The organism is Propionicimonas sp. (assembly GCF_049840635.1).
Classification (GTDB): Bacteria; Actinomycetota; Actinomycetes; order Propionibacteriales; family Propionibacteriaceae; genus Propionicimonas.
Genome location: NZ_JASGKL010000005.1, coordinates 1603235 through 1660905, shown reverse-complemented (window position 1 = coordinate 1660905; position 57671 = coordinate 1603235). Strand labels below are relative to the sequence as shown.

At 70.8% G+C, this 57671-nt stretch carries 49 protein-coding genes, 1 tRNA gene and 1 pseudogene (2 of these 51 running past the window's edge); 31 read left to right on the top strand and 20 right to left on the bottom strand.

The genetic code is table 11. The features are described 5' to 3' along the window. Positions 1-511, bottom strand: partial view of an RNA polymerase sigma factor gene (locus QM779_RS13365; RefSeq protein ID WP_428536009.1) — the 5' portion only. 23 nt of this gene lie to the left of the window's left edge; the window shows 511 of its 534 coding nt (coding positions 1-511); the start codon lies at positions 509-511; its stop codon lies off the left edge, out of view. Positions 512-653: 142 nt separating this feature from the next. Between QM779_RS13365 and QM779_RS13360 the strand changes: the two are divergent. Together QM779_RS13360 and QM779_RS13355 are read left to right on the top strand one after the other, a co-directional pair. Continuing rightward, a pseudogene (locus QM779_RS13360) lies at positions 654-1538 on the top strand (AMP-binding protein); the annotation flags it as partial. 109 nt (positions 1539-1647) lie between these two features. Then, a complete protein-coding gene (locus tag QM779_RS13355) occupies positions 1648-2331 on the top strand; it encodes an AMP-binding protein (protein ID WP_428536007.1) in 684 nt (227 codons plus the stop codon). A gap of 29 nt (positions 2332-2360) precedes the next feature. Here QM779_RS13355 and QM779_RS13350 read toward each other — a convergent pair whose 3' ends face one another. The 4 genes from QM779_RS13350 to QM779_RS13335 all read right to left on the bottom strand — a co-directional run bounded on the left by QM779_RS13350 (position 2361) and on the right by QM779_RS13335 (position 6412). Then, positions 2361-3650 carry an MFS transporter gene (locus tag QM779_RS13350; protein WP_428536005.1) on the bottom strand — a complete coding sequence of 430 codons (1290 nt, stop codon included), beginning with the start codon at positions 3648-3650 and terminating at the stop codon, positions 2361-2363. After that, the gene (locus QM779_RS13345) at positions 3647-4063 is read right to left on the bottom strand and encodes a MarR family winged helix-turn-helix transcriptional regulator (protein ID WP_428536003.1); all 417 of its coding nucleotides are present in this window, start codon (positions 4061-4063) and stop codon (positions 3647-3649) included. Before QM779_RS13345 ends, QM779_RS13350 begins: the two co-directional genes overlap by 4 nt. 116 nt (positions 4064-4179) lie before the next feature. Next, entirely contained in the window at positions 4180-4803 is a 624-nt protein-coding gene (locus QM779_RS13340; RefSeq protein WP_428536001.1) for an HAD family hydrolase, read from the bottom strand. Between the two features lie 163 nt (positions 4804-4966). Continuing rightward, positions 4967-6412 (bottom strand): CCA tRNA nucleotidyltransferase, encoded by a 1446-nt coding sequence (locus QM779_RS13335; RefSeq protein WP_428535999.1) that lies wholly within the window; start codon positions 6410-6412, stop codon positions 4967-4969. A gap of 65 nt (positions 6413-6477) precedes the next feature. Here QM779_RS13335 and QM779_RS13330 point away from each other — a divergent pair, with 65 nt between their 5' ends. The 3 genes from QM779_RS13330 to QM779_RS13320 all read left to right on the top strand — a co-directional run bounded on the left by QM779_RS13330 (position 6478) and on the right by QM779_RS13320 (position 14302). Further along, complete coding sequence (locus QM779_RS13330; protein WP_428535997.1) at positions 6478-8484, top strand: hypothetical protein; 2007 nt, start codon at positions 6478-6480, stop codon at positions 8482-8484. A 61-nt stretch (positions 8485-8545) separates the two neighbouring features. Then, the gene (gene murJ / locus QM779_RS13325) at positions 8546-12049 is read left to right on the top strand and encodes a murein biosynthesis integral membrane protein MurJ (RefSeq protein WP_428535995.1); all 3504 of its coding nucleotides are present in this window, start codon (positions 8546-8548) and stop codon (positions 12047-12049) included. Between the two features lie 93 nt (positions 12050-12142). Beyond that, on the top strand, positions 12143-14302 hold the full coding sequence (locus QM779_RS13320; protein ID WP_428535993.1) for a S8 family serine peptidase: 2160 nt from the start codon (positions 12143-12145) through the stop codon (positions 14300-14302). 688 nt (positions 14303-14990) lie between these two features. Here the strand turns inward: QM779_RS13320 and glpK are convergent. Together glpK and QM779_RS13310 are read right to left on the bottom strand one after the other, a co-directional pair. Then, on the bottom strand, positions 14991-16508 hold the full coding sequence (glpK, locus tag QM779_RS13315) for a glycerol kinase GlpK (protein ID WP_428535991.1): 1518 nt from the start codon (positions 16506-16508) through the stop codon (positions 14991-14993). A 231-nt stretch (positions 16509-16739) separates the two neighbouring features. Continuing rightward, positions 16740-17465: an MIP/aquaporin family protein gene (locus QM779_RS13310; RefSeq protein ID WP_428535989.1), complete on the bottom strand. Its 726-nt coding sequence runs from the start codon at positions 17463-17465 to the stop codon at positions 16740-16742. A gap of 555 nt (positions 17466-18020) precedes the next feature. Between QM779_RS13310 and QM779_RS13305 the strand changes: the two genes are divergently transcribed. From QM779_RS13305 to QM779_RS13290, 4 genes are all read left to right on the top strand, one after another. Continuing rightward, complete coding sequence (locus QM779_RS13305; protein ID WP_428535987.1) at positions 18021-18977, top strand: sugar-binding transcriptional regulator; 957 nt, start codon at positions 18021-18023, stop codon at positions 18975-18977. A 311-nt stretch (positions 18978-19288) separates the two neighbouring features. After that, a complete protein-coding gene (gene glpA / locus QM779_RS13300) occupies positions 19289-20866 on the top strand; it encodes an anaerobic glycerol-3-phosphate dehydrogenase subunit GlpA (RefSeq protein WP_428535985.1) in 1578 nt (525 codons plus the stop codon). Continuing rightward, positions 20863-22140, top strand: a complete 1278-nt coding sequence (gene glpB, locus QM779_RS13295) for a glycerol-3-phosphate dehydrogenase subunit GlpB (RefSeq protein WP_428535983.1) — start codon at positions 20863-20865, stop codon at positions 22138-22140. Before glpA ends, glpB begins: the two co-directional genes overlap by 4 nt. Then, complete coding sequence (locus QM779_RS13290; RefSeq protein WP_428535981.1) at positions 22137-23387, top strand: anaerobic glycerol-3-phosphate dehydrogenase subunit C; 1251 nt, start codon at positions 22137-22139, stop codon at positions 23385-23387. Before glpB ends, QM779_RS13290 begins: the two co-directional genes overlap by 4 nt. A gap of 110 nt (positions 23388-23497) precedes the next feature. Here QM779_RS13290 and yaaA read toward each other — a convergent pair whose 3' ends face one another. Both yaaA and QM779_RS13280 read right to left on the bottom strand, forming a co-directional pair. Next, on the bottom strand, positions 23498-24286 hold the full coding sequence (gene yaaA / locus QM779_RS13285) for a peroxide stress protein YaaA (RefSeq protein ID WP_428535979.1): 789 nt from the start codon (positions 24284-24286) through the stop codon (positions 23498-23500). Between the two features lie 110 nt (positions 24287-24396). Continuing rightward, positions 24397-25182: a class I SAM-dependent methyltransferase gene (locus QM779_RS13280; RefSeq protein ID WP_428535977.1), complete on the bottom strand. Its 786-nt coding sequence runs from the start codon at positions 25180-25182 to the stop codon at positions 24397-24399. A 38-nt stretch (positions 25183-25220) separates the two neighbouring features. Between QM779_RS13280 and QM779_RS13275 the strand changes: the two genes are divergently transcribed. The 3 genes from QM779_RS13275 to trxA all read left to right on the top strand — a co-directional run bounded on the left by QM779_RS13275 (position 25221) and on the right by trxA (position 27978). Next, on the top strand, positions 25221-26318 hold the full coding sequence (locus tag QM779_RS13275) for a DNA glycosylase AlkZ-like family protein (protein WP_428535975.1): 1098 nt from the start codon (positions 25221-25223) through the stop codon (positions 26316-26318). A 346-nt stretch (positions 26319-26664) separates the two neighbouring features. Beyond that, complete coding sequence (gene trxB, locus QM779_RS13270) at positions 26665-27642, top strand: thioredoxin-disulfide reductase (RefSeq protein ID WP_428535973.1); 978 nt, start codon at positions 26665-26667, stop codon at positions 27640-27642. A gap of 12 nt (positions 27643-27654) precedes the next feature. Further along, positions 27655-27978, top strand: a complete 324-nt coding sequence (trxA, locus tag QM779_RS13265; RefSeq protein WP_428535971.1) for a thioredoxin — start codon at positions 27655-27657, stop codon at positions 27976-27978. Between the two features lie 16 nt (positions 27979-27994). Here trxA and QM779_RS13260 read toward each other — a convergent pair whose 3' ends face one another. After that, positions 27995-28516: a hypothetical protein gene (locus QM779_RS13260; protein ID WP_428535969.1), complete on the bottom strand. Its 522-nt coding sequence runs from the start codon at positions 28514-28516 to the stop codon at positions 27995-27997. Between the two features lie 95 nt (positions 28517-28611). Here QM779_RS13260 and QM779_RS13255 point away from each other — a divergent pair, with 95 nt between their 5' ends. Genes QM779_RS13255 through QM779_RS13240 form a run of 4 tightly spaced genes read left to right on the top strand, consistent with a single transcriptional unit; the run spans position 28612 to position 32021 of the window. Further along, positions 28612-29928 carry a PLP-dependent aminotransferase family protein gene (locus tag QM779_RS13255; protein WP_428535967.1) on the top strand — a complete coding sequence of 439 codons (1317 nt, stop codon included), beginning with the start codon at positions 28612-28614 and terminating at the stop codon, positions 29926-29928. Between the two features lie 9 nt (positions 29929-29937). Next, the gene (locus tag QM779_RS13250; RefSeq protein WP_428535965.1) at positions 29938-30903 is read left to right on the top strand and encodes a D-alanine--D-alanine ligase family protein; all 966 of its coding nucleotides are present in this window, start codon (positions 29938-29940) and stop codon (positions 30901-30903) included. A 12-nt stretch (positions 30904-30915) separates the two neighbouring features. Then, positions 30916-31635 (top strand): SURF1 family protein, encoded by a 720-nt coding sequence (locus QM779_RS13245; RefSeq protein ID WP_428535963.1) that lies wholly within the window; start codon positions 30916-30918, stop codon positions 31633-31635. Beyond that, the gene (locus tag QM779_RS13240; protein WP_428535961.1) at positions 31632-32021 is read left to right on the top strand and encodes a DUF3817 domain-containing protein; all 390 of its coding nucleotides are present in this window, start codon (positions 31632-31634) and stop codon (positions 32019-32021) included. The genes QM779_RS13245 and QM779_RS13240 overlap by 4 nt, the downstream gene beginning before the upstream one ends. A gap of 254 nt (positions 32022-32275) precedes the next feature. Here the strand turns inward: QM779_RS13240 and QM779_RS13235 are convergent, their stop codons facing one another. From QM779_RS13235 to rpmH, 8 genes are all read right to left on the bottom strand, one after another. Further along, complete coding sequence (locus QM779_RS13235) at positions 32276-33172, bottom strand: ParB/RepB/Spo0J family partition protein (RefSeq protein WP_428535959.1); 897 nt, start codon at positions 33170-33172, stop codon at positions 32276-32278. Next, on the bottom strand, positions 33169-34095 hold the full coding sequence (locus QM779_RS13230) for a ParA family protein (protein ID WP_428535957.1): 927 nt from the start codon (positions 34093-34095) through the stop codon (positions 33169-33171). The genes QM779_RS13235 and QM779_RS13230 overlap by 4 nt, the downstream gene beginning before the upstream one ends. Before the next feature lie 72 nt (positions 34096-34167). Further along, positions 34168-34785 (bottom strand): 16S rRNA (guanine(527)-N(7))-methyltransferase RsmG, encoded by a 618-nt coding sequence (gene rsmG, locus QM779_RS13225; protein WP_428538429.1) that lies wholly within the window; start codon positions 34783-34785, stop codon positions 34168-34170. After that, positions 34782-35390: a protein jag gene (locus tag QM779_RS13220; RefSeq protein WP_428535955.1), complete on the bottom strand. Its 609-nt coding sequence runs from the start codon at positions 35388-35390 to the stop codon at positions 34782-34784. The genes rsmG and QM779_RS13220 overlap by 4 nt, the downstream gene beginning before the upstream one ends. Positions 35391-35404: 14 nt before the next feature. Then, complete coding sequence (gene yidC / locus QM779_RS13215; RefSeq protein ID WP_428538426.1) at positions 35405-36484, bottom strand: membrane protein insertase YidC; 1080 nt, start codon at positions 36482-36484, stop codon at positions 35405-35407. A 29-nt stretch (positions 36485-36513) separates the two neighbouring features. Then, the gene (gene yidD / locus QM779_RS13210; protein WP_428535953.1) at positions 36514-36825 is read right to left on the bottom strand and encodes a membrane protein insertion efficiency factor YidD; all 312 of its coding nucleotides are present in this window, start codon (positions 36823-36825) and stop codon (positions 36514-36516) included. Continuing rightward, positions 36822-37160: a ribonuclease P protein component gene (gene rnpA / locus QM779_RS13205; RefSeq protein WP_428535951.1), complete on the bottom strand. Its 339-nt coding sequence runs from the start codon at positions 37158-37160 to the stop codon at positions 36822-36824. Before rnpA ends, yidD begins: the two co-directional genes overlap by 4 nt. Before the next feature lie 11 nt (positions 37161-37171). After that, complete coding sequence (gene rpmH / locus QM779_RS13200; RefSeq protein WP_323417990.1) at positions 37172-37309, bottom strand: 50S ribosomal protein L34; 138 nt, start codon at positions 37307-37309, stop codon at positions 37172-37174. Between the two features lie 323 nt (positions 37310-37632). Between rpmH and dnaA the strand changes: the two genes are divergently transcribed. The 13 genes from dnaA to QM779_RS13135 all read left to right on the top strand — a co-directional run bounded on the left by dnaA (position 37633) and on the right by QM779_RS13135 (position 55128). Then, on the top strand, positions 37633-39027 hold the full coding sequence (gene dnaA / locus QM779_RS13195; RefSeq protein WP_428535949.1) for a chromosomal replication initiator protein DnaA: 1395 nt from the start codon (positions 37633-37635) through the stop codon (positions 39025-39027). Positions 39028-39439: 412 nt separating this feature from the next. After that, entirely contained in the window at positions 39440-40600 is a 1161-nt protein-coding gene (gene dnaN / locus QM779_RS13190; protein ID WP_428535947.1) for a DNA polymerase III subunit beta, read from the top strand. 303 nt (positions 40601-40903) lie between these two features. Next, positions 40904-42094: a DNA replication/repair protein RecF gene (gene recF, locus QM779_RS13185; protein WP_428535945.1), complete on the top strand. Its 1191-nt coding sequence runs from the start codon at positions 40904-40906 to the stop codon at positions 42092-42094. Between the two features lie 31 nt (positions 42095-42125). Further along, on the top strand, positions 42126-42602 hold the full coding sequence (locus tag QM779_RS13180; RefSeq protein ID WP_428535943.1) for a DUF721 domain-containing protein: 477 nt from the start codon (positions 42126-42128) through the stop codon (positions 42600-42602). A 266-nt stretch (positions 42603-42868) separates the two neighbouring features. Beyond that, positions 42869-43393: a gluconokinase gene (locus tag QM779_RS13175; RefSeq protein ID WP_428535941.1), complete on the top strand. Its 525-nt coding sequence runs from the start codon at positions 42869-42871 to the stop codon at positions 43391-43393. Positions 43394-43497: 104 nt separating this feature from the next. Next, positions 43498-44955, top strand: coding sequence for an NADP-dependent phosphogluconate dehydrogenase (gndA, locus tag QM779_RS13170; RefSeq protein WP_428535939.1), 1458 nt, complete (start codon positions 43498-43500; stop codon positions 44953-44955). A 287-nt stretch (positions 44956-45242) separates the two neighbouring features. Beyond that, complete coding sequence (gene gyrB / locus QM779_RS13165; RefSeq protein ID WP_428535937.1) at positions 45243-47333, top strand: DNA topoisomerase (ATP-hydrolyzing) subunit B; 2091 nt, start codon at positions 45243-45245, stop codon at positions 47331-47333. 87 nt (positions 47334-47420) lie between these two features. Then, positions 47421-50069 (top strand): DNA gyrase subunit A, encoded by a 2649-nt coding sequence (gene gyrA, locus QM779_RS13160; protein WP_428535935.1) that lies wholly within the window; start codon positions 47421-47423, stop codon positions 50067-50069. Then, positions 50062-50814 carry a DUF3566 domain-containing protein gene (locus QM779_RS13155; protein WP_428535933.1) on the top strand — a complete coding sequence of 251 codons (753 nt, stop codon included), beginning with the start codon at positions 50062-50064 and terminating at the stop codon, positions 50812-50814. The genes gyrA and QM779_RS13155 overlap by 8 nt, the downstream gene beginning before the upstream one ends. A 472-nt stretch (positions 50815-51286) precedes the next feature. Beyond that, positions 51287-51360, top strand: a tRNA-Ile gene (locus tag QM779_RS13150). A gap of 341 nt (positions 51361-51701) precedes the next feature. Then, positions 51702-53489: a C1 family peptidase gene (locus QM779_RS13145; RefSeq protein WP_428535931.1), complete on the top strand. Its 1788-nt coding sequence runs from the start codon at positions 51702-51704 to the stop codon at positions 53487-53489. Next, complete coding sequence (locus tag QM779_RS13140) at positions 53486-53815, top strand: protease inhibitor I42 family protein (RefSeq protein WP_428535929.1); 330 nt, start codon at positions 53486-53488, stop codon at positions 53813-53815. Before QM779_RS13145 ends, QM779_RS13140 begins: the two co-directional genes overlap by 4 nt. A 101-nt stretch (positions 53816-53916) precedes the next feature. Beyond that, complete coding sequence (locus QM779_RS13135; protein WP_428535927.1) at positions 53917-55128, top strand: MFS transporter; 1212 nt, start codon at positions 53917-53919, stop codon at positions 55126-55128. A 106-nt stretch (positions 55129-55234) separates the two neighbouring features. Here the strand turns inward: QM779_RS13135 and QM779_RS13130 are convergent, their stop codons facing one another. Next, positions 55235-55468: a hypothetical protein gene (locus tag QM779_RS13130; protein WP_428535925.1), complete on the bottom strand. Its 234-nt coding sequence runs from the start codon at positions 55466-55468 to the stop codon at positions 55235-55237. A 125-nt stretch (positions 55469-55593) separates the two neighbouring features. On the opposite strand from QM779_RS13130, the gene QM779_RS13125 reads away from it, so the two are divergent. Both QM779_RS13125 and QM779_RS13120 read left to right on the top strand, forming a co-directional pair. Continuing rightward, positions 55594-56373, top strand: a complete 780-nt coding sequence (locus QM779_RS13125; RefSeq protein WP_428535923.1) for a maleylpyruvate isomerase family mycothiol-dependent enzyme — start codon at positions 55594-55596, stop codon at positions 56371-56373. 26 nt (positions 56374-56399) lie between these two features. Continuing rightward, a complete protein-coding gene (locus tag QM779_RS13120) occupies positions 56400-56912 on the top strand; it encodes a glycine cleavage system protein R (RefSeq protein WP_428535921.1) in 513 nt (170 codons plus the stop codon). Between the two features lie 134 nt (positions 56913-57046). Here the strand turns inward: QM779_RS13120 and QM779_RS13115 are convergent, their stop codons facing one another. After that, positions 57047-57671 carry the 3' portion of a class II aldolase/adducin family protein gene (locus tag QM779_RS13115; protein ID WP_428535919.1) on the bottom strand. 59 nt of this gene lie beyond the right edge of the window, so 625 of the gene's 684 nt are visible here — the last part of the coding sequence; its start codon lies off the right edge, out of view — the gene reads right to left on this strand; it ends in the stop codon at positions 57047-57049.

Genomic DNA, 57671 nt, shown 5'->3' with positions numbered 1-57671 from the left:
GCGAGCGCAGCAGGGCTGTCGCCCGATGGACGTGGGAGCGGGCGGTGGCCTCCCGGCAACCGAGCGCCGCGGCGATCTCGGCGAAGCTGAGGTCGCCGTAGAAGCGCAGCACGACGGCCGTCCGCTGGACCGGGCTGAGCGTGCCGCACAGGCGCCACACCGCGTCCGCATCATCGACGGCACCGGTCGGGTCGCCGGCCACCGGCGCCGCACGCAGCCGCTCGGGTTCGGCGACGGGCAGCGAGCGCGGTCGGCGCCGGATCACGCCGAGACACGCGTTCACGACGCTGCGGTACACGTACGCCTCGAACTCGTCACCGGCGGGCAACTGCGCCCACCGCCCGTACAGGCCGGCGAGGGCGTCCTGCACGGCATCCCGGGCGTCCTCGCGGTGCCGGGTGACCAGCCAGGCGATCTCGAGCAACCGGTCGCCGCGCTGCTCGACGAAGGCGGTGAACTCCGCCTGCGCCGACATCACGGCCGCCGTTCCCGAGGTTCTGGCTGCTCCCACACCCTGATCAAGTGCCGGTCCTCCGGATTCGTTGCAGCCCAGCTCCATTCTGGCCCGCGCGGACGTCCGGACGGGCCGGCGGCGGTGGGCGATTCGACGTCCGGTCCTCGGGACGCGGCCGCGGCAGCTAGGGTCAACAGGCATGGACGCGCCGTGGGTGAAGCACTACCAGCCGGGGGTACCGGCAGAGATCGAACTGCCGACCGAGTCGCTGGTGGCGCTCTATGAACGCTCAGTCGCGGAGGCCGGCGATTGCGTCGCCACCGAGTTCTTCGGACGCACCACGACCTACGCGCAGCTCGGCGACCAGATCACCCGGGCGGCGGAGGGTCTGCGCCGGCTCGGGGTGAAGGCCGGCGACAGGGTGGCCATCGTCCTGCCGAACTGCCCCCAGCACGTCGTCGCGTTCTACGCCGTGCTTCGGCTGGGCGCGGTCGTCGTCGAACACAACCCGCTGTACACCGAGCGCGAGTTGCGACACATCTTCGAGGACCACGCCGCCCGCGTCGCGATCTGCTGGGACGCGGCCGTCGCCAAGCTGAAGGCGCTCCCTGACGACGTCCCGCTGCAGCAGGTCGTCTCGGTGAACCTGCTCAAGGCCTTCCCGACGATCAAGCGGCTGGCGCTCGGACTGCCGCTGAAGAAGCTGCGCGCGACCCGCGACCGGCTCACCCAGCCCGCGCCCGGGACGATCCCGTGGGAGAAGCTGCTCGACGCGCCGCCCCTGGCCGCGTCCCACCCGAAGCCGGGGGTGCACGACCTGGCGGTGATCCAGTACACGTCCGGGACGACCGGCGTCCCCAAGGGCGCGATGCTCAGCCACTACAACCTGTTTGCCAACGCCCGCCAGGGCGAGGCGTGGATGCACGGCGCGGAGTACCGCAAGGAGGTGTTCTACGCGATCCTGCCGCTGTTCCACGCGTTCGGGATGACGCTGTTCCTCACCTACGGCGTGCTCAAGCAGGCCCGGATCGTGCTGTTCCCCAGCTTCGACGTCGACCTGGTGCTGGACGCGGCGAAGAAGTCACCGCCGACCGTCTACTGCGCAGTGCCACCGATCTACGAGAAGACGGCCAGTCGGGCGAAGGAGCGGGGCATTCTCGTTGCGCTCGGCGAAGTACTGCATCTCGGGGGCGATGAACCTGCCGGATTCCGTGGTCGAGCTGTGGGAGAGCGTGTCCGGCGGCCTGCTGGTCGAGGGCTACGGCATGACCGAGGCGTCCCCGGTGTGCCTGGGCAACCCGTTCGCGCCGAGCCGCAGGACGGGGACGATCGGCGTCCCGTTCCCCAGCACGTGGACGCGGGTCGTGGACCCCGACGACCCGACCCGGGACGTGCCGCAGGGTGAGCGCGGTGAGTTGCTGATCAAGGGCCCGCAGGTGTTCGGCGGCTACTGGAACAACCCGGAGGAGACCGAGCGGACGCTGCTGCCCGACGGCTGGCTGCGCACGGGCGACGTGGTCACGGTGGACGCCGACGGCTTCACGACGATCGTCGACCGGGTGAAGGAGCTGATCATCACCGGGGGCTTCAACGTGTCCCCGTCCGAGGTCGAGAACGTGCTGCGCACGCATCCGGACCTGGCGGACGCGTCGGTGATCGGCGTCCCCGCGTCCTCCGGCGGCGAGAAGGTGGCGGCCGTCGTGGTCCTGCGTCCGGGAGCGAGCCTGGACGAGGACGCGCTGCGCGCCTGGTGCCACGATCGCCTGGCCGCGTACAAGGTGCCGCGCCACTTCACCGCCGTCGACGACCTGCCCCGCTCGATGCTGGGCAAGGTGCTCCGCAAGCAGGTCCGCGAGGAGTTCCTCGCCGCCCACTGACCCGGCGGGTAATCGCGCCACGCAGGCCGTCAGCGGACGTCCTCGAAGTCCTCGACGAGGACGGCGTCGGCGCGGTGGTTGTGCCACGGCATCGCGTCCCAGCCCGCGCGGCGGACGATGTACGCGAACGCCACCACGACCGCGACGGCGCACATGAGGCCGCCCACGGCCACCGTCCAGCGGGGGCCCCAGACGTCACCGATCCAGCCGATGATCGGGGCGCCCAGGGGCGTCCCGCCGAGGAAGATCGCCTGGTAGAGAGCCATCACCCTGCCGCGCATCACCGGCGTCGTCGACAGCTGGACGGACGCGTTCGCCGCCGTCATCACCGTCAGCGAGGTGAAGCCGGCCGGGACGAGGAAGATCGCATACCACAGGTAGCTCGGCGCAATCGCGAGCAGCGCACAGGAGACCGCGAACAGCGCCAGCGCGCCCATGATCAGCCGCAGCCGCAGCTGCGTCCGACGCGCCGCCATCAGCCCGGCGGCCAGGGAGCCGATCGCCATGATCGAGCTGAGGACGCCGTAGTCCTCGGCGCCGACGTTGAACACCGACGTCGCCATCAGGGCGTTCGTGATCTGGAAGTTCAGGCCGAACGTCCCCAGCATGAAGACCAGGAACATCAGCAGGATGATGTCCGGACGCGACTTCACGTAACGCAGCCCCGCCACGATCGAGCCCTTCGCCTTCGCCCGTGGCGACGGGGTGAGTTCGTCCTCGCGCATCATGGCCAGTGCGATCAGGACGGCGACGAAGCTGATCCCGTTGATCAGGAGCGCGGGTCCGACGCCCCACCACGCGATCACCAGGCCGGCCACCGCCGGGCCGATCAGGCGGGCGGAGTGGAAGCTCGTCGTGTTCAGCCCGACCGCGTTCGGGATCAGGGTCTGCGGCACCATCTCCGGCGCCATCGCCTGCCGCGCCGGCCCGTCGAACGCCGCGGCCACACCGAGCAGCGTGGCGAGCAGGTACACGTGCCACAGCTGCACGACGCCCCCGAGCACCAGCCCGGCGAGGGTGAGCCCGATCAGCGCCTGCGCGAGCTGGGTGACCATCAGCATCCTGCGCTTGGAGAACCGGTCGGCGAGCGAGCCCGCGTACGGCGCCAGCAGCGCCACCGGCAGGAACTGCAGGGCGGTGGTCAGGCCGAGCGCCATCGCAGAGTTCGCGGTGAGGATCGTCAGCACCAGCCAGTCCTGGGCGATCCGGGCCATCCAGGTGCCGATGTTGGAGATGAAGCCGCCCGTCCAGAACAGCCGGTAGTTCCTGATCCCGAAGGACGAGAACATCGGCACGCGCTCTGCCGCCACGGCGCTCACTTCGCCACCACCCGGTTCAACAGTTCGGTCGCCCGCCCCAACAGCTCCAACTCCGCCTCCGAAAGACCTTCCAGCTTGTGCACCATCCAGTCGTCCCGCACCCGTACGACCTCGTCGATCGCCGCGCGTCCCGCGTCCGTCAGCGTCACGAGCTTGGAGCGCCCGTCGCTGGGGTTGTCGTCCCGGGTGACCAGGCCCTTCTCGGCCAGGCAGTTCACGGTCTTCGTCATGGACGGGGGCGCGATCTGGTCCGCTTCGGCGAGCTCCCCGGGCGTCCGCGGCCCGTCCTGCAGCTTGAACAGGACGCTGACCTGGTGCGGCGGGATCTCCGAGCCGGCCTCGAACCGGACGCGGCGGCTCACCTTCTGGCAGGCCATTCGCACGTCGTTCGCGAGGTGCTGGATCGATGTCATGATACTTAGCTTAACTCATTAGTTCGGCTAAGTATTCCAAGTGGTGAGGAACGAGAACCGTCCCCGGTTTCGCGCCGGATCGGGCCCCGGCGCTCGGAGCGGCAGGAGCGGCAGGGTCAGAGCGAGCGGGCCCAGGCGAGGACGGCCGGGTCGGCCAGCGAGGCCAGGACCACGTCGGCGGGGAAGCCGGCGGGGTCGAGAGAGGGGACGCCGACAACGGCCATCCCGGCCGCGCGAGCGGCCGCCACTCCGGTCGTGGTGTCCTCGAAGGCGAGGCTCCGCGCCGCGTCCACCCCCAGCCGCTCGCAGGCCGCCAGGTACAGGTCGGGGCCGGGCTTGGGAACGGCCACCTCGTCGGCGGCGACCACGGCGCCGAACGCGTCCGCGAGCTCGGCACGGGCCAGCGCCACGTCCAGAACCGCGCGCGGGGAGTTGCTCGCCACGGCGATCGGCAGCCTCCCCCGCAGTGCCGCGACCAGCTCCAGCGCGCCCGGCATCGGCTGCGCCTCGCGCGCGATCACGTCCTCGATCGTGCTCAGTACCTCGGCCTCGATCGCCGCCTCGGTGCCCACCTCGCCGAAGATCTCCGCCATCAGCGCGACCGTCGCGGGGACGCTCTTCCCGATGAACCGCGCCTTCTCCGCCAGGCCGTAGGGCAACCCGCGGGCAGCGAACACCGCCGTCTCGGCCACCGTCCAGCACGGCTCGGTGTCCATCAGCAGCCCGTCGCAGTCGAACACGATGCCCGCCGGCCTCAGCCCGTCCAGGCCCCGAACGCTCGCCTGCCCACAAACGCTCCCGAAACTCGCAGAAGCTCCCGAAATTTCGGGAGCGTTTGCGAGTTTCGGGAGCGTCTGCGGGTCGGGCAGGGAGGACGGGGCGGGCGGACAGGACGGGGACGGCTCAGGCATCGCGGGCGGCCCACCACTCGCGGAGCTCACTCTCGGCGCGCTCGGCGCCCAGCGGGCCGTCGTCGATCCGCCGCTCGAGCAGGAACTTGTACGCCTCGCCCACCACGGGGCCGGGGCCGATCCCGAGCACCGCCATGATCTGCGTCCCGTCCAGGTCGGGACGCATCGCGTCCAGCTCCTCCTGGGCGCTCAACTCGTCGATCCGCCACTCCAGTTCCTCGTAGGCCCTGCGCAGGTTCTGTGCCTTGCGCTGGTTGCGGGTGGTGCAGTCCGACCGGGTCAGGATGTGCAGCCGCTCCAGCTGGTCTCCGGCGTCGCGGACGTAGCGGCGCACGGCCGAGTCCGTCCAGTCGGCGTCCGCGTAGCCGTGGAAGCGCAGGTGCAGTTCGACGAGCTTCGCCACCGCCTTCGTCTCCTCGACCGAGAAGTGCAGCGCCTGCATCCGCTTGCGGGTGAGCTTGGCGCCGACCACGTCGTGGTGGTGGAACGACACCTTGCCGCCCGGCTCGAACCGGCGCGTCCCCGGCTTGCCGATGTCGTGGAACAGCGCGGCCAGCCGGTTGACGAGGTCCGGCGCGTGCCCGCGAGCCCTCTCCAGCTCGATCGCCTGCTCCAGCACCGTCAGGGTGTGCTCGTAGACGTCCTTGTGCCGGTTGTGCTCGTCGCGCTCCATCCGCAGCGCCGGCAGTTCGGGCAGCACGAAGTCGGCCAGCCCGGTGTCGACCAGCAGGTTCAGGCCGGGACGCGGGTCGTCGGTCAGCAGCAGCTTCACCAGCTCGTCCCTGACCCGCTCCGCCGACACGATCGTGATCCGTTCCGCGTCGGCGCGCATGGCGTCCACGACCTCGGGGACGGCGCGGAAGCCCAGTTGGGAGGTGAATCGCGCGGCCCTCATCATCCGCAGCGGGTCGTCGGAGAAGGACAGCTCGGGCGCGGCCGGCGTCCGGATCAGGCCCGCGTCGAGGTCGGCCATCCCGCCGAACGGGTCCAGCAGCTCCCCGGACGCGACGTCCAGCGCCATCGCGTTGACCGTGAAGTCGCGCCGGACCAGGTCGCCGCCGAGGTGGTCGCCGAACACCACCTCCGGCTTGCGCGAGTGGTCGACATAGGTGTCGGCGCGGAACGTCGTGATCTCGACCAGCCATTCGGTGCCGTCGTCCTCGCGCACCCGGCAGGCGATCGTCCCGAACGCGCGGCCCACGTCCCACACCGCGTTGGTCACGCGGCGGACCAGCGCCTCGATCTCGTCGGGACGGGCGGAGCTCGTGTAGTCGAGGTCGTTGCCCAGCCGGCCGAGCAGCGCGTCCCGCACCGAGCCGCCGACCAGGTACAGCTCGTGTCCCGCATCGGCGAACAGCCCCGTGAGCAGGCGGACGCGGGGTCCCGGCGCCCGCACGTCCGCCAGGGCGGCGCGCTGGGCTGGGGTCAGGTCGGGCACGGCCGACCACTCTACCCGGGGGTGGCGCGGACAGACCTCCCGCCCCGCCCCCGTACGATGGGACGGTGATCGACGGCACCGGGGGAACGCACCGTGCCCTGGCCCTGGTGCTCGCCTGGGTCACGGCCGTGGCGGGACTGCTGCTGTGGCTGCCGGCCGCCGACGCGCGGGCAGCGGACCAGCCGCTGGTGTCCTTCACGATGACGTCGCTGGACGTGTCCGGCTACGGCTCCGACGACACCGTCACCCTTGAGGGCACGGTCACCAACACCGGCAGTGTGAACGCCTACGGCGTCCAGGTGATCCTGTGGCGCTCGCGGGACGAGATCCAGAGCCTCGCGACACTTCGCCAGGCCAGCAGCAACACCATCCTCGGCTCCCGGCTGCCGATCAGCGCCGACCACTACGTGGTGGTCACCACCTCCGCCGAGGCCTTCACCCCCGGCCAGACGGCCCAGGTGACCCTGCGCGCGACGATCGGCGAGCTGGGCTTCGACACCCGGGGAGCGGCCTTCGCGTTCGGGGCCGACGTGATCGCGAACGCCGAGCCCACCGGCGAGTACCGCACCGTCGGCCAGTTGCGCACCTTCGTGGCGATCCCGACGAAGGCGAAGGTGCCGGTGACGTCGATCGTCCTGCTGTCCGCCGCCCCCACCAAGCTCGTCGACAACCTGTTCCGCAACGACGACCTCGCCTCTGAGCTCGTTGGGCGCCTCTCCACGCTGCTCGACGCGGCCGCGGAGCCCGGGATGAGCTGGCTGATCGACCCCGCCCTGCTCGACGAGGTGCGGGACATGGCGGACGGGTACCAGGTGAAGAAGGGCGACGGCACGGTCGCGGGAACCGGGGCGTCCGCCGCCGAGGAGTGGCTGGACCGCTTCGACGCCCTGGACCGGGACGCCGGCGCCCGCACGCTGTTCGCCAACCCCGACCTCGAGGGTGCCCGCGCCGCCGGGGACGACCTGGCCGTGAGCCGCTCCGAGCGCGCCGCGGCGACGGTCAGCGGCCTCGACGACCTGCCCGTGGTCGCCGTCCCCAACGGGCTCCTGCTGACCTCGGCCACGCTCGCGTCCCTGACCGATTCGTCCGTCGACCTCGCCCTGGCCGACAACACGACCACGGCGGGAGCGCTCCAGGGTGGCGACGGCGACGAGCCGGCCGTGCTGGCGGTGTCGGCCGCGTTCCCCGGCGACGGCGCCCTGGCCGAGAACCTGCGCCGCCAGTACGCGCTCGCTGCCACCGTGATCGCCGGCGAGCGCGGGGAGGCGCGGCTGCTCACCACGGCGGCGGAGGTGGCCGCGGACGAGGCCGACTCGCCCTCGTGGACCGTCCGTCGTGACCTCGGCGAGCTCCTCGACTCCGACCCCTCCCACCGCACGGCGAACCTGCAGGCGGTGAAGCCCGCGCACCTGACCAGCCAGCAGTTCGCCGCGATCAGCCGGCTCGAGAGCGACTTCACCGCCTACGCAGAACTCGCCCGCAGCTCCACGCTCCCCGAGCAGTCGGACGCCGCGGTCTCCCGCGCGATCGCCACCGCGTGGGTGGACGACTCGCGCGGCTTCGACGAGCAGCTGGCCGGCATGAACGACCTCGTCGGGGTGCCCGCGCTCGGCCGCGCGGTCGTCCTCGACGCCAGCGCCCGGTTCGTGATGTCCTCGCGCGCCAACCAGTTCCCGATCACGGTCACGAACAACCTCACCGAGGAGATCACGCTCCGGATCGTGGTCGCGTCCAACAACCCGCAACGCCTCTCCGTCCCCGACTCCGACCCCGTGACGGTCGAGCCGGGCCAGAGCGTCACGGTGAACATCCGGCCGGAGGCCACCTCCAACGGTGTCGTGACCGCCCGCGCGTACGCGGCGACGGAGAGCGGGCGTCGGATCACGCCCGACACCTCGATCATCATCGAGGTCACCGACCTCGGCGTGGTCGCCTGGGTGATCGTGACCGTCTCCGCGCTGGTCCTGATCGGTGCGACGGCGTGGCGGATCCGGCAGGTGCGGCGCAGGGAGGCCACGGCCGCCCCAGCGGAACCGAGCCCGACGGAACCGACCCCGGCGGACGAACCATGAGCACCCCACAGACTTCTTCTCCTCCGCTGCGCTCCCCCGAACAAGTCTGCGGGAACCCCGCATGAGCACCGACAGCCACGCCGCCGGCGGCCGCCGGCTGATCAACGCGACCGCGATCATGGCGTCCGGGACGATGGTCTCGCGCGTCCTCGGGCTGATCCGGGCGATGCTGATCGCCTTCGTCCTCGGCAACGGCACCCGGCAGGTGGAGGCGTTCAACTTCGCCAACACCGTGCCGACGACCCTCTACCTCCTCCTCGCCGGCGGGACGCTGAACAACGTCCTGGTGCCGCAGATCGTCCGCGCGGTCACCCACGACGAGGACGGCGGCAAGGCGTTCGTGGACCGGATCATCACAGGGTTCGTGATGGTCCTCGGTGCGCTCACGCTCGTCGTCACGCTGGCGACGCCGTTCGTGATGAGCCTGTTCGCGCGGGCCTGGACGGCGCCGGAGATGGCCGACCACTGGCGGTCGCTGCTGCTGATGAGCTACATCTGCATGCCGCAGCTCTTCTTCTACGGCGTGTTCTTCCTGATCGGCCAGGTGCTGAACGCCCGCGACCGGTTCGGTCCGATGATGTGGGCGCCGATCGCCAACAACGTGGTCTCGATCGGGGTGTTCGCGCTCTACCTGGCGATCTGGGGCAACCAGACCGCGCTCAGCGGGCAGCCCTTCACCGACCAGCAGGCGTGGCTGCTGGCGCTCGGGTCCACGCTCGGCATCGTCGTCCAGACCGTGGTGATGCTGCCCTACCTCAAGCGGGCCGGCTTCACCTACCGTCCCCGCTTCGACCTGAAGGGGACGGGGCTGGGCCGCACCTTCCACGTCGCGAAGTGGATGGTCGGCTACGTCGCCCTGACCACCCTCGTACAGATGCTGGTGGCCAACCTCGCCTCGGGCGCGACCGCGTCCGACAGCACGTCGGCGAGCGGCGCCGGCTGGACGGTGTACCAGAACGCCTACCTGATCTGGATCCTGCCGCACTCGCTGCTCACCGTCTCCCTGGCCACCGCGATGCTGCCGAGCGCGTCCCGCTACGCGGTCGCCGGCGACCGTGCGGGCGTCGCGAGGGAGACCGACCAGGCGCTGCGGCTGGCCACGACGTTCCTGCTACCGGCCAGCATCGGGCTGATCGTGCTGGCCGACCCGATCACCCGGCTCGCGTTCGGCAACGGCACCGGCGCACAGGACTACATCTACATCGCCTGGGCGCTGATGGCCTTCGCGATCGGCCTGGTCCCGTTCACGATCCAGTACCTCTACCTGCGGGCCTTCTTCGCGATGGACAACACCCGCACGCCGTTCCTGCTGCAGATCTGGATCAGCGGTGCGAACGCCGTGGCCGCGCTCGCCCTCGCGCTGCCGTGGGACGACCCGTCCACCGTCGCCGCGCGGCTGGCCCTGGCCTACAGCATCTCCTACTTCGTCGGCGTCGCCGTAACCCACCAGGTGCTGCGCCGCCGGCTGCCCGAGCTGCCCGGTCGCGCCACCCTGACGCACCTCGGCCGGTTGCTGGTGGCCACCGTGCCCGCCGCTGCCCTGGCCTGGGTGATCTCGTGGTGGTTCGAGCGGTACCCGAGCCTGCTGCTGCGGATCCTCGGGCTGGCCCTGGCCGGCGTCGTGGCCGTGCTGGCGTTCTTCTTCGCGGCCAAGCGCCTGCACATCCCCGAGACCACCGCCCTCCTGCAGCAACTGCGCCGGTCCCGCGGCGACGACGGCCAGACGGACGCGGCGGAGGTCGCCGCTGACCGCGCCGACGAGGAGGGTGACAGGGGCCGGTCGCCCGCAGCCGGGTCGATCGTCCGCCCTGCCGGGCCGGACGGGTCGGTCGTCACCGTGCCCGGCGCGGCCCCGTCCGCGCCCCCTTCGGACGTGCTCGACATCCCCGCGCCGCCGATCGCCGGCTCGCCCGAGGCCGCGGCCCGGGAGGGCTCGCGGGTGCTCGGCGGGCGCTACCGCCTGGCCGAACAGCTCGCGGTCAGCAACCGGACCCAGACGTGGCGCGCTGACGACCTGGTCCTCGGGCGGGCGGTGCTGGTGCACCTGCTGGACGCCGACGAGCCGGGCACGGCGGACGTCCTGCGCCTGTCCCGCGAAGCGGCGCTGGCCACCGACGCCCGCTTCCTCCGGGTGCTGGACGTGGTCGAGGACGAGCCGGACGTCGGGCCCTACCTGGTCTACGAATACGCGGCGGGACAGACCCTGGAGAAGGTGCTGCGGCGCGGCCCGCTGACCGGCGTGGAAGCGGCCTGGATCGTCCGCGAGGTCGCCGACGCGCTGATCGCCCTGCACGCGCAGGGCCACTTCCACCGCCACCTCAGCCCCGCGACCGTGCTCGTCACGACGTCGGGCAACGTGAAGGTGCTCGGGTTCGGGGTGAACGACGCCGGCCGCCCCGCCGCGACGGCGACCAACGGCGAGACCGCGGACGTGCGGGCACTGGGCCAGCTCCTGTACGCGTGCCTCGTCGCCCGCTGGCCGGGCGGGGACCGGTTCGGGCTGGCTGCCGCTCCGGTGGCGGACGGCAGCTGGGTCCTGCCCAGCGAGGTGCGCGGGGGCGTCGCGCCCGCCGTCGACCGCGTCGTCGACCGGCTGCTGTCGCCGGTGCCGCGCGGGCACGCGTCCCGGCTGGGCACCGCGCAGGACGTGACCACCCAGCTGTCCCTCGTGCTCGGCCCAATGGGGGCAGCGCAGGACCTCCGCGCGCGGCTGGAACCCGGCGCGGACGCCGCACCCGCGGACGACGCGCCCGCACCGGTGTCGCAGGTGGTGCCGCCGCGCCCCACACCCGCGTCGGTGGGGCGGTTCAGCGCGACGTCCGCCTCGCTGCCCTCGGCCGCGCCCCCCGGGGACGGCGAGGACCGCGAGGACTCCACTCAGCCGTTCGTGGCCGCGGCGATGGAGCGCAGCGAGTCGTTCACCCCCGTCCCGCCCCCCGCGAACGCCAAGCCGTCGGCCACGGCGCAGCCCGCGCCACGCCGTTCGCTGAGGCTGCCCGTACTGCTGGGAGCCCTCGCGCTGGTGCTGACCGTCGGGATCGTGGCCGCGGTCGCGCTCAGCGTCCGGGAGCCCCCGACCACGCCCGCGACCACGTCGAACACCCTCACCGTGGCCAGTGCGACGGCCTTCGACCCGAAGGCGGACGGGGGCGACGCGTCCGAGTCGAACAAGAATGCGAAGCTGGCCGTCGACGGCGACCCGGAGACCGCCTGGCGCACCGAGAAGTACCGTTCGGCGGCCCTCGGCTCCCGCAAACCGGGCGTCGGCGTGGTCCTCGACCTCGGGGAGACCAGGACGGTGACCCGGGTCGAGCTCACCCTCGAGGGCACCGGGACGGCCGTCGCGCTGAAGGTGCCGTCCGAACCGGTGGAGTCGGCCCCCATGAAGACCGTCGAGCGGTGGGATTCCATGGCGAGCGTGGCGGACGCGGGGTCGAGGACCACCCTCGTCCCCGGGCAGCCCGTCCAGACCCGCTTCCTGCTGGTCTACCTGACCTCCCTGCCCTCGATCGGGGACGACTACTACCGCGGCGGGATCGCCGAGATCGTGGTCAGCGGGCGCTGAGCGGGCGGAGCCGAGCGCGCGGTGTCCCTCGCACGAGGGACCGGCATCACCTAGACTCTCCGAGGGAACTTTTCCGCACGCTCGGGGGGAGCATTGGGAAAGCTGCGCACGGGGGTATCGATCTGCGGGCTTGCGCTCGCGATCACCTTGTCGACGGCGCTGTCGGCCCAGGCCGACACGACGAGTTCCGGCGCGCCCGAGAGCAGCCCTACGGTCGCGGTGAGCACCGCGTCCGCTCAGAGCCCTGAGCCGAGTTCCACGGCCAGCGCCGAGCCCAGCGCAGAGCCCACTTCGAAGGTCAGCGCCGATCCCCGCGCGACGGCCACGGACCCCGAGCCCGGCGACCATGCCGGCGATACGACACCCGGTGCCACCGCAGACGATTCGGCGTCCGCCGCCCCGACCGCGGAACCCACGGCGACCGCAGACCCCGCCGCGACGTCGGACGGTCCGCGCGCCGACTATGTGGTGCGGTACCGCTCGTCCGCCGCTGCGGAGGACGCCGACCTCCCGCACGGCCGGACGGTGCACGACGTGGACGGGCTCGACGCGGTCGTCGCGAGCCTGACGAAGGCCGAGGCCACGTCCCTCGCGGGCGATCCCGCCGTGGCCTACGTCCAGCCCGACACCCGGGTGCGGGTGGCCGACACCCGGACCGACCCGGACTGGGGCCTGGACCGGCTCGACCAGGCGATGCTGCCGCTCGACAACGCCTACACCACCAGCCAGACCGGCGCAGGGGTGAAGGTGTACGTGGTCGACACCGGCATCAGCGCGACGAGCGGGGAGTTCGCCGGACGCCTCGCCGCCGGGGCCTCGTTCGTGCCGGGCGAACCGCAGACCACGGACTGCGGCCTGGGGCACGGCACCCATGTCGCCGGCACCGTCGGTGGGTCGACCTACGGCGTCGCCACGGGAGTGACCCTCGTCCCTGTGCGCGTGCTCGACTGCACCGGAAGCGGGGACAGCAGCTGGACCGTGCTCGGGCTGGACTGGGTGCTGAAGGACCACCAGTCCGGACAGCCCGCCGTGGTGAACCTCAGCATCACCGGGCCGGTCGACCGGGCCGAGAACGACCTTGTGGCGAAGCTGGTCAAGGAGGGGGTCACCGTCGTGACCGCCGCCGGCAACGCGGGCGTCGACGCCTGCAAGTCCTCGCCGGCCTCGGCGAAGGCCGCTCTGACCGTCGCGGCGTCCGACGCGGCCGACCAGCGGGCCTCGTTCTCGAACTCCGGGCGCTGCGTGGACCTCTATGCGCCCGGGGTGTCGATCCTCTCGGCGTCCGCCACCGACACCACTCCCGTCCTGAAGTCGGGCACCTCCATGGCCAGCCCACACGTCGCGGGAGTCGCCGCCCTCGTCCTCGGCGCGCATCCCTCGTGGGGCGCGACGAAGGTCTCCGCCAGGGTCCTCGCGCTCAGCACACCCGGGCTGATCGGCGGCAACCCGGCGCGAACGCCGAACCGGCTGCTGTCGATCGCGCCGAGCATCGTCGCGGCCAGCCCACTCGGCAGCACCTGCTCCCAGCTCAGGCTCACCGTTTCCGGCAGCGGATTCCTCGGCGTCACGGCCGTCCTCGTGAACGGCAGCCCGGTGACCGGGTTCGACGTGCGCTCGGCGTCCACGCTGGTCGTGACCGCGCCCGCACCCGCCGCCGGCGAGGTGTCGGTGCAGGTCCTGACCGAGCTGTCGGCGTCGAACACCGCAACCGCGACCTACCAGCCTCCGGCCGTGGTGCGGGGCCTCTCGGTGTCGGCGGGCTCGGTCCGCGGGGGGACGCAGGTCGTCCTGACCGGGTGGTCGTTCACCGGCGCGACGCAGGTGCGGTTCGGCACGCGAGCGGCGACCGGCATCCAGGTGGTCTCCGACACGCAGATCATCGCCGTCGCCCCCGCCCAGTCGACGCGGACGGTGGCCGTCAGCGTCACCACGCCGATCGGGACGTCGGTGTCGGGAAAGGCCGTCCGCTACCGCTACGGCCACGTGGCGAAGGTCCTGCGGCTGTCGTCGTCGACATCGATCACGCCGAACACCGTCGGGTCATCGGGCGCCCTCCGGCTCAAGATCACCGGACGCTACTTCTCCGGCGTGACGGCAGTGACCTTCGGCGGGGTCGCGGGCACCAGCCTGCGGGTCAGCTCGTCGAAGCGGCTCTACGTCACCGTCCCCGCCGGCGTCTCCGGCACGGTGGAGGTCCGCGTCGAGAACCGCTACGGCGCGTCCGCTCCGGTCACGGTCTACACCGGCGTCTGACTCGTCTGCTCACGATCCCGGCACGCCGGGGACGGTTCCTCCCGTGCCGTCGAGGTGCCCCGATCACACCGTCCACCACGTTCGCGGTACCGAGCCCGACAGCCCCGCCTGTACCGTCAGCCGCGTCCCGGAGGTCCCGGGTCAAGCCCGGGCTGACAGGACGCTGCCAACCAGACGCGATGCCCACGGAGAGCCCGGGTCGCTCGGGACGGCCGGCGTCCGGCGCGCTGTCATCCCGGCGAAGGCCGGGATCTCGACGTCCGGGCGGACGGCAGCGTCCCCGTTGTCGCGATCCTGCCGTTCGCTGCGTCCCATTCGTCTCACCCGTCACGCCAGGCGTCCGGAGTGGCAGAATCCCGTCACCACCTGAAGCGGACCGGACGGGGCTGGTCGTCGGCCAGGGTGGCAGACCGTCGCCAGCTCGGCGGCGTCCGTCCCCGACGCCGACCCGATCACGGGACTGCCACGCAGGCGGGCCGTGACGCGATCCCGCCACGATCGGGCGCAGGCGTCACGGGTGGGACGAAAGGGACGACCAGAGCGGCGAGATCGCGACAGCGTCGCCCACGCGCTCCCCTGGCAGGCTCACGACGCGTCGTCCGGGGGCAGCCGTGCGTCCGGGCCCGGAGACGGCGGTGCCGCCGGGATCTGGTGGGTCCCGGCGGCACCGTTGCGTGTCAGTGACAGGTCACTCGACGTCGTCGTCCACCCAGTCGAAGGTCTTGGTGACGGCCTTCTTCCAGTTGCGGTACAGGCGCTCGCGCTCGTCCTGGTCCATCTTGGGCTCCCAGCGCTTGTCCTCGGCCCAGTTGTCGATGACGTCCTGCTCGCCGCCCCAGTAGCCGGTCGCGATGCCGGCAGCGTAGGCCGCACCCAGAGCGGTGGTCTCGGCCACGACCGGACGCACCACCGGCACGCCGACCTGGTCGGCCTGGAACTGCATCAGCAGCTCGTTCTGGGTCATGCCGCCGTCGACCTTGAGCTCGGCGAGCTTCACGCCGGAGTCGGCCTCCATGGCGTCCAGCACCTCACGGGTCTGGAAGGCGGTGGCCTCCAGGACCGCGCGGGCGATGTGGCCGCGGTTGACGAACCGGGTGAGACCGACGATCGCGCCGCGGGCGTCGGCCTTCCAGTACGGGGCGAACAGGCCGGAGAACGCCGGCACGAAGTACGCGCCACCGTTGTCCTCGACGGACGCGGCCAGCTCCTCGACCTCAGGAGCGGACGAGAACATCTTCAGGTTGTCGCGCAGCCACTGCACCAGCGAGCCGGTGACGGCGATCGAACCCTCGAGCGCGTACACGGTCGGCTGGTCGCCGATCTTGTAGCAGACGGTGGTCAGCAGGCCGTTCTTCGACGGGACCTTCTCGGTGCCGGTGTTCATGATCATGAAGCAGCCGGTGCCGTAGGTGTTCTTGGCGTCGCCGACGTTGAACGCGGCCTGGCCGAACGTGGCCGCCTGCTGGTCGCCCAGGTCACCGGCGATGGGGACGCCGCCGAGCAGGCCCTGCTCGCGCCCGTAGCCGTAGATCTCGGAGGACGACTTGATCTCGGGCAGCATGCTCATCGGGATGCCCATGTCGGCCGCGATGTCCGCGTCCCAGCTCAGCGTGTCCAGGTCCATCAGCATGGTGCGGGACGCGTTGGTCGGGTCGGTGACATGGATGCCGCCGTCGACGCCGCCGGTGAGGTTCCAGATCACCCAGGTGTCCATGTTGCCCATGACCAGCTTGCCGGCCTCGGCGTCCGCACGGGCACCCTCGACGTTGTCGAGGATCCACTTGACCTTGGGGCCGGAGAAGTAGGTCGCCAGCGGCAGGCCGACCCGCGCCTTGTACTTGTCCTGGCCCTCGGCGCCGCCGAGCTCCTCGACGATCTTGGCGGTACGGGTGTCCTGCCAGACGATCGCGTTGTAGACGGGCTGGCCGGTCTCCTTGTTCCAGACCAGGGTGGTCTCACGCTGGTTGGTGATGCCGACGGCCTGGATGTTGTCCTTGTTCAGGCTCGCCTTCGCCAGGGCCTCGCCCACGACCTCGCGGACCGCGTCCCAGACCTCGATGGCGTTGTGCTCGACCCACCCGGCCTTCGGGAAGATCTGCTCGTGCTCCTTCTGTCCCACGGAGACGATGCGTCCCTCGTGATTGAAGATGATCGCCCGGGAGCTGGTCGTTCCCTGGTCAATCGCGAGGATGTACTTGTCGGCCATGGATAATTCCTTCCACGTCATTGTTGTTGAGCCGATGATGATGTTTCTGCGAGCGGGTCGGCGGTCACCGGCCCGCTCGTGCTTTTCCTGAACCGCCGGGACGCAGCCACTGCGCGGGACGATTCCGGTCTACCCGGCCTCACTGTGCAGCGACTGTGCTCTGCAGGGGACGCGGGGCAGGTGCCCGGTCGGGCGGGCGGTTCACACCCGCCCGGCCGGGGACTGTCGGGTTCAGCCGACGGCGGGCAGCAGCGCGCCGCTCAGCAGGCCGGCGAGGACGCCGCCGATGATCGGGCCGACGACCGGGATCCACGAGTAGTTCCAGTCCGAGGAGCCCTTGTTCGGGATCGGCAGGACGGCGTGGGCGATGCGGGGACCGAGGTCACGGGCGGGGTTGATGGCGTACCCGGTGGGGCCACCGAGGCTGGCGCCGATGCCGACGACCAGGAGGGCGACGCCGAGGGCGCCGAGCCAGCCGAGGTTCGCGGCCGGGGTCGGGTTGCTGCCGGTGAACTTGCCGGAGGCGAGGACGACGAAGACCAGGACGAAGGTCGCGATGGCCTCAGTGACCAGGTTCCACAGCGGGTTGCGGACCTCGGGGCCGGTCGAGAAGACGCCGAGCTTGAAGCCGTCGGGGGCGTCCTCGTCGAACTGCTTCTTGTAGGCCAGCCACGCCAGGCAGGCGCCGAGGAAGGCACCCACCATCTGCGCGCCGATGTAGGTCGCGATCGAGGCCGCGTCGACCGGGATACCGGCGACGAACTCCTTGGCGCCCGAGGCCACGATGCCCAGGGTCACGGCGGGGTTCAGGTGACCGCCCGACTTGTACGAGACCAGGACGCCGGCGAAGACGGCCAGGCCCCAGCCGAAGTTCACCATCAGGAACCCGGTTCCGTTGCCCTTGTTCTTCGGGAGGATGTTGTTGGCCACGACGCCAGCACCGAGGAGCAGCAGCATTGCCGTTCCGACGGTCTCTGACAGGAAAATCGTGCCGAGAGTCACGATGTCTCACTTTCCGACACCTTCTGTGGTGTCAGTTTGGCGTCCCTTCCGGGACGCAGACGTTGGTTTGTCTCTTGGAAACAGACGGTTGACTACAGGGAGCAGACACCCGCCGGGAGAGGTTGCGCGGCCCGAGTGAGCGGGCGCGGCCGGCGGGACGTACTGGCGGGACAGCCCAGCGTTGCGCGCGCCCGGGCTGACGTGGTGGTGAGCAGTACCACAGGAGCCTCGCTCTGGTCGCTGTCCGCCAGGGCTCCCAGTGGCGAACGCGAGGGGTGGTGGTGCCCAGCGGGGCCGGCCTCCTCCTTGATGCCGGATCCGGAGTCTCCGAGCGCTGACGCTCGCGCGCCGACCGCTGATCGGAACATCGGACTCCTTCGTACCCGCTGAACCACGACGATAAGGCACGGCAAGGTCAAACGCTCTCACCCCGCCCGTAGCGCCCATCTTGCTAACGCGTGAACGCATGCGCTAGACCTGTGCACGAACGTGCACGGAGAGGGTGCAAGCTTGAACGAGCGCTACGAGGACATGTACCAGGCGGCGTCCCGCTACTACATCCAGGGCGAGACGATGGAGAGCATCGCCCACCAATTACGGCTCTCCCGCTCGTCGGTCTCGCGGCTGCTGAAGGACGCCCGCGAGTCCGGTCTGGTCCGGATCAGCCTGGCCGACCACAGCGGCTCGCAGTCACCGCTCGCGTCCGCGATCAGCCGGCACTTCGGCGTCCGGGTGCACATGGTGTCGGTCCGTGAGAACGCCAACGAGAACGTCCGCTTCGACCAGGTCGCGCGGTTGGCCGGACGCCTGTTCACCGAGGCCGTGGACGACCACCAGCTGATCGGGGTGGCCTGGGGGGTCACTCTGTCGCACGTCGTGAAGCACCTGGGCCGGCGCCCGCTGGTCGGGTCGACGGTCGTCCAGATCAACGGCGGGGCGAACCAGCGCAGCTCCGGGATCCCCTACATCGGCGAGATCCTCCAGTCGATCGGGGACGCCTTCGACGCCCGGGTGGTGCTGTTCCCCGTCCCCGCCTTCTTCGACTACGCGGCCACCAAGCAGGCGATGTGGCGCGAGCGGTCGGTGCAGAACGTGCTCAAGCTGCACTCGAAGCTCGACCTGGCCGTCTTCGGCGTGGGCTGTCTGGAGGGACGCGTCCCCTCCCACGTGTACTCGGCCGGCTACATGGACGCGTCCGACATGCGCCAGCTGGCCGCCGACGGCGTGGTCGGGGACGTCTGCACGGTGCTGCTCCGCGAGGACGGCTCGTACGCCGACATCTCCTACAACGAGCGCGCCACCGGCCTGACCCCCGCGGAGCTCCAGCGCGTCCCGCGCCGGATCTGCGTGGTCGCCGACCCGTCCCGGGCCCCTGCCGTCGTGGGGGCGCTGCGTGCGGGAACCGCCACCGACCTCGTCCTGGACGAGGGCACCGCCCGCGCCGTCCTCGACCGCGCCCGCCTCTAGCCGGAGCCGGCTCGGCCGCGTCCGTCCTCCGACTCGATCCCACAAACGCTCCCAAAACGCGCAGAAGCCACCGAAATTCCGGGAGCTTCTGCGAGTTTCGGGAGCGTTTGGGCCGAGAGGGCGCGTCCGCGTCCGCCCCGCCTGTCGATTTCCCATGCGTCGTTCACATCCGTGCACGCATGGCCGACCTTGTCGCGGGGTGGTGAATCCCCGACCCGCCTCTGGCTAGCCTGCAGGAAAGGAGGCGCTTCGCGCTGCCCGGTCGTCGATGGTGCGCCGGGGGCCGGCGTCCATGACCTGGGGAGGCCCACGTGAGAAGGCTCGCTGTTGACGTCGTCGTCATCGGTGGCGGCTCCACCGGCGCCGGCGTTGTCCGTGATGTCGCGATGCGCGGCTACACCACCGTGCTGCTGGAGCGGGCCGACCTCGGCCAGGGGACGACCGGACGGTTCCACGGCCTGCTGCACTCCGGCGGACGCTACGTCGTCAGCGACCCGCTGTCGGCCACCGAGTGCGCGCAGGAGAACGCGATCCTGACCCGGATCCAGGCCAGCGCGATCGAGGCCACCGGCGGCTACTTCGTCACCTGCCCCGGCGACGACCCCGCCTTCGCCGACAAGTTCCTCGAGGGCGCGCTCGCGACCGGCGTCCCCGCCCGCGAGGTGCCCGTCGCCGAAGCGCTCCGCAACGAGCCGCGGCTCAACCCCGGCATCCTGCGCGCGATCGAGGTGCAGGACGGGACGGTGGACGGCTGGCAGCTGGTCTGGGGTGCGGCGAACTCGGCGAAGGCGTACGGCGCGGAGATCCTGACCTACCACAGGGTCACGAAGATCGACACGGCCGACGGCCACGTCACCGCCGTCCACGCCACCGACCTGAAGAGCGGCGAGGACGTCCTGATCGAGACCGGTTTCGTCCTCAACTGCGCGGGCCCGTGGGCGGGCCAGATCGCCGCGATGGCCGGCGCCCATCCCGTCGACGTGATCCCCGGACGCGGCATCATGATCGCGATGAACCACCGCCTGGTGAACCGCGTGGTGAACCGCTGCATCTACCCCGCCGACGGCGACATCCTCGTCCCCGTGCACACGGTGAGCATCATCGGCACCACCGACGTGAAGGTCGACGACCCGGACGACCTGGCCATCGAGCACGACGAGGTCCAGCAGATGCTGGACGCCGGCGAGGTGCTGATCCCCGGCTTCCGGTCCTCGCGCGCGCTGCACGCGTGGGCGGGCGCGCGTCCGCTGATCAAGGACAACCGGGTGGCGTCCTCCGACACCCGGCACATGAGCCGCGGCATGGCCGTGATCGACCACACCACCCGCGACGGGCTGGACGGCATGCTCACCATCGGCGGCGGCAAGCTGACCACCTACCGGCTGATGGCCGAGCACATCGTGGACGCGATGTGCGACAAGCTCGGTGAGAAGCGCGCGTGCCGGACGGCCGACGAGGCGCTGCCCGGGTCGGAGTCGGCGAGGAACTACGTGGTCACCCACCGGCTGCACGACCGGGAGGAGGACCGCTTCGAGGACCAGATCATCTGCGAGTGCGAGCTGATGAGCCGCAAGATGTTCACCGCGGCGCTGGAGTCCCAGCCCAAGGGGACGTTCGACGACCTGCGGCGCCAGCTGCGGCTCGGCATGGGCCCCTGCCAGGGCGGCTTCTGCTCGATGCGGGCGACCGGCATCGCGCTGGAGACCGACCACATCGACATCGAGCGGGCGACCGGGCTGCTGCGGCTGTTCCTCAAGAACCGCTGGATCGGGCTGTGGCCGATCCTCTACGGCGACCAGGTCCGCCAGACCGCCCTGGACAACTGGATCTTCCAGGGCACGCTCGATGTCGAGCACCTGCCCCAGCCCGAGAGCGAGGTGGCGCTGTGAGCACCCCCCAGAGCACCCCTGTGGGCCGCGTGGTCGTCATCGGCGCCGGCCTCTCCGGCCTCGTCGCCGCCCACCGCCTCGCCACCGGGGGCCTGCCGGTGACGCTGCTCACCAAGGGCATCGGGGGGCTGCAACTCGCCCAGGGGACGATCGACGTCCTCGGCTACTCCCCCGACCGGGTCACCAACCCGATCCTGACGCTGTCGGCGCTCGCGTCCGCCCGGCCCGAGCACCCGTACGCCGCGATCGGCGCCGCGCCCGTCCACGCCGGGATCGACTACCTCAAGGCCTTGCTGCCGGACCTGCTCGTCGGGGACGCGGAGACCAACTACCAGCTGCCGACGGCGGTCGGCGCGATCCGTCCGACCTGCCTCGCGCAGCCGAGCATGCTGGCCGGGCACCTGTCGGACGGGCAGCGCGTCGCGATCGTCGGCCTGCGCCGGCTGAAGGACTTCCACCCGAAGCTGGTCGCGGAGAACCTCGCCCGCACCGACCTCCCCGACGGGGGCAGGGTCGAGGCGCGGCCGCTGTTCGTGGACGTCCCCGCCCGCGACGGCGAGGTCGACTCCACCGGTCTGACCTACGCCCGCGCCTTCGACGACCCCGCGTTCCGCGCCCGGTTCGCCGCCGCGCTGGCCCCGTTGCTCTCGGACGGCGAGGTGGTCGGTCTGCCCGCCGTCCTCGGGCTGAAGGACCACGGCGCCTGGAAGGACCTCGCCGAACGGCTCGGCCACCCGGTCTTCGAGATCCCGCTGCCGCCCCCCTCGGTCCCCGGCATGCGGCTCAACGAGGCCCTCTCCGCCGCGTGCAGGGACGCCGGCGTTCGGCTCGTCAACGGGACGCGGACGTACGCCTCACGGGTCGAGGACGGCATCGTCCGTTCGGTGACCGTGGCCACGTCCGGCGCCCCGCGGGAGTTCGCCGGGGACGCGTTCGTCCTCGCCACCGGCGGTTTCGAGTCGGGGGCGCTGAACTTCGACTCGCACGGGACCGTCACCGAGACCCTGTTCGGGCTGCCGTTGGCCGGGCTGGACGCGGGCCCGCTCGTCCAGGGCGACTACTGGGGCGCCGAGCAGCCGCTCTTCCGGGTCGGCGTGCGCGTCGGCAGGGACATGCGGGTACTGGACGCGTCGAGCGGGGTCGTCCACCCCAACCTGTTCGCCGCGGGCGGCATCATCGGAGGTTCGTCGCGCTGGGCGGAGAAGTCCGGCGACGGTATCGCGCTGGGCAGCGCACTACAAGCGGCCGACACGATCCTGGAGGAACTGTCATGAGCACCCCGGAGGAGACGACGCGACCCGGCCTCGAGTTCGCCGGTCACGAGTTGGCCAGGGCGAGCCTCGACGCGTGCGTGAAGTGCACGATCTGCGAGACCCAGTGCCCGGTGTCGGCGGTGACGCCGCTGTTCACCGGCCCGAAGTTCGTGGGTCCGCAGGCCGAACGGTTCCGCAACGGGGCGAGCGTCGACCACTCGCTCGACTACTGCTCCAGCTGTGGGACGTGCACGCTGGTCTGCCCGCAGGGCGTCCAGATCGCTGAGCTGAACAGCCAGGCGCGCGCCGTGATGAAGGCCGACCACATGCCGCTGCGGGACCGGCTGATCGGCGAGACGGTGCTGATGGGGACGGTGATGACGCCCGTCGCGCCGATCGCGCGGGCCGTCCTGCACAACAAGCCCCTGCGGACCGCGATGGAGGCGGTCGTGAAGGTACACAGGGACGCTCCGATGCCGCCGCCACAAGGGCAGACGTTCGCCAGTTGGTGGGCGAAGCGGCCGAAGCCGTCGACGCGGGCCACGCGCGGGCCCGTGGTGTTCTTCCACGGCTGCGCGGGCGGCTACTTCGAGGTGGAGACCTCGAAGAAGTCGGTCGAGGTGCTCGAGTACCTGGGCTACGAGGTGATCGTCCCCAAGCAGGGCTGTTGTGGTCTGGCGCAGCAGTCGAACGGCCTGTTCGACAGCGCGACGAAGAGCGTCCTGAAGCTGTGCGACGACCTCCGCGCCGCGGGGACGGACCTGACGATCATCTCCTCGTCGGGCTCGTGCACGGGCATGCTCAAGCACGAGGCGCACGAGATCATGGGCGTCACGGCCGAGTCGCTGCACGATGTGGGGACGCGGATCCGCGACATCATGGAGTTCCTGCTCGACCTGCACGACGCGGGCGAACTGCCCACTGACTTCCAGCCGATCGAGATGACGGTGCCGTACCACGCGCCGTGCCAGCTGAAGAGCCAGGGCATCGGCAAGCCGGCGCTGGAGGTGCTGCGGCTGATCCCGGGGCTGACCGTGGTCGACTCCGAGAAGGTGTGCTGCGGCATCGCCGGCACCTACGGCCTGAAGAAGGAGAAGTACGAGATCGCCCAGGCCGTCGGCAAGCCCCTGTTCGACATGGTGAAGGCCACGAACCCCGACCTCGCGCTGTGCGACACCGAGACCTGCCGCTGGCAGATCAGCCAGTCGTCCGGCGTCCGCACCGAGCACCCGATCTGGATGGTCCACAAGGCCTACGGCCTCTCCTGACGGCACGACAGGAACCGTCCCCAGCGTTCCCCCGGCACGATGGGGACGGTTCCTAGCGTGCCCCCGGCTGAGGCCGTCGTGGTGCCGGACGGTGGTGCGGCCGCCGTCGCTCAGCGGTCGGCGAACGCGCGGACGAAGACCGGCACCTCCGCGGTCGAGGCGGCCTTGTCGTAGCGGTAGCCCGCGCCGTCGAACCGGGTCAGGGCGGACGCGGTGCGCACCCTGTTGCGGACCAGCCAGCCGGCGAGTTCGCCGCGGGCGCGCTTGGCGAAGAACGAGACCACGCTGCGCCGGCCGCGGGGATCGGTGTCCTCGAACCGGGGTGAGACCATCGGGGCGTCCAGTTCGGCCGGACGCACGGCCGACGCGTACTCGGTGGACGCGAGGTTGACCACCACCCGCGCGCCCGGCGACGCGGCCAGGTCCTCGTTGAGCAGGTCGGTGATCGTCGAGCCCCACCACTCGTAGAGCGACGAGCCGCGGGACGTGGCCAGCCGCGTCCCCATCTCCAGGCGGTAGGCCTGCATCAGGTCGAGCGGACGCAGCACGCCGTACAGCCCGGACAGGATCCGGACCGTCTTCTGCGCCTCGGTGTGGTCGCGGGTGCCGAAGCGGTGCCGCACGTCGAGGCCCTGGAAGACGTCCCCCGCGAACGCAAGCACGGCCGGACGGGCGTTCCTGCGGGTGAACGGCGTCTGGAACGCCGCCCACCGCTCCGCGTTCAGCGCCGCGAGTTCGTCCGAGATCCCCGCCAGGGCGGCGAGATCGGCCACCGACTTGGTCCGCATCACCTCGACCAGCCGCTCGGACTCCTCGAGCAGCCGCGGCTGGGTGGCCGCCACCTTCGGCAGCGTGGACTCGAAGTCCAGCGACTTCGCGGGCGAGAGCAGGATCAGCACCCGCGAGAGCGTACCGAACAGGCACCCACCCGTACGGAATTGCACAGTCGATGGCGCATCCCCGCCGTTGGGGGGACGCTGCAGCCATCCACCGTGCAAATCCGCCGGTCTCAGCGCGTCCCTACCGCCAGCACGGCCGCTCCGGGCAGGTGCAGCACACCCTCGTGGAGGTACTGCGCGCTCACCCGGTCGTAGGCCCGCGCCATCGCCGCGCGGCCAGCCGCGTCCTGAGCACGCCAGGTGTGCCCGATCGTGGCGACACCGCCGGTCACGCCGCTCCACCACAGCCCGGGCTCGACCACGTGGACGAACGCCACGGTCCACGCCCGCACCCCGCGGAGACCGGCGCCCTCCAGAAGGCCGGCGAGCCCGGCGGGCGTCCGCGCGAAGTCGAGGGACGCGGGCAGCGCCGCCCCCGGCGGCGCGACGACGCCGGCCTCTGCAACCACGTCGTCCCACAACGTCCGCAGGGGTACCGGTTCGGACGGCCAGATCGAGGCGGCCACGCGTCCGCCGACCGCCGCGACCCTGACGAGTTCAGCGACCGCGGCCCGCGGATCGGGCACGTGGTTCACCACGAAATTGGCGCTGACGAGCTCGAACGCGCCGTCGGCGAACGGGAGGCCGGGCAAGGCGCACTGCACGAGGCGGGTGCCCGGAGCGGCGCCTGCGGCCAGGGCGAGCATGTCCGCCTCGGGATCGCACGCCGTGACCAGGCAGCCGCGCTCCAGAGCGGCCGCGGCGACCCCGCCGCAGCCGGTGCCCACATCGAGCAGCCGCGTGCCGGGCGCGGCCTCCAGCGCGTCGAGCAGGGGTGGGATCGCGTGCTCGCACTGCCCGGCGAAGGTCTCCGCATACGCCGGCGCGAGTCCTGTCCACCTGCCTGCCGCGCGCACGCGTCCACGCTAGCCCTGCGGCGGCCTACACTCCCGGGATGGGCCGGATCCACGAGATCTCCCGGGCGGACGCACGCCGGATCGCCGTGCGCGCCCAGCTCCTCGACGACGACCGTCCCGACGACCCGCTGGAGGTCGTCCGCCACCTCACCCTCCTCCAGTACGACGTGACGCGCGCCGTCGCACCCAGCCACGACCTCGTGCTGTGGAGCAGGATCGGCCCGTCCTACGACCGCCGCGAGGTCCAGGACGCGCTCGACCAGCAGGCGCTCGTCGAGGTGCTGATGCACATCCGTCCGGCCGGCGACCTGCGGCTGTACCGGGCCGAGATGGACGCCTGGCCGGTCGGCGACAGCCCCTGGGAGCGCTCGGTCGCCCAGTGGGTGGATGACAACAACGCCTGCCGGATGGACGTGCTGCAGCGGCTCCGCGAGGACGGCCCGCTGCCGACCCGCGACCTCCCCGACACCTGCGCGCGCCCGTGGCGCTCGACCGGCTGGAGCAACCAGCGCAACCTCTCCCGGCTGCTCGACTTCCTCGTCGAGCGCGGCGAGGTGGCCCTGTCCGGACGCGACGGCGGCGAGCGCTGGTTCGACCTCGCCGAGCGGGTCTACCCCGACGACCCGGCCGTCCCGCGCGAGGAGGCGGTGGCAGAGCGCGACCGCCGTCGACTCGCCGCCCTCGGCATCGCCAGGGCCCGCGCGACCCGGACGCCCGTCGAGCCCAACGGCGTCGGGGAGGCCGGAGAACCGGCGATCGTCGAGGGGGTGCGCGGACGCTGGCGCGTCGACCCCGCACAACTCGACCAACCGTTCCGTGGCAGGGTCGCCCTGCTGTCCCCGCTCGACCGGCTGGTGTTCGACCGCGCCCGGACGGCCGACCTGTTCGCGTTCGACTACCAGCTGGAGATGTACAAGCCCGCGGCCGCGCGGCGGTGGGGCTACTGGGCGCTCCCCGTCCTCGACGGCGAAGACCTGGTCGGCAAGGTGGACGCGACGACCGACCGCGAGCTCGGGGAGCTGGTGGTCCACGCCGTCCACGAGGACGGGGAGTGGACGCGGGCGAGGCGGTCGGCCGTGCACGACGAGCTGGCGTCCCTCGCGGCCTGGCTGCGGGTCGACCTCGTGATGCCCTGAGCGACGCCGCGAACCTCGGGCCCCGCGGCGGTACGCCCGGGGGTGAACCCGAGCACGCGGGCGAACTCGTTGGTGAGGTGGGCCTGGTCGGTGTAGCCGAGATCGCCCCGGACCGTGTCGTGCGGCTCCCGGAAGGCCACTCTGCGCCCGAAAAGTCACTCTGCGCCCGACCTTTTGCGCGCAGAGTGGTCAGATCGCGCGCAAAGTGGGGCTCCGGGCGCGGACGGGAGGGACGCGGACGCCGCCGACTGCTGACCGCGGGAATGTCGGACGCCTCCGGATGGTTGAGGCGGCGTGCCCACCCCGGCTCGAATAGAGTGGGCACCCACCCGAGACCGCCGAGGAAATGCCCATGTCCGACATCCGTGAAGTCATCATCATCGGCTCCGGCCCCACCGGCTACACGTCCGCCATTTACACCGCGCGCGCCGGCCTGGCCCCGCTGGTGTTCGAGGGCGCCCTCGCCGCCGGCGGTGCGCTGATGAACACCACAGAGGTCGAGAACTACCCGGGCTTCACCGACGGCATCATGGGCCCCGACCTGATGCTCGCCATGCGCGCCCAGGCCGAGCGGTTCGGCGCGGAGATCATCACCGACGACGTCGTCGCCGTCGACCTGCTGGGCGACGTGAAGACCGTCACCGACTCCGAGGGCCACACGTACTCCGCGAAGGCCGTGATCCTCGCGATGGGCTCCGGCTACCGCAAGCTCCACGTCCCCGGCGAGGAGGAGTTCAGCGGACGCGGCGTGTCGTGGTGCGCGACCTGCGACGGCTTCTTCTTCCGTGACAAGGACATCGCCGTGGTCGGCGGCGGCGACTCCGCCCTGGAGGAGGCCACCTTCCTGACCCGGTTCGCGAACTCGGTCACGCTGATCCACCGCCGCGACGAGCTGCGCGGGTCGAAGATCATGGTCGACCGCGCGATGTCCGACCCGAAGATCCGGTTCGCATGGAACTCGGTGGTGCACGACCTGCACGGGGACACGTCCCTGGCCGGCGTCACCCTCACCGACAGCGTCACCGGCGAGCAGCGCGAGCTGGGCGTCCAGGGCCTGTTCGTCGCGATCGGCCACGACCCGCGCTCGGAGATCGTCCGCGGCCAGGTCGAGGTGGACGCGGCCGGCTACGTGATGGTGGACGCCCCGAGCACCCGCACGAACGTCCCCGGCGTGTTCGCAGCCGGCGACCTCGTCGACCACACCTACCGGCAGGCGATCACCGCCGCCGGCACCGGCTGCGCTGCCGCCCTGGACGCGGAGCGCTACCTCGCCGCACTGTCGGACGAGGCCGCTAGCCTCACCCCCGAACCTGCCAACGCCTGAGGAGCTACGCACATGTCGAACGTCGCCGACGTCACGGACGCCACCTTCAACGACCTGGTGGTGAAGTCCACCAAGCCCGTCGTTGTCGACTACTGGGCCGACTGGTGCGCGCCCTGCAAGCAGCTCTCCCCCATCATCGACGAGCTCGCCCGGGACTACGGCGACAAGGTCACCTTCCTCAAGCTCGACACCAACACCAGCACCCAGGTGCCCACCCAGCAGGGGGTCCTCGGCCTGCCCACGATCCAGGTGTTCGTCGGCGGCGAGGTCGTGAAGTCCTTCACCGGCGCCAAGCCCAAGTCCGTCCTGCTGAAGGCCATCGAGGAGTACCTCTGACCGCCTGAGGGCCGGCTCAGCCGCGGTTCGCGCGTCCCGAGATCGCTCCACCCGCAGGGTTGGGCGGGACGGGGCGCAGCGACTGCAGGAAGCGCTCGAACGCGCCCCTGACGCCGTTGTGGTCGGCCACGGTGCGATCGAGGTCCAGGTGCCACAGGCGCTCGTCCAGGCTCCTGGTGAACCCCACGGCCCGCAGGAAGTCGCGCGGCGGAGCATCGCAGCGCACGGTCTGGCGACTGCCCCTGGCCAGGATGGCCCTGCCCTTCTGCTGTGCGAGGCCTGCGGCCGCCGCCTGGACGAGGTGCCGGCCGTGCCCGACCCCGGTGCTCCCCGGACCCACCCACAGGCAGGCGAGCCGCGCCTGGCCGGGCTCCTCGGTCGGGGACAGCAGGAGCAGCCCGTCCACCCGGTCGCCCTCGGTCAATTTGACGCCGCACCAGCCCCACAGCGTCGCCGCCTGGATCGCCCACGGGGTGTCCGCGCCAACCGTCCGGCCGCAGTACGGGCAGCTGAGTCCGGGCAGTTCCGCCAACGTCACCATCGACAGTCTCGGCATGCCACCCCCGGTTGCGGATCTCCACCCCTCGGGTGGGTCGGTTTCATCCTAGGCCCGACGTGCGGCAGTCTGGTGCGGTGAGCCTGCCTGAGCAGTCCCGCCGCGACACGCGGCTGGACCCCTACATCGACGAGTACGCCGAGCGAACCCATGGCCTGACGGTCTCCGCCGTCCGGGCCCTGTTCGCCGTCGCCAACCGTCCCGAGGTGGTCTCGCTGGCCGGCGGCATGCCGAACATCACCGACCTCCCCCGCGAGGCGCTCGCGAAGGCCGTCGACCGGCTGATCGCGCACAACGGGACGCAGGCCATGCAGTACGGGTCGGGCCAGGGCGAACCGTTCATGCGCGAGAAGATCGTCGAGGTGATGGCCGAGGAGGGCATCCACGCCCACGCCGACGACGTCGTCGTCTCCTGCGGCTCCCAGCAGGCCCTCGACCTGGTCACCCGCGTGTTCTGCGACCCGGGCGACGTCGTCCTCGCCGAGGCCCCGAGCTACGTGGGCGCCCTGGGCACGTTCCGCGCCTACCAGTGCCAGATCGTCCACGTCGCGATGGACGAGGCCGGCCTCGACCCGGTCGCGCTCCGCGCCGCCCTGGTCAGCCTGAGGGCCGCAGGCAAGCGCGTGAAGTTCCTCTACACGATCCCGAACTTCCAGAACCCGACCGGCGTCACCCAGACCATCGAGCGCCGGCGCGAGATCATCGCGATCGCCAGGGAGTTCGACCTGCTGATCGTCGAGGACAACCCGTACGGGCTGCTCGCCCTCGAGGGCGAGCCCATGCCCGCACTCCGGTCGATGGACGCCGACAACGTCATCTACCTCGGCTCGTTCTCGAAGATCTTCGCGCCCGGCTTCCGGGTCGGCTGGGTGCTCGCGCCGCACGCCGTCAGGGAGAAGCTCGTCCTGACCCAGGAGGCCGCGACGCTCTGCCCGCCGGTGTTCAGCCAGTTCGCGATCTCGACCTACCTCGACGAGTTCGACTGGCGCGGCCAGATCACGACGTTCCGCGACATGTACCGCGAGCGCAGGGACGCCATGCTGTTGGGCCTCACCGAGCACATGCCGCAGGGCACCACCTGGACGCACCCGCACGGCGGCTTCTTCGTCTGGGTGACGCTCCCCGAAGGGCTCGACTCGCAGGCCATGCTGCCGCGTGCGATCAGCGCCCGCGTCGCGTACACGACCGGCACGGCCTTCTACGCCGACGGCCTGGGCAGCCGCAACATGCGCCTGTCGTTCTGTTTCCCCACCCCCGAGCGGATCCTCGAGGGCACCCGCCGGCTCGGCGAGGTGCTCGAGCAGGAACTCGAGATGAACCGCACCTTCGGGCTCGGCCCGCAGACCGCACGGCACTTCGACCTCACCACCGGCCCGGCGCCGGACATCACCTAGGAAGCGAACATGACCGACTCCCCCACCCACGGCCCGATCGTCGTCCTCGCCGGCGGTCTCTCCCATGAGCGCGACGTGTCCCTGCGCTCGGGCCGCCGGGTCGCCCAGTCCCTGCGAGACCAGGGCCGCGACGTCGTCGAGTCCGACATCGGCGCCGACCTCGTGGACCTGCTGCGAGGCCTGCCGAACCCGGTGGCGTTCCCCGTCCTGCACGGCGGAGTGGGCGAGGACGGGGGCCTGCAGCAGGTGCTGACGCTGCTGGACGTCCCGTACGTCGGCTCCGAGCCGGCCGCGTGCCGCCGGTCGTTCAACAAGGCCGTCGGCGGCCCGCTGATCGCGCAGGCGGGCCTCGCGCGTCCCCAGCTGGCCGCTCTCCCCCACGACATGTTCCGCGAGCTGGGCGCGGCCGCGATCATGGCCGCGCTCGGCGAGCGGATCGGGTTCCCGATGGTCGTCAAGCCCGCCCGCAGCGGCTCGGCGCTGGGCTGCACGAAGGTCAACAGCCTCGAGGAACTCCCGTCCGCGATGGTCGGGGCGTACGCCTACGGCGACCTGGCGGTGATCGAGGAGTTCATCGAGGGCACCGAGGTCGCCGTCGGCGTCGTCGAGCTCGACGGCGAGCAGATCGCGCTGCCCGCGGTCGAGATCCGGCCGAACTCGGGCATCTACGACTACACGGCCCGCTACACCGCCGGCGAGACCCGGTTCATCGTCCCCGCGACGCTCACCGACGAGCAGGCGGCGGCGTGCGAGGAGCTCGCAGTCGCCGCGCACCGGGTGTTCGGCCTGCGGGACCTTTCCCGGGCCGACATCGTGGTGCGGACGGACGGGACGCCCGTGTTCATCGAGACGAACGTCGCCCCCGGCATGACGGAGACCTCGCTGATGCCGCAGGCTGTCGAGGCGGCGGGCTACGACTTCGGACTCCTGTGCGCGCAACTGGTGGACAACGCCTGGGCGCGCCACATCGCCTGATCCGGCCCGGGGATGGGCATCCGCGTCAAGCAACTGCTGGTCGCCGTCCTCGGCACGGCGATCTGCGTCACGATGGTGGCGCTCGGCCTGTGGCAGATGCGCGTGTTCGAGAGCAAGGAGGACGCGTCCGCCGAGTTGCGGACGCAGCAGCCGCCCGTCTCGCTGGTCGACAACGTGGCCATGGACGGCACCACCGGCGACATCTACGGTCGCCAGGTCACCGCGGCGGGGCACTACCTCCCTGACCAGCAGGAGCTCGTCGTCGACGAGGACGGGTCGGTGCGCGTGCTCACCGCCCTCGAGCTGGCGGACGGCCGCGTTCTCGCCGTGGTGCGGGGGACGGTGGCGTCCGTCGACGTCCCGGTGCCGGCGCCGCCGGCGGGCGAGGTCCAGCTCACCGGGGTGTTCCTCGCCACCGAGTCGGCCGCCGACCCGGGACGCTCGGTGCCTGCGGGCACGCTGGCGTCCGTCCGGCTCGCCGAGCTCGCCCAGGCGTGGCCGCAGCAGCTCATCCCCGGCTACGTCACCCTGCCCGCGCAGGACGCGCGGGCCCAGGGCCTCGGCGCGGCGGCGGTCACGCTGCCGACGGGCAGCGGGTCCATCCAGAACATCGGGTACGCGCTGCAGTGGTGGGTGTTCGCGGCGTTCGGGGCGTTCATGACCGTCCGCTTCGTCCGGGCGATCGGGCGCTCAGGTGGGCTCGGTACGCTGTCGGACCAGGAGGAAGAATGAGCGATGTGACCACCCAGGACGTCCCTGCGATCGCCCCGGAGGCGGTGCCCGGCATCCGGGCCGCGCTGATCCGGTACCGCGTGATGGCCTACCTGGTGGGGACGTTGCTGGTCGTGCTGGTGCTGGTGGGCATGCCGTTGAAGTACCTCGCAGGGAACGGGATCGTCGTGACGATGACCGGCGTCCCGCACGGCTACCTCTACATGGTGTTGCTGTTCACCGCGTACGACCTCGGCCGGCGCGTCCACTGGCCCTGGGGCCGGCTGATCCTGATCGCGCTGTGCGGCACCGTCCCGTTCCTCTCGTTCTGGGCCGAGCACTCCGCCCGCACCGACGTCCAGGCGCGGCTCCGCGCGGTGGAGACCCCGGCGCCGTCCACCCCCTGAGTGTTGCCGGCCGAGTCGGACGCCCTTCGTGACGCTCGCTGGCGCTCGCTCCTCAGGGAGCGTGAAATGGGCGCAACACCAGCGCTCGCTCGTCAGGGAGCGTGAGAGGAATTCTGCGGCCTGGCTCCTCGGGTGCGTGTCGAAGTGTGGCCCGCGCGCGTCAACGGTCCCTGAGGAGCCGGACGGCGAGGAACGAGCCGGCCGGCGTCACGAAGGGCCGCCGCGTCAGCTTTCGTATCTATGTCGACAAAGCGCTAAAGCAATAGATCGGCAAGTCGCTCCAGGTCTTCGGCGTCGGCGAACTCGATGGTGATCCGGCCCCGGCTGCGGCCCTCACTGACGACCACCCTGGTGTCGAGCTTCTCGGTCAGCTCGGACTGCAGCCTCTCCGCCGCCGCCGAGAGGCTCTTGGGCACCGCCGAGCGGGGAGCCCGTTTGGCGCCGTGCTCCCCCACCGAGACGATCTCCTCCGTCGCGCGGACGGACAGCCCCTCGGCGACCACGCGCGTCGCCAGGTGCTCCATCGCTGCGGTGTCCGGCAGCATCAGGATGGCCCGCGCGTGTCCGGCGCTCAGGACGCCCGCGGCCACCCGGCGCTGCACGGGGGCAGGCAGCTGCAGCAGCCGGATCGTGTTCGAGATCTGCGGACGCGACCGCTTGATCCGCGTCGACAGCTCCTCCTGCGTGCACTGGAAGTCGCTCAGCATCTGCTGGTAGGCCGCCGCCTCCTCCAGCGGGTTCAGCTGCGCGCGATGCAGGTTCTCCAGGAGGGCGTCCCGCAGCAGGTCGGCGTCCTCCGTGCGCCGCACGATCGCCGGGATGGTCGCCAGCCCCGCCTGCTGGGTCGCGCGCAGGCGCCGCTCCCCCATCACCAGCTCGTAGCCGCCCTCGTCCAGCGGTCGCACGACGACGGGCTGCAGGAGGCCGACCTCCCTGATCGACTCCACGAGTTCGGCAAGCGCATCCTCGTCGAAGACCGTGCGAGGCTGCTTCGGGTTGGGGCGGACGTCCGCGACCGCGATCTCCTCGAAGCGGGCACCCTCGGGCACCCGGGCCGTGGGACCCTCGCCGTGCGGAGCCAGCTCTGGATCGGTGCGCTGCAGCAGGTCGCCCAGGCCGCGGCCCAGACCGGTGTGTCGGGGGGTGTTCATGAGTTCTCCTGTCCGTCCAGGTGTGCGCCGCGCTCCGCCAACTCGGCCGCCGCGTCCAGGTAGGCCTGCGCGCCGGCTGACGCCGAGTGGTAGGTGAGTACGGATTGCCCGTAGCTCGGTGCTTCCGACACGCGCACCGACCGCGGGATCGCCGCGGTCAGCGTCTCGGCCGGGAAGTGTTGCCGGACCTCGGCGGCCACCTGTGATGCCAGCCGGGTGCGCCCGTCGTACATGGTGAGCAGGACGGTCGACAGCCGCAGGTGGTCGTTCATCGACCCCTTGACCAGGTTGATCGTCCGCAAGAGTTGGGAGACGCCCTCCAACGCGTAGTACTCGCACTGGATCGGGATCAGGATCTCATCCGCGGCCACGAGGGCGTTCAGGGTGAGCAGGCCCAGCGAGGGCGGACAGTCGATGAAGACGTAGTCCGGCTCGTACTTCGCCTTGAACTTCCGCAACGCATGGAGAAGGCGGCTCTCTCGCGCCGGCGTGCTGACGAGGCCGATCTCCGCGCCGGCGAGGTCGATTGTCGCGGGGAGGACCCACAAGCCTTCCGATTCGGGCGAGGGCTTGATCAGGTTCTCGATGGGGGAGTTGGCCGTGAGGACCTCATAGGTGCCTTGCACCCCCTCCTGGTGCTCGATCCCCAGCGCGGTGGACGCGTTGCCCTGTGGGTCGAGGTCGATCACCAGGACGCTGAGCCCGCCGAGGGCGAGCGCCGTGGCGAGGTTCACCGCTGTCGTCGTCTTGCCGACGCCGCCCTTCTGGTTCGCGATGACCAGGGTGCGCGTGCGCGTGGGCTTCGGAAGGGTTGTTTCACGTGAAACAGCGAAGGCCAGGTCGTCCGGCTCTTCGGTCCTCACACTGAACTCGGGCTCGTCGAACACCACTCTGCGAGGGGTCGGCGGGGGAGTGATCGACATGGTCCTCCTGCTCGGACGATTCACGTGAAACATCAGGATAGAGCGTGCCGAGGACATCGCAGACCATGCCGATCAGCGGCCGGCGCGCTCCAGTTCGACCGCCCACGACACCTCGTCCGTGGCGGGTACCGGGCGTTCGACCACCCGGCCAACCAGTCCCCGTCGCCGCAGCAGGGGCGCCGCCTCGGCCAACTCTGCCCCGGCCGTCTCCCCCTTCAGCGCCACCATGCGACCATGGCGAGCAAGCAGGGGAGCGCACCAGTCGACCAGGCGGGGGAGAGGGGCGACCGCTCGCGACACCACCACGTCGTAGACCTCGTGGTGTTCCTCGGCCCGCGCGCGCACCACCGACACCCGATCGCCCAGAGCAAGTTCCTCCACCGCCAACTCCAGGAAGTTGGCCCGGCGCAGCAGCGACTCCAGCAGGACCACCCGCAGGTCGGGACGCAGGATCGCCAGCGCAATCCCCGGCAGCCCGGCGCCACTGCCGACGTCGACCACCGAGGAGCCCTCCGGAAGAAGGTCCGCGCACGCGATCGAGTTCAGGACGTGTCGGTCCCAGAGCCGGTCGCCCTCCCGCGGACCCATCAATCCCCAGTCGATACCTCGACTTGCCAATATGTCGACATACCGACTTACTGTGTCGGCGCCGGACCCGAAGACGGCGGCCCGGGCGTCCAAAGGACTCAGGCCTTCGGCAGCACCACGACGCGGCGGTTCGGCTCCTCGCCCTCCGACTCGCTGAGCAGCCCGGCGGCCGCCACCGAGTCGTGGACGATCTTGCGCTCGAACGGGTTCATCGGCGCCAGTCGCACGGGCTCACCGGACTCGTTCACCTCTGCCACGGCGTCCTTCGCCAGGTCCTGCAGGATCCGGCGGCGGCGGTCCCGGTGGCCGCCGATGTCGAGCATCAGCCGGCTGCGGTGCCCGGTCTCGGTCATCACGGCCAGGCGCGCCAACTCCTGGAGCGCCTCCAGCACCTCGCCGTCCTTGCCGACCAGCACGTCGCCGTCGGTGAGGATCGAGATGTGCGCGCGTCCCCCCTCGATGAAGGTGTCGATGTCACCGTCGAGGTCTGCGATGTCGAGCAGTTCCTCCAGGTAGTCGGCGGCGATCTCGCCCTCGTTCTCGAGGACGGTCTCCTTCTTCGAACGCGGGGCGTCCTCGGACGCCGCGTCCTCGGCGTCCTCTGCCGGAACCACGGGCTCGGCGGGGGCCCCATCCTCCACGGGCGCCTCCACCTCCACGTCCGCCACGTCGAGGACCTCGACCGGATCGGTCTGCTGTTCGGTCACGTCATACTCCTTGTTCACGACTGCTTGCGGGCAGCACGGCTGTTCTTCTTCGGCTGCTGCCGCTGGATCACCTGGCGCTGCACGGCCGGCTCACTGCCGTCGGCGCCATCGCCGGACGCCGCCGACGACGATGTGGTCCCGGACGAGGACGCACCCTGGCGCGCCACCTTCGTCGGGTCGTAGTTGGCCGGCTCCGGACGCTTGCGCGCCGCACCACGACGCTGGGCGGCGATCGCCTCGGGGTCCTTGCCCTTGGCGCGCATCCGCTCCTCCCAGTCGACGTACGCGGGCGTGCCGGGAGCCGGGTTGTTGTGGATCAGGATGTACTGCTGGCCCATCGTCCACAGGTTCGTCGTGAGCCAGTAGATCAGCACGCCGATCGGGATGTTCACGCCCATGAACAGGTACATGAACGGGAAGATGTACAGCATCATCTTCTGCTGCTGCGCCATCTGGCCGGTCAGCGCCTCCGGGGGCATGTTCTTGCGCATCAGCTGCAGCTGGGTGAAGAACAGGACTACCGTCATCAGCACGACCAGCGTCGCCGTCACCCACTGCGTCGCACCGAAGCCGCCCTCGATCGGGAGGAACGTGGACGACAGCTGCGCACCGAAGATCGTCGCGTTGTGCAGCGACATCGCCAGTTCAGGGTTCGACTGGAAGAAGTAGCCGAGCGGTGCGTCCGGCGTCCGCGACACGCTGTTCAGGACGTAGAACAGCGCGAGGAAGATCGGCATCTGGAGCAGCAGCGGCAGACAGGACGCCATCGGGTTGACGCCCTCGTCCTTGTACAGCTTCATGGTCTCCTGGCCGAGGCGTTCCCGGTCGTGACCGTACTTCTCGTTCAGCTCCTTGACCTTGGGCTGGATGAGCTGCATGTTCCGCGAGGAGTTGATCTGGCGGACGAACAGCGGGATCAGCGCCGTCCGGATCACGACGGTGAGCAGCATGATCGACAGCGCCCACGTGAGGCCCCAGTCCGCGCCCATGCCCAGGGACGTCAGCACGGAGTGGAACCCGACGAGGATGCCGGACACCGCCCAGTACAGCGGCGTCATCATCGACGAGAGCAGTCCGAGGAAGTCGTCCCACATGTTCAGCGGGAGCAGGAGAAGGAGTGCGTTCATTTCACCTCGTGGGCATGTGAGCACGCCCGGTTCGGGGCCGGATCGGCCATGGTGTCCCTGGCGGCCTGCTCGGCAGCCCAGGCAAGTGCGGCCGGGGTCCCCGGCACGGGGTCATAGCCGCCGGCCGCCCACGGGTGGCAGCTCGCCAGCCGGCGCGTGGCCAGCCAGGTGCCCTTCACCGCGCCATGGACGGTGACCGCCTCGAGCGCATACGCCGAGCAGGACGGGTAGTACTTGCACACGTTGCCGTACAACGGGCTGATCACCGCCCGGTAGGCCTTCAGCAGCGCGATCAGGACGTACTTCATGCCGCCAGCCGATCCAGGCAGGTCGACAGCGCCGAGTGCAGGTCGTCGGCGAGGTCGGCGGACGCGGCGGCAGCGGGCAACGCCCTCACCACCACGTCCACGACCAGCGGCGTCGCCCTGAGTTCAGCCGCTGTGAGGTGCCGCAGGCGTCGCTTCACCCGGTTGCGGGTGACCGCGTTGCCCACGGCCTTCGACACGATGAAACCCGCCCGTGACGACGCCAGCGACGAGCGCCGTGCGTGCAGCACCAGGCTCGCGCGTCCGCAGCGGACGCCCTGGCGCATGGTGTCGCGGAAGTCGGCAGCGTTGCGCAACCGCGACTCGGCGGGCAACACCTCTGGTCGGCTCAGCCGGCCAGACGGACGCGGCCCTGACGGCGACGGGCCGAGATGATGGCGCGCCCCGCACGGGTACGCATCCGCAGACGGAAGCCATGGGTGCGGCTGCGACGCCGGTTGCTCGGCTGGAAAGTGCGCTTGCTCACGCGAGTGCTCCCAAGTTCGATGTATTCAAGGATCAGATGCGCCCACGCGGACACACGGATGCCGCGACAGCGACTGCCCAACTCTACGCGGGACGGACCGGCGCGGGCAAACCAGACTGTCCCCGGGGTCGCCGTCGAGCCGACACGCCGTAGTGGCCAGCATCTTCCTGAAAACCGTTTGCGGAGACGCTCAGACATCGCTAAGTTGCTCTACGGCCACCGGGGACCGTCACCCCCGACTTTCGTGCATACTCATGCACAGTCTGTGGACAACCGTGTGGAAACCTGGCTGGGGCCGGTAGTGAGGAGCCGAAGCAGGAGCCATGACGCAACCTCCCGCCAGCACAGAACCCGCCGCCACCGGCGATCTGGGCGCTGCGTGGTCGCACGTCTGGGCATCCTCCGACCCCGCCGCCCGAGGGTGGCTCGAGAGCATGCGACCGGTGACGGTCCACGACTCCCTGGTCATCGTCGCCGTCCCCAACGAGTTCACCAGGGACCGCGTGGAGAGCCGGCTGCGGCCGGCCATCGAGATGCAGCTGTCCGAGTTCTACTCCCGGGCGATCCGGATCGCGATCGACGTGGACCCAACGATCGGCGACGCCGATCCCGCGCCGCTGCCCGCGTCCACCCCCGAGCCGCCGCCCGCGGAGAGCCGTCCGAACACCCACGCACGCGCCGGCGGAGACCGCCTCAACCCGAAGTACTCGTTCGAGACCTTCGTGATCGGGAACTCCAACCGGTTCGCGCACGCGGCCGCGATCGCGGTCGCCGAGGCGCCCGGCAAGGCCTACAACCCGCTGATGATCTACGGCGACTCGGGGTTGGGCAAGACGCACCTCCTGCACGCCGTGGGCCACTACATCCGCAACTACTACGACCGGGTTCGGGTGAAGTACGTCTCCACGGAGGAGCTCACCAACGACTTCATCAACGCGGTCTCGGACAACCGGACGGCGGAGTTCCGCCGGCAGTACCGCGAGGTCGACGTCCTCCTGATCGACGACATCCAGTTCCTGGAGGGGAAGATCCAGACGCAGGAGGAGTTCTTCCACACCTTCAACACACTGCACACCGCGCAGAAGCAGATCGTGCTCACGTCCGACCGGCCGCCCAAGGCGCTCGAGGCGCTCGAACCGCGGCTGCGGAGCCGGTTCGAGTGGGGACTGATGACCGACATCCAGCCCCCTGACCTCGAGACCCGGATCGCGATCCTGCGCAAGAAGGCCGCCGCCGAGCGGCTCACGGCGGGGCCGGACGTGCTGGAGTTCATCGCGTCGAAGATCCAGACGAACATCCGCGAGCTCGAGGGTGCGCTGATCCGGGTGACGGCCTTCGCCAGCCTCAACCGCCAGGAAGTGGACCTCACCCTGGCCGAGGTCGTCCTGCGCGACCTGATCCCCGAGGGTGCCGAGACGCAGATCTCGTCCACGGCGATCATGACGAACGTCGCCGACTACTTCGGCATCACGGTCGAGGAACTGTGCGGGCAGAGCCGGACGCATGTGCTGGTGACGGCACGCCAGATCGCGATGTACCTGTGCCGTGAGCTCACCGACCTGTCGCTGCCGAAGATCGGCCAGCTGTTCGGCGGCCGCGACCACACCACTGTCATGCACGCCGACCGGAAGATCCGCCAGTTGCTGCGCGAGCGCCGCAGCGTCTTCAACCAGATCACCGAGCTGACCAACCGAATCAAGCAGTCGCCGCTCCGCTGAGGCCTTTTCCACGGTCCTTGACGAGCTCCCCGGGAACCAGGGAGCGCCCGCGTCGGGCGACCCACAACATCTGTGTCGGGACTGTGGCCCCTGTGCACCGCTGTGGATAACCCGGGGGAAAACCCGGTCCTCCTGTGCATCGTCGACCAGGGCTCGGTCGTCGTCCCCAAATCCTCCCCGTGTGATTTCGGGTTGTCCACAGCGGCGATCCACAGCCGACACGCCGTGCGACCAGTGCGTTCACCGTCCGTCCACCGAATCCACACCCGCTGTTATGACGACGAATTGATCTAGATCCCTTGAACTTCAAAGTCACGCACTGCACAGGGTGGGGAAAGCCGAGGCACGCATGTGGGAAGCCCCCGCGCCGATATGATCAACCGACCACGCGTGTAGTTCCAAGGGAGCAATGGTGAAGATCCGTCTCGATCGCGACGTCCTGGCCGAAGCAGTCCAGTGGGCGGCGCGCAGCCTGCCCACCCGTCCGAGTGTCCCGATCCTGGCCGGTCTGCTGGTCAAGGCGTCCGGAGGCCAGGTCGTGATGAGCAGCTTCGACTACGAGACGTCCGCACAGATCACGGTGAAGGCGGACGTGACCGACGACGGCGTCGCGCTGGTCTCGGGACGCCTGCTCGCCGAGATCGCCCGCTCCCTGCCGAACAAGCCGGTGGACATCAGCTCCGACGAGACCCGGATGGAGCTGGTCTGCGGGACCGCCCGGTTCACGCTCCAGACGCTGCCGGTCGCCGACTACCCCGCGCTGCCCGAGATGCCCGAGGCCACCGGCGTCATCCCCAGCGAGGACTTCGCGAAGGCGGTCGGCCAGGTCGTCGTCGCGGCGGGACGCGACGAGCTGCTCCCGGTGTTCACCGGCGTCCGGATGGAGATCGAGGGGGACACCCTCTCCCTGCTCGCGACCGACCGGTACCGGATGGCGCTGAAGGAGCTCGACTGGGCTCCCCGTTCCAGCAGCGGTGAGGGTGCGGCCCTCGTGCCGGCTCGTGTGCTGGCCGAGACCGCGAAGAGCATGACCGCGGGGGAGAGCGTCACGCTGAGCCTGTCCTCGGCAGCGACCGGGGACGGCCTGATCGGCTTCGAGGGGACGGGGACGGCCGGGCTGCGGCAGATCACGACCCGGCTGCTGGACGGGGAGTTCCCCAAGGTCCGGCACCTGATGAACGTGCAGGCGGCGGTCGCCGTCCGGGCCAACACCGCCGAGGTGATCGCCGCGGTGAAGCGCGTCGCGCTGGTCGCGGAGCGCAACACGTCCCTGCGCATGCTCATCGGGGAGGGCTCGATCACGCTCGAGGCGGCGACCGGCGACCAGGCGCAGGCCGTCGAGGCGTTGGAGGCCGTCGTCGAGGACACCACCGGCACCGGCCTGTCGATGACCGCGGCCGGGTTCAACCCGCACTACCTCTCCGATGCGCTCTCTGCGCTCGACGCCCCGTACGTCCAGTTCTCGTTCACCCAGCCCGGCAAGCCCTGCCTGCTCACCGGCCTGAACGAGCTCGACGGCGAGCCGAACGCCGACTACAAGCACGTGATCATGCTGATGCGCCTGCCGGCGTGAGCCGACCTCGGGGGCAGTCGATGGTGCTCCGCTCACGCCCGGCGAAGAGCGGGTGCCAGTGGGCGTTGTTCTTCTCACGGTCCCTGAGGAGCGAGCGCAGCGAGTGTCACGAAGGGCCGCGGTCATGGTGAATGTTTGCGGCAGACGCGGGATCCCGGGTCAAGCCCGGGATGACAGTGGGGCTACGCAAGTGCGAGGGGCTTTCACGGTCCCTGGGGAGCGAGCGTCACGAAGGACCGCCGCCACGACTCGCCCGGTCGTCGGTATAACGCGACATGACGGAGGACGACAGGGGGTGCGGACGTGTTCGTCACCCACCTGAGCCTCGCCGACTTCCGCTCGTACTCCCTCGCCGAGGTGCCGCTGGCGTCCGGTGTAACCGTGTTCACCGGCGCCAACGGCCAAGGGAAGACCAACCTGGTCGAGGCGGTCGAGTTCCTGGCCACGCTGGGCTCCCACCGGGTGGCGACCGAGGCGCCGCTCGTGCGCGCCGGCGCGGAGCGTGCGATCGTGAGGGCGCGCGTCCAGGCCGGGCTCGATGACCCCCGCAGCCTCCTGCTGGAGATCGAGCTCATCCCGGGCCGCGCGAACAAGGCGTCCCTGAACCGCTCACCGTTGCGGCGTCCCCGTGACCTGCTGGGCGCGCTGCGGGTGGTGCTGTTCTCGCCCGAGGACCTGGCGATCGTGAAAGGTGACCCGAGCGAGCGCCGGCGCTTCATCGACGACCTCGTGGTCGCGCGCTGGCCGCGGCTGGCCGGTGTCCGGGCCGACTACGACCGAGTGCTGCGGCAGCGGTCCACGTTGCTGAAGTCCTTGTCAGGACGCGGTCCGCGGGCGGTCACCGAGGACGTCGCCGCGACCCTCGACGTCTGGGACGGGCAGCTGGCGGCTTTCGGTGCCGAGATCGTGGCCGCCAGGCTGACCACGCTGGAGGCACTGCGTCCGCACCTCGTGCGGGCCTACGCGGACATCGCGCCGACCAACAACGTCGCCGGCGTGGCCTACAAGTCGTCGTCGGTGCCGCCGGAGGTCGTGGCCGCGGGCGCGGCGGCGTCCGAACTGGCGGGGGTCCTGACCGCGGCGATGCTCGATCGGCGGGGCGAGGAGATCGCCAGGGGCCTGTGCCTGGTCGGCCCGCACCGCGACGACCTCACCCTTTCGCTCGGGGACCTGCCCACGAAGGGGTACGCGTCGCACGGCGAGTCGTGGTCGACGGCGCTGGCGCTGCGGCTGGCCGCCTTCGCGCTGCTGCGGGAGGACGGGGTCGAGCCGGTGCTGGTGCTGGACGACGTCTTCGCCGAGCTCGACGAGACCCGACGCGAGCGCCTGGCCGACCTGGTCGTCGACGCCGAACAGGTCCTGATCACGGCCGCGGTCGCCGCCGACGTGCCCGCGCGGCTGGCGGGTCGTCGTTTCCGGGTGCAGGCTGGCGAGGTGGCACCGATGGACGAGCCGGCGGACGAGCCGGCGCAGGGCGCGGGGGAGGGTTCGTGAGGGCCTGCCCCGGGCGCGGCGTGGTGCGACGATGAGCACGGAGAAGCCCGAACACGACCCGCAGGGTATGGACCTGGCCAAGCGGATCGCGCGGGCCGCCCGGGGTGCGGCGCCCAGGCCGGCACCGAAGAAGCGCGGTCCCGCGCAGCGTCCCGACGAGCCGGCGCTGCTGGGCGACCTGCTCAAGGAGGTCATCGAGGAGGAGGGGTGGACGCGCGAGGTCAGCGTCCACCAGTTGCTCGCCCGCTGGCCGGCGCTGGTCGGGCCGGTGAACGCCGAGCACTCCCAGCCGGTCGGCTATGCCGACACCGTCCTCACCGTCCGGGCCGAGTCGACGACGTGGGCGACGTCGCTGCGCACGATCGCTCCCCAGCTGGTCGCCACGCTGAACGAGCAGCTCGGCCAGGGCACCGTCTCCCGCGTGCTCGTGGTCGGTCCCGAGGCGCCGAGCTGGAAGAAGGGCCGCCGCTCCGTTCCCGGCCGGGGCCCCCGCGACACCTACGGCTGACGCGATCCCGCCACTCGTGCCCGAGAACGGGACGGCGGTGACGGGTGGGACGCAAGGAGTGGCGGAATCACGTCAGGCGGCGCCGGGGTCTGGGCGGCGCGGCGCGGGACACGGTCGCCCGGTGACGCGATTCCGCCGCTCGTCGCGTCCCAGGCGCCTCCTGCGTCACGAATCGGGGCTTCCGTGGCGAGATCGCGTCACGTCCCCCTCGCCGGAACCCCTTCTGCGAGGAGCCCAGAGCCGACTGGCCTCCTAGGATGGCGGGGATGAACCCGCCGACGTCACCGCACACCCACCTCGTGGTGATGGGCGTGGCGGGCACGGGCAAGTCCACGGTCGCGGTGGCCCTGGCCGAGAGGCTGGGCTGGGTGTTCGCCGAGGGCGACGCGTTCCACCCCGAGTCCAACGTCGCGAAGATGGCCGCGGGCATCCCGCTCACCGACGACGACCGGTGGCCCTGGCTGGACGCGATCGTCGACTGGACGGCGCAGCAGGAGGCTCTGGGCCGGGACACCGTCCTCACCTGCTCGGCGCTGCGGCGGTGCTACCGCGACCGGCTGCGCACCGCGCCGGGTTCGACCGTCTTCGTCCACCTCGACGGAGACCCGGTCCTGCTCGCCCAGCGCATCGGCGCGCGGACCGGGCACTTCATGCCGGCGTCGCTGCTGCCGTCCCAACTCGCCACCCTCGAACGGCTCGGGCCGGACGAGGCGGGCGTCGTCGTGGACGTGGACGCCGACGTCCGCACCGTCGTCGACAGGGCGGTTGAAGCCCTCGGACGCCTTCCCTAGGCCAGCGCGTCCGGTCCTCGACGCGCGGCCACAGCTTGTCTGCGGGGCGCACCCGGAGTTGATTGGTACCCAGAGTCGGCACGTCCAGAGAGCAGGAGCCCGTGATGAGCAGCACCCAGACCACTCCCCTCGCCACCGCAGACATCGGCGTGGTGGGCCTCGCGGTGATGGGCAGCAACCTGGCGCGGAACTTCGCCCACCACGGGCACACCGTCGCGCTGTTCAACCGCACGGCCGCCCGCACCCACGAGCTCATTGCCCAGCACGGTGGCGAGGGCGCGTTCGTCCCCTCGGACGACCTCGCCGGCTTCGTGGCGAGCCTGAAGCGGCCGCGCCGGATGATCCTGATGGTGAAGGCCGGGGCCCCGACGGACGCCACGATCGACCTGCTGGTGCCGTACCTCGAGCCGGGCGACATCATCGTGGACGGCGGCAACTCCCACTTCCCCGACACGATCCGCCGTGAGGCGGCGTTGAAGGCGAAGGGGCTGCTGTTCGTCGGTGCGGGCATCTCCGGCGGCGAGGAGGGCGCGCTGAACGGTCCCGCGATCATGCCCGGCGGCCCGGTCGAGTCCTACGCGTCGCTGGGCCCGTTGCTGGAGTCGATCTCCGCGCATGTGGACGGCGTCCCGTGCTGCACGCACGTCGGCCCCGACGGTGCCGGCCACTTCGTGAAGATGGTGCACAACGGCATCGAGTACGCCGACATGCAGCTGATCGGCGAGGCGTACGACCTGCTCCGGCAGGGGCTCGGCGCCTCCCCCGCAGAGCTCGGCGACATCTTCGCCGAGTGGAACTCCGGCGACCTGGAGTCGTTCCTGATCGAGATCACCGCGGAGGTACTGCGGCACGTGGACGCGGCGACCGGGCGTCCGTTCATCGACGTCGTGGTGGACCAGGCCGGCCAGAAGGGCACCGGGCGCTGGACCGTGCAGAACGCGCTCGACCTCGGCGTCCCGGTGACCGGCATCGCCGAGGCCACGTTCGCGCGGGCGCTGTCCAGCTCGCTGCCGCAGCGGGAGGCGGCCCGGGCGTCGCTGCCCGCCAACGCTCAGCCGATCGTGGTGGGCTACCGGGCCGGCTTCATCGAGGACGTGCGCCAGGCGCTCTACGCGTCCAAGGTGGTGGCGTACAGCCAGGGCTTCGACCAGATCGCCGCGGCCAGCGCCGCGTACGGCTGGAGCATCGACCGCGGGGCGATGGCGCGGATCTGGCGGGGTGGCTGCATCATCCGTGCGCAGTTCCTCAACCGCATCACCGAGGCGTACGAGCGCGACCCCGAACTGCCGCTGCTGATCGCCGACCCGTACTTCGCGAAGGTGGTCGGGGACGGGCTGGCCGCCTGGCGGCGGGTGGTGGCGCAGGCAGCGACCAGCGGTGTCCCCGCTCCGGCGTTCGCGTCTAGCCTCTCGTACTACGACGGACTACGAGCCGAGCGCAGTTCAGCGGCCCTCATCCAGGGCCAGCGCGACCTGTTCGGCGCCCACACCTACGCCCGCGTCGACAAGCCCGGCACCTTCCACACCCTCTGGTCCGGCGACCACACCGAGATCGAGGCCTGAACGGGCGCCGGACGTCCCGATCGGCGTCCCGCGAGGCTGACGCGATCCGGCCACGGAACGCCCAGACCGTGACCACGGTGACCGGTGGGACGCGACGAGTGGACGGATCGCGTCACGGGCCCGTGTCAGCTCCCGGATCGGCCGATCTGGCCGTCTGGGGGCCCCGGACGCGTATCCGACCTTGGCCGAGGCCCCGCGAGAGCCTCGGGAACGCCAAATCAGGCCGCTCAGGCCGCAACGGACAGTCTCGGAGCCCGGGATTTCGCGGGTGATCGGGTAGACTGTTGATGTTCTGGAGCGCGCCGCGACGACGACCTCGCCGGTGGCGCTTTCTCACGTCCGAAAGGTTCTCAGTGACTGACGAGCCCAACGTCACCCTGTCCGCTGCCGATGCCGCCCACGTCGAGGCCGGCAGCTACGACGCGTCCGCGATCACCGTGCTGGAGGGCCTGGAGGCCGTCCGCAAGCGTCCCGGCATGTACATCGGCTCGACCGGTGAGCGCGGCCTGCACCACCTGGTGTACGAGGTGGTCGACAACGCGGTGGACGAGGCGCTGGCCGGCTACTGCGACGCGATCCTGGTCGAACTGCTGGACGGCGGCGGCATCCGGGTCACCGACAACGGCCGCGGCATCCCGGTCAAGGAGCACCCGAAGGAGAAGATCTCCGCGCTCACCGTCGCGTTGACGATGCTGCACGCCGGCGGCAAGTTCGGCGACGGCGGCTACAAGGTGTCCGGCGGTCTGCACGGTGTCGGCGTCTCGGTCGTGAACGCGCTGAGCGACTCCCTCACCGTGGACGTCCGCCGCGACGGCTACCACTGGCGGCAGAGCTTCGTCCTCGGTGACCCGACCGGCCCGCTCGAGCAGCTGGAGGCCAGCGAGGACACCGGCACGATCGTCACCTTCTACGCCAGCCCCACGATCTTCGAGACCACCACCTACTCCTACGAGACGCTGGCCACCCGGTTCCGTGAGATGGCGTTCCTCAACAAGGGCCTGAAGATCACGATCGCCGACCGCCGCGCCGCCGCCGTCGGTGAGGACGAGGACGAGGACGAGCTGGACGCGGAGGCGAAGCTCCGCGAGCAGACCTTCATGTACACCGACGGCCTGATCGACTACGTGAAGTACCTCACCGGCAGCAAGGACACCATCCACCCCGGCGTGATCGCGATCGACGCGGCGTCCGAGGAGCAGAAGATGAGCCTCGAGGTCGCGATGCAGTGGAACACCTCGTTCAACGAGAGCGTCCACACCTTCGCCAACACGATCAACACCCACGAGGGCGGCACCCACGAGGAGGGCTTCCGGGCCGCACTGACCAACACGGTCAACAAGTGGGGCGAGACCTGGGGGATGATCAAGAAGCGCGAGGACCGGGTCTCCGGCGACGACATCCGCGAGGGCCTCACCGCGATCATCTCCGTGAAGCTGTCCGAGCCGCAGTTCGAGGGCCAGACCAAGACCAAGCTCGGCAACACCGAGGCGCGCTCGTTCGTCCAGAAGGTCGTCAACGACCTGCTCGGCGACTGGTTCGAGAAGAACCCGTCCGACGGCAAGGACATCGTCCGCAAGGCGCAGGCCGCCGCGACCGCCCGGGTGGCAGCCCGCAAGGCGCGCGACCTGGCCCGCGGCCGCAAGGGCCTGCTGAACAAGGGCCAGTACGGCAAGTTGAGCGACTGCTCGTCCACCGAGCCGTCCGAGTGCGAGGTGTTCATCGTCGAGGGTGACTCCGCCGGCGGCTCGGCCAAGGGCGGACGCGACCCGCGCACGCAGGCGATCCTGCCGATCCGCGGCAAGATCCTGAACGTCGAGAAGGCCCGCCTGGACAAGATCCTGCAGAACAAGGAGGTCGAGGCGATCTTCAACACCCTCGGCACCGGCGTGCAGGACGACTTCGACGTCGACAAGCTGCGCTACCACAAGCTCGTCCTGATGGCCGACGCCGACGTGGACGGCGCCCACATCCGCACCCTGCTGCTGACCCTGCTGTTCCGGTTCATGAAGCCTCTGATCCAGGGCGGCTTCGTCTACCTCGCCCAGCCGCCGCTGTTCCGGCTGCGCTGGACGAACGCCCCGCACGAGCTGGCCTACTCCGACGAGGAGCGCGACAGCCTGCGGGACGCCGGCATCGCGGCGGGCAAGAAGCTGCCGCAGGTGAACCCGATCCAGCGCTACAAGGGCCTGGGCGAGATGGACGCCGCCGACCTGTGGGACACCACGATGGACCCGGCCAAGCGTTCGCTGCTCCAGGTGACCCTCGAGGACGCAGCGGGCGCGGACGAGATGTTCTCGATCCTGATGGGCGAGGAGGTGGAGCCGCGGCGGAACTTCATCACCCGGAACGCCAAGGACGTCCGCTTCCTCGACATCTGACCCACCACCCCACAGTTCAACGGTCCCTGAGGAGCCTCGTGAGGTACGAGCGAGGCGTCACGAAGGGCCGGCGTAAGGAGAACCCAGATGACTGACGGCCCCGACGAACCGACCGACGTCGAGATCGTTGCCGAGGACGAGCAGGCGCTCGCCCCCACCCAGGCGAAGACCGAGGAGATCGACCTCCAGGTCGAGATCCAGCGGTCCTACCTCGACTACGCCATGAGCGTGATCGTGGGCCGCGCACTCCCGGACGTCCGGGACGGGCTGAAGCCCGTGCACCGCCGCGTCCTGTACGCCATGTACGACGGCGGGTACCGTCCCGACCGCGGCTGGAACAAGTGCTCCCGCGTGGTCGGCGAGGTGATGGGCCTGTACCACCCGCACGGCGACTCGGCGATCTACGACACCCTCGTCCGGCTCGCGCAGCCGTGGGTGATGCGGCACCCGCTCGTGGCCGGCCAGGGCAACTTCGGTTCGCCCGGCAACGACCCGGCCGCCGCCATGCGGTACACCGAGTGCAAGATGGCGCCTCTGGCCATGGAGATGGTCCGCGACATCACCGAGAACACGGTCGACTTCACGCCGAACTACGACAACAGGGAGATGGAGCCGAGCGTCCTGCCCGCGCGGTTCCCGAACCTGTTGGTGAACGGCTCGACCGGCATCGCGGTGGGCATGGCCACCAACATCCCCACCCACAACCTGCGCGAGGTCGCGGCGGCCGTCCAGTGGTCGCTGGAGAACCCGGAGGCGTCCAAGGAGGAACTGCTGGAGGCCGCCATGGAGCGGATCCAGGGCCCCGACTTCCCCAACGGCGCGCTGATCGTGGGCCGCAAGGGCATCGAGGACGCGTACCGCACCGGCCGCGGCTCGGTGACGATGCGCGCGGTGATCGACATCGAGGAGGACCGCAACGGTCGCACTCTGCTCGTCGTCACCGAGCTGCCGTACATGTGCAACCCGGACAACCTGGCGGTGAAGATCGCCGAGCTGGTCAACGCCGGCAAGCTGACCGGGATCGCCGACATCCGCGACGACACGTCCGCCCGGACCGGCCAGCGGCTGGTGATCGTGCTCAAGCGGGACGCGCAGCCGCGCGTGGTGATGAACAACCTCTACAAGCACACCCAGCTGCAGGACACCTTCGGCTGCAACATGCTGGCGCTGGTGGACGAGGTGCCGCGGACGCTGCGGCTCGACCAGTTCATCAGCCACTGGATCAAGCACGAGGTGCAGGTGATCCGCCGGCGCACGCAGTACCGCCTGGAGGAGGCGGAGAAGCGGGCCCACCTGGACCGCGGGCTGGTCGCCGCGCTGAACCGGCTGGACGAGGTGCTGGCGCTGATCCGGGCGTCGCGGACGGCGGAGGCCGCGCGCGAGGGCCTGAAGGACCTGCTCGGCATCGACGACGACCAGGCGCTGCACATCCTGAACACGCAGCTGCGCCGGTTGGCGGCGATGGAGATCGAGCAGATCGTCGCCCGCCTGGCCGAGATCGAGCTACTGATCGAGGACCTGAAGGACATCCTCGCCAAGCCGGAGCGGCAGCGACAGATCATCTCCGACGAGCTCGGGGAGATCGTGGACAAGTACGGCGACGACCGCAGGACGCGGATCGTGGCGGCCGACGGCGACCTGAGCGACGAGGACTTCATCCCCGACGACGACATGGTCGTGACGATCACCCGCGGCGGCTACGCCAAGCGGACGCGGTCGGACCAGTACCGGACGCAGAAGCGCGGCGGCAAGGGCGTCCGCGGAGCAACACTGCGGGCGGACGACGAGGTCGACCACCTGTTCGCGACGACCAACCACCACTGGATCCTGTTCTTCACCAACCTGGGCCGGGTGTACCGGGCGAAGGTCTGGCAGCTGCCGGAGGCCGGCAGGGACGCGAAGGGCGGCCACGTGGCCGGCCTGCTCAGCTTCCTCCCGGACGAGCGGATCGCCGAGGTGCTGACGCTGCGCACCTACGACGACTCGCCGTACCTGCTGCTGGCGACCCGCAACGGGCTGGTGAAGAAGACCGAGCTGCGGGCGTACGACTCGCCGCGGCAGGCCGGCGTGATCGCGGTGAACTTCCGGGAGCCGGACGACGAGCTGATCGGGGCCGCTCTGTGCAGCCCCGTCGACGACGTCCTGCTGGTCTCCCGCAAGGGCCAGGCGATCCGGTTCGCCGCGGACGACGAGCAGCTGCGTCCGATGGGACGGGCGACCTCCGGCGTGACCGGCATGAAGTTCCGGCCGGGCGACGCGCTGCTGAGCATGTCGGTGATCGGTGCGGACATGCCGGAGGACGACCGGTTCGTGTTCACGGTGACCGATGGGGGCTTCGCCAAGCGGACGCCCGTCCGGGAGTACCGGCAGCAGGGACGCGGTGGCCTGGGCATCAAGGCGATGAAGCTGAACGAGGACAGGGGCTCGCTGGTCGGCGGCCTGGTCGTGCAGGAGTCGGCCGAGGTGATCGCGATCAAGGTGAGCGGGCAGATCACCCGTTCGGCGGTGGCCGAGGTGCCGGCGAAGGGACGCGACACCATGGGCGTGAAGTTCGTCGGCGTCACCGGGGACGACGCGGTGTCCGTGATCGCCCTCAATCCCGAGTCGAGTGCTGAGGAGGCGGAGAACGTCCCGGCTGTCGGCGAGGACGCGGCGGAGGGTACGGTTGAGGCCCAGGAGCCGCAGGCGGTGACAGCTGCTGACGAGTCGAGCGCCGAGGAGGAGCAGGGTGACTGAACGACAGGGCACCGCAGGGGGTGCGACGGAGACGGAGCACAGCCACCCGCAGTGGAGCGTCGAGGGCGCCGAGTCCTACGGTGACGGCGGTCTGGGCGACACGGTCGTCCGGCTGCCGAAGATCACCGACGACGGACCCGTGCCGGTCCCGTCGACACCCGCGCCGGCCGCACCTGCGCCGTCCGCACCTGCGCCGTCCGCCAAGGGCGGGGCCGCGAAGCCGGAGGAGCATCCGGCCGCGGTGACCGCGCCCGCGTCCCCGTTCGCCGGCCCGACCTCGTTCGTCGAGCCGACGATGGCGGCGCCCGCCATGGCGGCCGCTGTTGCGGCGCCGGCCGCGGCGAACGCGACGAAGCCCAAGTCGAGCCTGCGGCGCACCCGGAAGGCGCGGCTGCGGCTGTCGAAGATCGACCCGTGGTCGGTGATGAAGACGTCGTTCCTGTTCTCGATCGCGTTCGGGATCATGTTCTGGGTGGCGGTGTCGGTCGTGTGGACCGTGATCGTGAGCTCGGGCCTGTTCGACGCCATCAACGAGGCGATCGTGAACATCATCTCGAGCCCGAACGCCCAGTCCACGTTCCGCATCGAGGACTACATCAACACGAACAAGGTGCTCGGCATCACGGCCCTGCTGGCCGTCGTCAACGTGGTGATCTCGACCGCGCTGGGCACGCTGACCGCGTTCCTGTACAACCTCAGCGCGAACATCCTCGGCGGCCTGGAACTCACCCTCGCCGAGGACTGACCCGCACGCCGCTTCCGTCATCTCGGTGACGCGGGAGGCGGCGTGGACGGTGAGATCCCGGGTCAAGCCCGGGATGACAGGGGTTCCAGGCCCCGACTGTCATCCCGGCGAAGGCCGGGATCTGGGCGACGTCGTAGGTGACCTGTACCGCAGACCTGATCTGTCATCCCGGCGAAGGCCGGGATCTCGGTGACGCGGGAGGCGGCGTGGACGGTGAGATCCCGGGTCAAGCCCGGGATGACAGGGGTCGGGGCACAGCTCCCGTCCACTCTGAGGTGGACACCGTTGCGGTGAGTTCACGCCTTTTCGTCCACCTTGTCGGGGCGCAGGCCTCCGTCCACTCTGTTGTGGACGGTTGTGCGGCGTAGTCACGCGAAAGCGTCCACTTTGTCGTGGACGCCCACTGCCGCCGCCTCAAGTTGAGCCAGCCGGGCGGAGTCGGTAACGTTGCCTCCTGCGTGCTTCGCATCCCGGGCCTTTAGCTCAGACGGTTAGAGCGCTGCCCTGATAAGGCAGAGGTCACTGGTTCAAGTCCAGTAAGGCCCACCGGATCTCCCGGGATTCTTGTTCCCCCACCACCGTGGTCGAACCCCAGGCATCGTGCCAGTTGGTGGTGGATATGGCGGACCTCAGCCGGCGGACACGAACTCCGTGCCAGTCCATGGTCGTTCCCAGCCTCGTCCAGCCCTCCACAACGACCACCAACTGGCACGCGCCTTCGATCGGGCCCTCCAACCCTTCCGTAACAACCATGAACTGACACGGATCCGCCCGGCGGCCGGAGGCGGAAAGCCTTCAGCACTTCAGACCCCGGCCTTGCCGACGGCACCATCCCGGAGGATCGTCGTGCTCAAGGCACCGGTGCCTGGTCCGAGGGGGCGATCGACGTGGTCCTGGAACTGTCCGCACTCCGTCAGGTGGTACGCGACGAACAGCTCGGCTGGCGCCCGGGCGCGACGAGCCACACGGGGACGAGCCTGCTCCAGGCCCGGTCCCGGCTGGGCGCTGTCCCCCCGGGCGGCGCCGCCGTCCTCCAGCTGCGTGAGCGCACCGCGGCGGCGATGGTGGCCGAGGACGCGGCCGGCGCCCGGGCCGCGCTCGCGGCGTCCCCGCCACCCGCGGCCTTCGACTGGAGGGACGTGGACGGCGCCAGCTACATCTCCGCCGTCCGCGACCAGGCCGGGTGCGGCTCCTGCGTCGCCTTCGGCACCACCGCCGTCCTCGAGTCGATGGTGCGGATCGCCGCGAAGGAGCCCGCCCTCCACGTCGACCTCTCCGAGGCCTACGCGTTCTTCTGCCTCGGCCCCAAGCACGGCGCCGGCGCCTGCCCGGACGGGGGCTGGTGGCCCGACGACGCCCTCACGGCGATGAAGTCCGGCATCACCGACGAGGCCAACTTCCCCTACACGGACGCCGACCAGGCCTGCGGACGCGGCTCCGACTGGAGGACACGGCTCACCAAGTACTCCAGCTGGACCCGCAAGACCACGCTCACCTCGATGAAGCGCTACCTGGCCACCGTCGGCCCGATGACGGCCTGCTTCACCATCTACGAGGACTTCTACTACTTCTACACCGGTGGCGTGTACAGCTACCACAAGAAGACCGCGGGGGACGTGGTCGGCGGCCACTGCGTCCAGATCGTCGGCTACGACGACGCCCAGCACTGCTGGATCGCGAAGAACAGCTGGGGGACCGGCTGGGGCGAGGACGGCTACTTCCGGATCCACTACGGCAGTGCGGGCATCGACGCCGAGATGTGGGGCATCGACGGCACGGTCACTTCGCCCCTGATGCGGACCACGTTGCGGGTGGTCGCGTCGGGCGCCGGCAACCTCTGGCACACCAAGCGCGGTGGCAACGGGGCCTGGCAGAAGGCGGTCAACCGGCTCGACACCGCAGCTACCAGCGACCCCGGATCGTTCACCTCCGTCACGGCGGCAGCCACCATCAATCGCCTCCATGTCGTCGGCCTCGTCGGCGGCACCGCCTGGTACTCCCGTCAGCGCACCGGCGCCGGCTGGGCGAAATGGGCCAGGCCGACCTCGACGCGTCCCACCGGAGCAGGTCCGTGGACGGCCCTCGGTTGCGCAGCCGTCGGCGACACCCTCCACGTCACCGGGCTGGCCGCCGGTGCGGTCTGGCACACCCGGCGCAGCGCGTCCGGCACCTGGCAGCAGGCCTGGGTCCGTGCGACGCCGGCGAACGCGGGCGTCACTGCGCTGAGTTGCGTGGCGATGGACGGCAAGCCGCGGCTCGTCACGATCGTCGGCGGCACGCTCTGGCTCGCCGGCAGGAAGAGCAACGGGACGTGGTCGACGCCCGCAGCGATCACGCCCTCGGACGGCGTCGTCCCCGGCGCCTTCACCGCGGTCGGCGCCGCCTGCGTGGACGGCCGGCTGAACGTGGTCGCGCTCACCGGGGGCGCGGCGTGGCACATCGAACGCTCGACAGCGGGCGCCTGGGGCAGCTTCACGCGCCTCGGGACGGCCACCACGCTCACCGCTGTCTCCTGTGCGGACGTGGGCGCGACGCTGCAGGTGGTGGGCATCGCCAACGGCAAGCTCCGTGACATCTCGCGCAGCGCGACCGGCACTTGGCAGGCCGACTTCGACAACCTCAGCGTCCGGCTCACCGGCGAACCCACCACCCTCGGGACGGTGGACTGCGCGTGAGCACGCCCTCTCCGGAGCCCCCGACCACCCTGACTCTGGCCGTCGGCGAGCAACACGAGCTGGTGCTGCCGGGCCTCGGCACGGCCGGCTACATCTGGCAGGACGCGGTCGACGGCCCGGATGGCGTGGTCGCCGTGGCCTGGACGCGAGGCTTCGGCGGGGACGCCACCGCCGCCCCGCGCCCGATCGGCGCGAGTGCGCCCGAACGGCTGGCCATCACCGCGGTAGCGCCCGGCCACGTCACGCTCCGCCTGGCCCAGCGGCGTCCGTGGGAACAGGTCGCGCCGCGCGCGCAGCATGTCGTCGAGGTGGAGGTCGTCGCCTGAGCCGTGCGTCGGGGTGAGGCTCGTCACCCGGCAGGCCAGTCCTCGTCCGCAACCTCCGCGCGCCCGTCCCACCCGCGTCGCGACCGGCATACTGGGTGACCGTGTCCGAGGAACCCGTCGTCGCCGCGCCGGACGGGCCGTCGCGGATCCCGCGAGAGATCTGGGTGCTGGTCGCCGCGGCGTTCGTGATCGCGGTCGGCTTCGGGCTGATCACCCCCGTCCTGCCGAGCTTCGCGCAGAGCTTTGGTGTCGGCGCGTTCGCGTCCAGCGTCGTCGTGAGCGCGTTCGCCTTCTTCCGACTGGTGTTCGCCCCTGCCGGCGGACGCCTGATCGCCCGGCTCGGTGAGCGCCCCGTCTACCTGGCGGGGCTGGTCATCGTCGCCGTCTCCACCGGAGCCACCGCGTTCGCCCAGAACTACGCGCAGCTCCTACTCTTCCGCGGACTCGGCGGCATCGGCTCGACGATGTTCACGGTCTCCGCGGTCGCGCTCCTCGTCCGCCTCGCCCCGCCGGGCATCCGGGCGCGCGTCTCCTCGGCCTACGCGACCGCGTTCCTTCTCGGAGGCGTCGGCGGGCCGGTGATCGGCGGGGCGCTCGGCAGCCTCGGCCTGCGCGTGCCTTTCCTGGTCTACGCCGTCACCCTGCTCATCGCCGCGGCCATCGTCGCCGTCTTCCTCCGCCACGCCGCGCTGCGTCCGGCGCCGGGGAGCCCCACCCTTCCGACCATGACCGTGCGGGACGCGTGGCACGACAGCGCCTACCGGGCTGCGTTCGGATCCGGGTTCGCCAACGGCTGGGGCAACTTCGGCGTCCGCAACGCGATCCTGCCGCTGTTCGCGACCGCCGTCATCGGGAAGCAGCCGTGGGTGGCGGGGATGGCCCTCGCCGTCTTCGCGGTGGGCAACGCCGCCGGTCTCCTCTTCGCCGGACGCCGTGCAGACCTGACGGGCCGCAAGCCGTTCATCGTCGGCGGGCTCGTCGTCTCCGGGCTCGCGACCGCGCTGACCGGGTTCGCCGGCGACCTGGTCGCGCTCGTGCTGCTCTCGGTCGTCGCCGGGATCGGGGCCGGGGCCCTGAACCCCGCCCAACAGGCCGTCCTCGCCGACGTGGTGGGACGCGAGCGCAACGGCGGGCCCGCCCTGGCCGCGTTCCAGATGGCCCAGGACTCCGGGTCGATCATCGGCCCGATCATCGCCGGTTTGCTGGTCGACCACGGCAGCTACACGCTGGCCTTCGGCGTCACGGGTGCGATCACGCTCGTCGCGGCGCTGCCGTGGCTGCGGGCCCGCGAGACGCGCACCGGCCACGTCTGACCCGGAGCGGCCCAGGGCGAGGGCTCCGCGCCCCGGGATCCTCCGCGTCCCCCACTCACTGTGAGTTCGTCCACGGAACATGGTGGACGAACTCACACCATGGGAGTCAGCCCGTCTCTCGCACCTCGGCGTCCGGAGGGACGAGCGCTTGGGCGAGTTCGGAGACGAGTGCTGCCACGTCCTCCGGCGCCAGCCGGACGGTGGCCAAGCAGGTGTCGTCCTGCCAGATCGAGAGCACCACCCGGGACGACCCGGCGTGCTGGGCGACGCGCAGCGTCCGCCCCGACCGGTCCCTGCCGGTCAACGACGACCCGTGGCGCGGTAACGGTGACACCGTCATCTCCACAGGATGACACCGAACCGTCTCCGGGGGAATGGGGCGAGTTCAGGTCTTGTCCGCGCCCCACCGGCGGCGCAGAGTGTGGGCACGGGCCGGCCGTCGGCTCCGGGGACGAGGAGCCGAGCATGACCGCACCCGCCGCAGCCGATCTGCCGGTCACCACGCCGGAACGGGGGCGGCAGGTCGCGCTCGCCCAGCGCCGCGCCCTGATCGTCCAGCTCGAGCAACTCGCTCCCGGCCAGTGGGACGCGGCGACCGAGTGCGTGCCGTGGCGCGTCCGCGACATCGCCGCACACATCGCCGGCGAACTGGTCTACGCCCGCAACCCGCTCGCCTACGTCCCGCTCACCGCATCGTGGCTCCTGCGCGACCGCCACCGCAGCTTCCTCGACGGCACCAACGAGGCGGCGCTGCGCGCCCGCGCCGACTGGACGCCCATGCAGCTCCTCGACGCGCTGCGCAGGGACGCCCCACGCGCGGTACCACCGGGGTGGGCGCGGTGGATCCCCCTGCCGGGGGTCGCAGGGCTGCCCGGGGACGCAACTTTCGGCTACCTGGCCGACGTGGTCCTCCCGCGCGACTGCTGGATGCACCGCCAGGACATCGCCGGGGCCACAGGGTCCGTGGCCGCGAAGGACGCGACCGACGGCGAGGTGGTCGCGCAGGTGGTCCGGGACCTCGGCCGGCACTGGCGGGGACCAGCATCCGTGCTGAAACTGACCGGGACCGCCGGAGGAAGCTGGCGGCTCGGCGACGCCGCGTCCACTGGCTCAGGGGAGGAGGTCGAGGTGGACGCCGTCGAGTTCCTGCGGCACGTGTCCGGACGCGTGGTCGATCCGGAGCTGTTCGGCGGCGTGGCGGACCCGCTCGGCGCCGTACTGAGGAGCGCCCGGGTCGCCTTCTAGGGACGCCGAATGGGTAGCATGCGGACGTGGCCAACCTCGTCCTCACCGTCGTCGGCGACGATCGCGCCGGCCTCGTCGCCGCCCTCGCCGACGTCGTGTCCGCCCACGGCGGCAACTGGGAGCACAGCGAACTCGCGGAGCTCGCGGGCACGTTCGCCGGGATCGTCGTCGTCTCCGTCCCGGATGACCGCAAGGAAGACCTGACCGCCGCGTTCGGAGCGCTCGACGGCCTGCTCACCGTCACCGCGCACGCGGGGACGGAACTGCCCGCGGCCGAGGCGCCGCGCGAGATCATCGTGAACGTGCTCGGCAACGACCACCCCGGCATCGTCCGGGACATCTCCGCCGTCCTGAGCCGCCATGGGGTGAGCATCGAGCGCCTCACCAGCGAGTCGCGCGAGGCCCCGATGTCGGGTGGCCGCCTCTTCGAGGCGCGGGTGGTCGCCGCCGTCCCGCCCGGTGCGGACCCGGCCGGCATCCAGACCGACCTGGAGCGCCTCGCCGCCGAACTCCTGGTCGACATCACCCTCGGCGAGTAGCGGACGCTCGCTCCCCAGGGACCGTTTCTTGTCATCCCGGGCTTGACCCGGGATCTCGGGACGCAGACGCGAACGCCACCGCGGTCCCGACCCGGGACCGACGGTGGCGCTCGGCGCTCGGCGACGAACCGCGATCAGTTCACGACCGCGCCCCCGACGTGGTGGAAGTCGGCGCCCGCGCCACTCTGCCCGTAGTCGTCGAAGACGCCGACGGCCTCCCGAACCTGCTCCTCGGTGAGGATGTCGACGGGTCCGCCCAGGGACTTCGCGACGGCGTAGGTCTTCGCCGCCTCCTCCAGGTACACGCACGCGTACAGCGCCTGCTTGAGGGTGGAGCCGACGGCGATGACGCCGTGCTTGCGCAGCACGACCGCCAGCCGGCCGGCCAGGTTCGCCACGGCCTGGACGCCCATCTCCTCCGTCGCCGCCGAGGTGAAGGACGCCACCCGCACCGACCCCTTCACCGCGTTCGCCATCGTGGTGACGCAGCACGGGAGCTCGTCCATCGACAGTCCGAGGGCAGTCGCGTACGGCTGGTGGGTGTGGATGACCGCCTGCACCTCCGGCATGGCGTTGTAGATGTGCAGCAGCGCCCCGGTGTCCACCGAAGGGCGGAGCGCGCCCTCCACGACGGTCCCGTCCGGGGTCAGGACGGGAACGTCGTCCGGAGTGAGCTGCTCGTACATCAGTCCCGAGGGCGTGACCAGGATGTGCTCACCGACCCGCAGGCTGACATTGCCGCCGGAGAGGGCGACCAGC

Coding starts and splice junctions, on each gene's coding strand:
- QM779_RS13355 (WP_428536007.1), top strand. CDS start 1,648: ATGAACCTGCCGGATTCCGTGGTCGAGCTGTGGGAGAGCGTGTCCGGC.
- QM779_RS13345 (WP_428536003.1), bottom strand. CDS start 4,063: ATGACATCGATCCAGCACCTCGCGAACGACGTGCGAATGGCCTGCCAG.
- murJ (WP_428535995.1), top strand. CDS start 8,546: ATGAGCACCGACAGCCACGCCGCCGGCGGCCGCCGGCTGATCAACGCG.
- glpK (WP_428535991.1), bottom strand. CDS start 16,508: ATGGCCGACAAGTACATCCTCGCGATTGACCAGGGAACGACCAGCTCC.
- QM779_RS13310 (WP_428535989.1), bottom strand. CDS start 17,465: ATGCTGCTGCTCCTCGGTGCTGGCGTCGTGGCCAACAACATCCTCCCG.
- QM779_RS13290 (WP_428535981.1), top strand. CDS start 22,137: ATGAGCACCCCGGAGGAGACGACGCGACCCGGCCTCGAGTTCGCCGGT.
- QM779_RS13275 (WP_428535975.1), top strand. CDS start 25,221: ATGGGCCGGATCCACGAGATCTCCCGGGCGGACGCACGCCGGATCGCC.
- trxB (WP_428535973.1), top strand. CDS start 26,665: ATGCCCATGTCCGACATCCGTGAAGTCATCATCATCGGCTCCGGCCCC.
- trxA (WP_428535971.1), top strand. CDS start 27,655: ATGTCGAACGTCGCCGACGTCACGGACGCCACCTTCAACGACCTGGTG.
- QM779_RS13250 (WP_428535965.1), top strand. CDS start 29,938: ATGACCGACTCCCCCACCCACGGCCCGATCGTCGTCCTCGCCGGCGGT.
- QM779_RS13245 (WP_428535963.1), top strand. CDS start 30,916: ATGGGCATCCGCGTCAAGCAACTGCTGGTCGCCGTCCTCGGCACGGCG.
- QM779_RS13240 (WP_428535961.1), top strand. CDS start 31,632: ATGAGCGATGTGACCACCCAGGACGTCCCTGCGATCGCCCCGGAGGCG.
- QM779_RS13235 (WP_428535959.1), bottom strand. CDS start 33,172: ATGAACACCCCCCGACACACCGGTCTGGGCCGCGGCCTGGGCGACCTG.
- QM779_RS13230 (WP_428535957.1), bottom strand. CDS start 34,095: ATGTCGATCACTCCCCCGCCGACCCCTCGCAGAGTGGTGTTCGACGAG.
- yidC (WP_428538426.1), bottom strand. CDS start 36,484: ATGTGGGACGACTTCCTCGGACTGCTCTCGTCGATGATGACGCCGCTG.
- yidD (WP_428535953.1), bottom strand. CDS start 36,825: ATGAAGTACGTCCTGATCGCGCTGCTGAAGGCCTACCGGGCGGTGATC.
- dnaA (WP_428535949.1), top strand. CDS start 37,633: ATGACGCAACCTCCCGCCAGCACAGAACCCGCCGCCACCGGCGATCTG.
- QM779_RS13180 (WP_428535943.1), top strand. CDS start 42,126: ATGAGCACGGAGAAGCCCGAACACGACCCGCAGGGTATGGACCTGGCC.
- QM779_RS13175 (WP_428535941.1), top strand. CDS start 42,869: ATGAACCCGCCGACGTCACCGCACACCCACCTCGTGGTGATGGGCGTG.
- gndA (WP_428535939.1), top strand. CDS start 43,498: ATGAGCAGCACCCAGACCACTCCCCTCGCCACCGCAGACATCGGCGTG.
- gyrB (WP_428535937.1), top strand. CDS start 45,243: ATGTTCTGGAGCGCGCCGCGACGACGACCTCGCCGGTGGCGCTTTCTC.
- gyrA (WP_428535935.1), top strand. CDS start 47,421: ATGACTGACGGCCCCGACGAACCGACCGACGTCGAGATCGTTGCCGAG.
- QM779_RS13130 (WP_428535925.1), bottom strand. CDS start 55,468: ATGACGGTGTCACCGTTACCGCGCCACGGGTCGTCGTTGACCGGCAGG.
- QM779_RS13125 (WP_428535923.1), top strand. CDS start 55,594: ATGACCGCACCCGCCGCAGCCGATCTGCCGGTCACCACGCCGGAACGG.